Here is a 57671-nt window from a genome sequence, read left to right on the forward strand (position 1 = left end):
AGTAATTGAAAGTAAAAATATTATTTTTTTCATTTGTTGATTTGTTAATTGTCCCCGAACGGGGGACAAGCTGCAAAAGTGTGAACTATATGGGCAATATGAGAATTAGGAGGTTCATTTGCTCATTTGCTAATTTTCAAATTTGCTAATTTTTACGGTTCATCAATACCTGAGGGATTTAAACCTTTGCCACCGCCAGCGGTATAACCTCTACTTTCTCCTGTTTCCCAAGGAGATACCCAAAAAGCGTAGAGATCACCATTGGTAAGGTAGAATTTAAAACGTACGGGCTTGCCTTTGAGTGCTGTGAGGGTAGCGTTGTTTTTCCATTGTACGCGTGCTTTGGTACCATCACTTTTTTGCAATACTATACAATCCTTTTTAGTGAAACCTGCAATAGGAGTACCATTTTCATCTAACACTTCTACTAATAGTTTACCTTTCTTAACCGCTGCATTTACAAAGAGGTATTCACCATCAAAACTTACTTTTTCAGTAGTGGCAAAAGCCTCTTTCTTATCAGCTTTGAGCGACACAAAACCATCACGGCGCAAAGTAGCCAAGCCTGTAGAGGTATGGCTATCCCAGAACACCTCACTGAGTCTGCGACCGCTGGCATAGAAGTAAAGCGAATCACCTACAATGATAGGCACCCCATTTACTGACTGCATATTACCCCAGTTCCACGCTCCTTTAGTTTCATTCACATTCATAGAGGGTTGGTGGGTAGGGCGTGCAAAGTGAAAACCATCACGACTATAACCGAGAGAAATCACATTGCGCTTCTGTATCTTATCTTGCTCACACACTTTGTTTTCAGGTCCAGCCCACGCACTATAGAATCCAAGGATGATGCTCTCATAAGCTATCGCATCAAAATTATAGATACCAGGTTCTACTTCGGGATATTTTTCATGGCGCAACTCTTTATCGTCGGGAGTGAACCAAAAATGTACGTGCTTGTCGCGATCGTCTTTGCGTATACGGTGAGTTACCGATACCAGTTCTTCAGGGTCAGAGTGCTCTACATAAGCACGCGAGCGGCTTGAGACTGGGGTACCGTAGCGCATACTAATCACCCATTTTTTAGTAAAAGGATTATAAAAAGCTGATGAACGGTCGTATATATCACCTGACTGTGCTACCCCTTTGCTCCAATGCACACCATCGGGAGAATATTTGAGTACAAACTGCCAACGGCGGTCAGAAGGGCGGCGTTCTACATTAAAGAGTTTCCAACGTTTGGCAGGGTCTTTTTCATTGCGGTCGAGCCATACGGTAGCCGCATCACGGTTAGATGTTTCTACAATATTAGTATTGCTATAAACTCCCATTGCGGGCTTTATCCAATGCTTACCATCGGTTGATTCGGCATAACCGGTGTAGAAAGTTTGAGGGTCTTGCTTGTGGAGCGATCCAGCCCCAGTAAGGTACCACATTTTATATTTGCCATCACGCTCGTCATACCACACCCCATCGCTGAAAGGAGAGGCATAGACGGCTCCTTGGGTAGTTTTCTCCCATTCTCTATCAGGTTCCAATACAGGGTTGCCCGCATAGTAAGTAGGGGTATGATAAACCTTTTGCAAATGGTTCTCACTGAGCAAAAAGTCATCTACAAATAGTTGTCTGCCCGTATTGATAGGAATGACAGCAGGTTTGTGCTGCAAATAAGGTACGGGCATTTCTTTTCTCTCAGTAGGCTCTTCATAACGGGGAGGCCACTCAGCAGGTAGCTGAATGCCGTTATGAAGTACCTGACCGAAAGACTTTATACATAAAGTAATTGAAAGTAAAAATATTATTTTTTTCATTATATTAATTTGCTAATTACCAGCCGGGGTTATTACGTTGGATATAAGGGTTGCCTTCTACTTCGTCTACTGGTAGCGGTAGCCACTCGTTTTTGTGTTCTTGGAAACCGAGGTAAGCTGAATTGTTATACTGTTTGAAATTAGGATCACTTGCTTCTAATTCGCGGAAGCGTTGTACTACTTTGCCCCAGCGCAAGAGGTCAAAAAAGCGATGTCCTTCTTGAGTAAGTTCTAAGATGCGTTCGCGTTCAATCACGTTCATATCTACAGATGCTACGGCAGGCATCCCTACACGGGCACGTACTTGGTTTACAGCGTCTAACGCACTCAAAGAGCCTTGTGTTCCTCCATTTACAACCGCTTCAGCATACATTAGTAATACATCGGCATAGCGAATTTCTATTTGGTTTAAGCCATTAGCTCTACCGTTCCACATATAGAAGTTATTACCAGGGTTACGAGTACTAAGTGTCCAATCAATACCTTTACGGCAAGCCGCTTTATATTTATTAGCTTGAGCTTTAGCTACTCCAAAACCTTTTGCACCGTAGTATTCTCTAAAAGTTTTATTGTCGAAAATACGTACTTCATCACCTGTACGGGCATTAATTTCGGGTTTAGTATCATCAAAAATCAATGTGCCAAACATACGTGGGTCGGTATGCCCTGAAGCATCTTTAGAATTGACAAAGGTATTGTATACCCAATCGTGAATCACACTACTGCTGGCATTTTTATTGGTAGGAGGTAAATAGCCACGAGGGTCACGCCACACCCCACTGTTAGACAAACCAGGGTTGAAGCCCGTATTGGTTACATCACCCAAGAATTGGAGCTCGAAAATAGACTCATCGTTGTTTTCGGTAGCTACCTTAAAGTTGTCGTTATAATCGGCTACCAAGCGATATTTACCACTGAGGATAAGCTCGTTGAACTCGGCAGCTGCCTCGTTGTAATAGGTAGTAGTGCTGTTGCCATAATAACGTTCAATGCCTGAGCGGTATAAATAGGCTTTACCGAGCAGTGCGATAGCTGAACCTTTGGTAACGCGCCCTATTGATTCACCTGTCCAAAAACCTTTTTCAGGTAAGAGTTCTTTAGCACGTTTGAGGTCGGAGATAATAAAATCCCAAGCCTCTTCAGGAGTTGCCTGAGGTTTGTAGTCTTTGGCAGACTTTGGCAATTCTTTCATCAACGGGATATTGCGAAAGTTGAGAAATAAAAACCAGTGTGTATAAGCCCTTAAAAAATAAGCTTCACCCAAATAGGCATTTTTCAACTGTTGGTTCGTAAAGTTTACATTAGGAATTGCTTCTATCATTTGGCAGGCTTGAGAAGCTGCAGTATAGAAGAGCGCATAAGGTTGCACAATGGTATACCAAGAGCTGGATAGGTTAGCAGAATACTGACCAGGTTCTCCATAGTCGGAGCAGTCGCTACTCTCATCACCACGATTGATTTGCAAGCGTCCTGCAGTACCCATCGCACGAGGGGTAGTGATATAGGCATAGATTCCTATCACCCCTTTGTTGATATTTTGCGGGGTATTGTAAAATCCATTTACGTCTTGTTGGTTAGGGTTGCTCGCCAATTCGTCAAAGGTTTTTTCGCAAGCCGTTGTAGTAGCTAACAGCAAGCTCACAGCTATAATTTTGTATATATTCTTTTTCATTTTGCATTCAGTTTAAAAAGTGAGTTTTAATCCCATATTATACACGCGAGCATTGATAGCAGGAGCATTGGCTTCCAAGCCGTCAATACCTTTGTTGAACAAAGCATTGCTACTTACCTCAGGGTCGTAAAGAGAATAGTTAGTAAGCGTAAATAGGTTTTGAGCACTGCCGTAAATACGTAACGAGCGTAAGCCTCCTATCTTTTTGAGTAATGTTTCGGGGAAAGTATAGCCTATTTGCACGTTTTTAAGACGCAAATACGAGCCATCTTCTATATAGAATGTACTGGGTAAAGCATTACCCCCATTATAGTTATCAGTTTTGGCAATAGGTAACTTAGTATTGCGATTGGTAGGAGTCCAAGAATTTAAGGCATCTACAGGTGCATTACTATTATAGTTGAAGTACAAATCATACTTTTCGGCATTGAAAATTTCATTGCCTGCTACCCCTTGGAAGAAAGCGGTGAAATCCCAATTCTTATAATTTAAATTGAGGTTATAGCCAAAAGTGAAATCAGGAGTAGGGTTCCCGATTACTTGTTTATCGTCTTCTTTTAGCTGCTTAGCCAGCTTAGCAGTGCCGTCTTTGGCTTGATAAAGAAAATCGCCTTGGTCATTAATTCCTACTACTTTATAGCCCCAGAAAGTACCGATAGGTAAGCCTTCTTTAGTAATGGTAGGACGGTCGTTAAACTTAGCACTCATCAACTCTCCACGAATAGGTTGTACCCCTTCACCCAATGCCAACACTTTATTTTGCATATAAGTGAGATTGGTTTGGAAGTTAAGAGTGAAATCATCCGATTTCTTTCTGAATTCCAAAGAAAACTCCAATCCCTTGTTTTCCACAGAAGCTGTATTGTAGTTAGGTACAGCTCCTTTATTAATCGTAATTGTTTGTCCTGAAGAAGGTAATGACTCGAGTGGTGCTAACAAATTGTTGTTGCGCTTGATAAAGTATTCGGCTGTGAAGGAGAGCATATTGTTGAGTACGCCTACCTCGATAGCTGCATTGGAGGTAATAGAAGTTTCCCACGTAAGGTCTTGTTGTGCAAAGCGAGTAACATAACCATACTGACGGCTACTACCGAAAATAGCTGGTACAGGACCATAAGCCAAATTCAAGAAAGTATAAGGGTCAATAAAGTTAGCACCTAATTCACCATAACTGGCACGCAGTTTTAGTTTGCTAAGCAGTTCGGTATCAAACCAAGGTTCTGAATGAATATTCCAACCTACTGAAGCTGAAGGGAAATAGCCTATACGATGCCCTTTGGCAAATTTAGAGGACTCATCACGGCGCAAGCTAAAAGATAGCAAATACTTGTTGTTGTAGTCGTAATTCAACCTACCGAAGAAAGAAAGTAACGCACTGTTAAGTTGGTTAGACCCTACTACCCCTTCACCATTATACGTTTTTACGGTAGGGGCTCCTAAATCGTTCACCCCTGAACTGATAGAGTTTTTACGGTAAAACTCACGCATCCAGCTGGTACCTAATAGCACATCGAAATGGTGTTTCTTTTGAAAAGTACGGTTAAAAGTGAGCAGATTATCAATAGTATAATTAAAGTTTTCAGCTCTACCTTCCGATAATGAAGTACGTCCTGTTTGATTGAGTTTGGCATCAGGAGTACCATCAGGATTAAAGAAGGTATTATAAGCAGGAGTGTGTTTATAGGTATTGGTATTTACATAAGTACCTGCTACATTTAGCTTATATTGCAAACCTTTCATCAGTTTAAAAGCTCCTGATAAACTTCCTGTAGCACTAGTGTTTCGGGTGAAAGCATCTTGTTTATAAATAGCTGCTAAAGGATTGGAAATATTAGTATTGGTAATAGAATAACCTTTTGAAGCAGCTGTAGAAATATAACGTCCATTTTCATCAGTTACAGGAATAGTAGGCATTTCGAGCGTACGAACACTCGGAGGAGCTACTTTCTTAGTATTGGCAATGGATAGTTTCTCTGTCAAGGAAAATCTACCCTTTTTAAAAGTAGAGTTGATACGTGCATTGTACTTGTCATATTCCGATTTGATGATAATTCCCTCTTGTCTTACATAGCCCAAACTGGTGTTGAAAGTAGAGCTTTCACCTCCACCCGATACACTCGCATTGAAACTACTCATTGGCGCATTGCGGTAGTATAAATCCTGCCAATCGGTACTGCGATTAGGGTCGGTAGGGTTTACGTTTTGAGGAGCACGGTCGTAAGACGGACTATTGTCAGCCACTTGATTAGCAAAAGTACGCCATTGCTCAGCATTCATCATATCAAGCATTTTAGAAGGCGTTTGGTATGAATAAGAAGCATCTACCTCTACTATGGTTTTACCACTTTTACCATTTTTAGTAGTAACCAACACAACCCCATTGGCAGCACGTGAACCATAGATAGCCGCTGCTGAACCATCTTTAAGTATTTCTATGGATTCGATATCCGAAGGGTTGAGTGCATCAAGTCCATCGGCAATAGCCCCGTCGATTACATAAAGCGGTGCAGTAGCACCAAAAGAGCCTGCTCCACGTACAACAATATTCACCTCGGCACCTGCAATACCACCGCGTTGCAAGATTTCTACCCCAGGGGTACGCCCTTGAAGAGCTGAAGCCACATTGGCAGTTACCTGCTTTTGCACCTCTTTAGCAGAGACTGAAGACACCGCAGCCGTCATACTCGATTTCTTTTGAGTACCATAGCCTACAATTACCACCTCTTCAAGCTGTTGGTTTTCATCTTTCATCTGTACATTGATAAGCGAACGCCCATTAACAGCAATATTCTGGGTAACCATTCCTATATAGGAAATTTCTAAAGTAGCACCCCGAGGCACATTGTTGAGGGAATAGTTCCCGTCCATATCAGTACTCACCCCGTGGGTAGTACCTTTCACTACTACACTTGCCCCCATTAAGGGTTCTTTGTTAGCATCGGTTACTTTTCCTTTAACATCGAGCGTCTGCGCCCACAAAGGAGAAGTAGTTAGACAGAGCAACAAAAGTGTTACCCAATGTCTGATCAAAGTTACTTTACTTTGCATAGTTTTTAAATTTGAAAATTTGAAAATTTGGAAATCAGTAAATAAATCATTGACTAATTTACTAATTGATTAATTGGCTAATTTGCTAATTATTTTTATTGACGGTGCAAAGTAAAAACAAAAAAAAACAAAATTGCAAGTTTTTTATTAAATATTTTTATTAAAATTTATATTTTAGGAGAGTATTATCATATATAACACTTATAATCAAATAGATAAATTAAAAGTGTTTATTTTATTTAGTTATGTTATTTTTACGATTTTTGTTTTTTAACAGTTAAAAATGGCGTTTTTTAGTCTTCAAGAGGTAGTAAAACGAAAAGAAAAAGCGATATATAAGGAGTGGATTTATTTTTTATAGGAAATGTATTATAAAATATTTTTAATAAATGAGAAGGGTAGCCCCCGACTCACTTACTCGGCAATTGCCGTGCACATACCCAGCTGTGAGCACTCGCTGGCTTTCCCGAAGGGGGACAATCCGGAAAAGTGAGTATTTATGAGAAAGATTGTTCTAATGAGAAATATAGACTTAACCTCATTTGCTAATTTTCAAATTTGCTAATTTACTAATTTACTAATTTGCTCATTGGCAAATTAAACTCTCCCATATCGAGCATCGCATTGATGAAACCTATTTGTTCAAAGTTTTGAATATCAGTATAGTGTATAGAGGCTTCGGTAATTTTACCTTCGTTGAGGAGTCGCTGGCGGCAGGTACCATTGAGAAGAAAAGTGGAGGGTGTAAGCCATTGTTTGCCGTCGAAAAAGATAATGTTAGCATAGCTGCTATCGGTAACTTTGCCGTTTTTGAGAAAAATCACCTCATCGGCACCAGAAGTTTGTTTTAAAGTGTTGAGAAATTCTCGGTTTAAAAATTTGTAAGAATAATCGTATTCATCGGCGTTTACACATTTGATAGTGTTGATAGGTTTGATGTGATAAGGGTGTATTTCTACAATAGGGTTGTCCATGCTATACACAATACGAATTTTGTACTTTCCGTTTGCTGGTAAGGCAATTTTGGCAATACTATCCTGCAGCGAAAGTACCTTTTCATTTGGGAAGAAATGTGAAAAGGTACGGCAAACGCGCTCTTGGTGATATGCTAAATGATAGATATCACCATCGAGGAGTTTTATTGATTCTATAAACTGTTGGTTTTCCATTAAATAGGGATATATATTTTTTCAATAATTTCGTTGTATTCGTTTTGCGGTTGGCTTTGTGCGGTAATGCCTGCACCACTTTTGTAGTAATACTTATCGCCGATATGTTCGATAAAGCGTATAAGCACACAACTATCTACCGTATTACCATCGAAAACGCCTGCAATGCCTGTGTAATAACCGCGCTCATAATTTTCGGCTTCGGCGATGACCTCAATCGATTTTTCTTTAGGTGCACCTGCAATAGAACCCGCAGGGAGCAATGTCGCCAACAAATCACCTAAGTGTGCTTGCCAACCGTTGGTCAGTTCACCGACGATTTCAGAACTTGTTTGCAAAAGATCGCCCGTAGATTTTTTAATCACATCTACATATCTGAAGCGGGTGGTGTGTACATTGGTAGCTACTTTTTGCAAATCGTCGGACAATAGACGTACTACCTTGTGATGTTCATCGATTTCCTTTTCGTTGTTGAGCAGTGTCGCCTCGGCATCGGGGATTGTTGCGCTGATAGTCCCCTTCATAGGGTAGGTTTTTATCAGGTTATTTTCTATTTTTACGAATATTTCGGGCGAAAAGCACACCCACTCATCTTTGTACAGCAATTTGTACTTAGCAGAGGCGTTGTGATATACCTCTTTGAGAGAAACGGCTGAGATTTCGGTAGCAAAAGTGAGATTTACAAGCTCGGTATCGCCGTTTTTAAGGTGAGAATGTACCTTATCAAAGGCTTTTTGAAAATCGGGATAAGGGATGGGATATTTTTCTATAGGAATAGGCGTTGCATTAGTTTTTTTCTCTTCAGCAAAAGAGAAAGCAATATCATTAGGAAGCTGGGAGAGAGGGAATACCCTTCCGTTTTCGCCTTTATAGTCAATGATAAATAGACAGGGAGTGCGGTGCAATCCGCAGCTGTTGAGATGATTTTTCCAGTGGGTAGTGTTCATTAGTTTTTTACTTTTTGATTTCAATTATCAAGGCGCAAAAGTAGTAAAAAATATAGTACAAAAAAACTTTGCCAAAAACCATAGCGCGAGGCATTGAGGTATTTGACAAAGTTTTAAGAACCAAACCTATTTTTGTTTAAAAGAACTGAACTCTATAGATATCGATATATCTATCGTTATGTTTTTTGAAATTGGTAAATTTAATTTTCTTTACCTTGATAGGTTTTTTGAACTTCAAGTATATTTTTTGCTTGTAGCTACTACGTGTGTAAGAGCCTTGAGGGTAATAGGTAGTACCATCGGGAGAGGCTGAAATATCTACCCCTTCAAGAGTTTTTGTGTCACTCCAAGGCTGAGAAATCACTATGCCGTTCACTTCAGTTTCATCAGTAAAATTGGTAATGAGATAAATGCTATTATCTTCACCATCTACCCACCAATTGCTATAGCTATTTTTGAGTTTGCTCAAATGGTTTTCAGCGTAATTAGACTCAAATTCATATTCTTCATCATCAATAATTGAGGACGAAGCACTGTCAGCTTCTTCTAAATTATTACCATCTTTAGGGAAGCTATCTTCTACAAAAGAGATTTTGATGCGATAAGCGCCATCGTCGGTAGCGGTTTCAACAGCAAGGTCTTGAGGTGTTTTACTCGCTATTTTCATACGAAAGCGGAGGGTGTACTCTTTGGTGATATCGATTTCTTTAAGTGCCTCGGGTTTGAGGGTTACCTTAAATTGTTCACTGGCGTTAGCTGATGAGATTTCAGCTTTTTCAACAGTGTAAGCTCCATCGGGCAGACTTCTTTCATACCCCACTTGTTCTTTTTCAATTTTTAGGGTTACCGATTCGCCTGTAGCTAATACACGTTGTAAGTACTTAGGCGCAAAGCTGAAAGAGGTGTCCTCAATGAGTTTGGTATTGGGGTCTCTAAATACTTTTTCACTTATTTCACTGGGTGAGAAAGATACGATAGTTTTAGAGAGGTCTACCGGAGGGTTAGAAACTACGGGAGGTGTAGGCGTAGGTTCTTTAAGGATGTCTAACTCCTTAGAGTCGCGAGTACAAGCTACAGATAAAGCAGCAGCAGTAAGTACTCCTAATAGATATATTTTTTTCATTGTTTTTACTTTTTTAGAATTCAACTTCGGTGTTATAATCTACAGTAGGGAGTTTTACTTCTCCATTGATAGTGTGTATATACCATTTTTCAGGTAATTTTTTATTAGGATTGGTAGAAGCATTTTTCACTACTTTTTGTCCGTTTTCCTCAACATAAGGGTCTTCGTTATACGGTATGTACAATTCCAAGCCATCGGAATCGGGTTTTACAAAATTTTGGGTAGCAGCTACTTGTCCTTGAGTAAGCGCTTTGCTCCAAAGGCGCATTTCGCGTACATAAGCATCGAGGTTACCATTACCAAAGCATAGTATTGGGAAATCGTTGATTTTAGCAGGGGCAGCTGAATCGAACATCAATTCGCCATTCACGTACATTTTCAAATAGGCGCGACCTTCTAATTCTTCATAAGTTACTGCCACGTGGTACCATTTATCGGCAGAAGGATGCCCTGTTACTTCTTGGAATTTGAAGTTTTTACCTTTATCGGTATTGAAGCCTAATTTGAGACCGCCATTCATAAACAAGAATGAACCTCCATAGAGCACGTTGTAAAGGGCAGAATCGGAAGAGGCACGACCGTTAGGGTACATCAAACCAGCATTGCGAGACGCGTTGATAGGTGCTATAGAGTACTGCATTGTCCAAGCAGTGAGTTTCACATCGTTAGCATAAGTTTTACCACTCTCTTGTTTTCCTGTATTTTGTCCATAGATAGCGTGGAAAGCTTTATTTCTGAGGTGAGCTACTTTAGTTTTAAAGGAACGGGAGAGCAAGAACAAGGCATTTTTGCGGTTGTTTTGCACGATTACAGTACCATTCATCGGGGTGAGTTTCAAGGCAACGGCATAGTTATTCGCTCCAGAGAGTTTTTGACCATTGGCATCGACTAAAGCACCGATATTGAACTGGAGTTTTCCAGCAGATACTTGTTGTCCTTTAGGCACACGTACTACGAGTGTGGTGGCGGTTTTGGTAACCCCTTGGTCGGTATAGCTCATTGCTAAGGTGTTAGCAGGCACCAAGTCGTAATCCACTTTATTTGCTTGATTATAAGCGGTTATAGCACTCTTATCCAAGCTCACTTGATAGTAAGTATCTTCAGCGATGGGGTTAGCCAAGCGCACTTTCACTTCGGTAGGGGCACTGGAGCCACTATCGTCTTTCACTTTGATAGTAGTCACCGCAGCGTTATCAAAAAGTACTACCTTTTGAGGGGTGATACCATCGGTATTAGGCAGTTTTTCACAAGCACTCCAAACAAGGGCAGCGAGTGAGAGTATACAAATCTTTTTCATAGGTCAATTATTTAGGTTTACGAATTGTCAATTCTTCTTTAAAATTCTTGTATTCATCGGTACTACGAGGGTCGATAATACGAGTTGCTTCACGCATCCAAGCGTAGTGTTTGTACTTTCTACCTTCTATTTTTTTCTCTTGCAAATAGCTTTTAAAAGCGACATCTTCAGCTGAAGTAGAGAAGTCTATTTCACCGTGATAAGAGCCTACTCCGCCTACTTCTTTTCGTTTAGCGGCTTCAGCTTTTACTATAATAGATTTGAACTGACCTTTTTCAAACTCGGAAGTAGAAACATTTTTATATTTATTAGAGATAAAAAGGAGAGGTCCTACACGATTAGGTCCATAGTCTTGCATAATGTATTTGCTGATATAACTATCGTTTAAACCAAAATCGAGTTGGCTTTCACCATCATACAAGAGGTAATATTTTTTCTCTACATAATTGCCTTTCTCAAAGAAAGGTTTATAGGCACGGATGTACTCTTTTTCTTTTTCGTGGTAGCCTGAATGGTTTTCATCAAAAAGGTCGCGGAGGTACTGTTTGCGTTGGTCGCCTGAATATTTATCACCAAAGTATTTACCAATTTCGGCGATAAAGGTATTCATATTTTTGTTATAACCATTTACAGAAGTACCAGAAGCAAACTCGTTGTAGCCGTGACCGTGGTTACCGATGTTAGGTTCCCAGTCGATATCAAAACCATCAAAACCGCAAGCGATGATGTAGCGCGCTAAGTCGCGAGCGTAGATTTGGCAGCGGAATGTTTCATTCTCAGATGTTTTTTGTTCGCCATATTTTTGGCGGAAGAGTGCAAAGCCATTTTCTTTGCCTTCACTTGGCAGCCCAAGACCTACATTCGATACTTGCCAGCAGAGGAACACTTTACTTCCTTTTTTGTGGAAAATTTCTAAGTCGTATTTTTCGTTTTCGGTCATATCGGCAGGTTGTTTACCATAGCCCCCCCAAAGAGAGATAGCGGTGGTAGTATCGGGGATGGATTGCAACCAAGAGCGGTCGAGCCCATCGACGGCGCGCCAGCCTGTCCACCACATATAGATAAACGGTTTTTCACCTTGGTTAGCCCACGCTTTTTGTTTGTACTCGGTGAGCATTTGGTAATAAGCATCCCATTTTTTTTGGGCTTCAGCTTCGGCTTTAGCTTTAGCTTCAGCCTCGCGTTGTTGTTCTTGTTTAGCACGCTCGGTGAGCTGCTGTTTATAGTCTTTTTCTACGTCTAAAGGTTCTGTTTTCACGCAGTTTGCCATTAACAGACTTAGAGCGCATAGACTAAGATATTTAACTGTTCTGTTTTTCATAGTTTTTAATTTTTATCGTGTATTAGGGTTTACATCCCACCAGAGGTGAGTATTACAATCGTCTACAGCGCCAGGACCTAAAAGTTGTACACCACGGAGTACATTTTCACGGTTTTCACCTGTGTATTCCGATTGAGGATAGATAGCACGGCGGACACCTTTGGTACGACCATCGGTAGATTTGATAGTGTTACCGTGGATAGCATCGGCATTATAGGCTACAGGGTTGATTTGGCGAGGGTAACCTGTACGACGCCATTCAGTCCAAGCCTCGTGACCATCGGGGAAAATAGCTAAATACTTTTGAGTAATGATTTTCTCTAATTTATCCTCGTTCGTAGCTGCAGCGGCATAAGATACGGTTATTTCAGAAGGTGCACCTTGATTGTTGGCTGCATTGAGAGGATCAACATAAGGAGCAGGTTTATTGGTGTTGTTGCTTGCATAAGAATTAGCACTCACCCCATTTTCTCTAAAACTCATTGCAATACCTTCCTCATAAAGAGTTTGGTCGGTTTTAGCATCGGTAGTAAGACCAAAGAGTTTGGCTTCAGCTCTTAAGAAATAGACTTCAGAAGTTTTCATCACATAAGTAGGAGAATCCTCTTTGATATTAGGGTAGCCAAAGCCTAAATAGTTTTTATCACCTGCAAAACCTGAGCGTATACCTTGTAATTCTGTTTGATTGGTATAACCATCGGGGCGTTCGGTAGGGTTGAGCTTGAAGTAAGCGTTCATACGAGGGTCTTGATAGCCTTTGAGGTATGACCAGATAGTTGCTCCCATACGGGTATCTTGGTAGTTATTAGCAATCATTTCTAAGCTGTTGAGGATGATGAGGCGCTCGTTAGTTTGGAGTTTAGCCATATCGCTCATATCTTCCATCACACCGCCATTGAGAGCTTTTTGAGCTTCTTCTTTAGCTTTGGCAAATGCTACATAGCGGATGCGCACTGCCATACGCAAGCGAATAGAGTTTGCAAATTTAATCCATTTGTTCAAATCACCCGCATAGAAAAAGTCGTTTTTACGGATGCTTTCAGGAAGGCTGTAATTGCTTTTGTACTCGTTGAGATAAGTTACCGCTTCATCCAATTCTTTGAAGAGCTGGGTATAAATATCTTCTACAGAATCGTAAGGTACTTTGGTAAGCCCTTTACCTTGGTTAGAATATGGTAGAGGTCCAAACATATCGGTAGCGCGCAATACCCCTAAAGCTTTGCAAATCATTACCATTTGGTAGATTGCTTTGTAAGTAATATCGTTAGGGTCGGCGAGAATGGTATTAGTTCTCACGTCACGCCAAGAGGAAATAATAGTGCTGAACATACCTGAATAGTTATTGTTCATCCACCATTCAGCCATATAGCCTGTAATCATTTTTTTTTGGTTATTCCACTTATTAATAGGAGGGTTCATATAGCCTACATAACTATCGCCCATCATATTGATAGAGGTTTGGTAGAGGTTGGTACCATTCACCGCACGGGTAGGGATGATTTGGTTTTGAATCGTTCCCAAATACCCTGCTATGTTAATCCCATCGCGTTCTGCTATTTTTTTAGTAGGATTGGTAGGATTGGTATTGATGTCCTGAAAATCCTTAGTACAAGCGAAGGTAAGGAAGGACAACATACTGATATATAGTAATTTTTTCATTGGTTTACATTTTTAAAATAAACGTTTTTATTATAAAGAGGCTTTGATAGCGATACCTAAACTGCGGAGAGAAGGCATTCTAAAAAAGTCGGCACCAGTGCCATAGCTTTTAGTATTGGCAGTTGATTCGGGGTCGAAAGGCGCTTTGAGGTACAACATAGCTAAGTTATAACCAGTAACCGACATACTGAGTGATTTGAGCCATTTCATACGATTCATTTCGGCTAAAGGCAAACGATAGGTAAGTGATAACTCTTGTATGCGCACATTAGTAGCATCATAGCTATAGTAAGCAGGCAAACTTACCCCACCATTGGCAATGGTTTCGTAGTATTTGCGAGCGTCGTACAACACACCGTCAATCATTACACCTCCACGGTCACGCGCATCGGCAGTAGCTTTAGAAACACCGTACTGGTCAAGCCACGCTTGGGTGCGTGATTGCACGATACCACCAAAACGACCATATATCATTACATCGAGTGATAGATTTTTATAGAAAGTGAAACTGTTGCGCCATCCCATAGTGAAATCGGGGGCGGTATTACCGATAAGGTATTCGCGAGTGTTATCGATTTCGTAAGTGCCTTTGCCAGAATCTACTAATTTGCCATCGGCACCGCGTTTAAGGAGTTTATCGGTAATCACATCGGTCATAGAACCACCTTCGCGAATGCTGCCCACTTTGGTAATATCAAAATAAGTACCATTGATAGGGTTGCGGTAATGATGAGCTAATTCCTTTACGAGGTTGATGTTGCGTGTATAGGTTACATTGCTGCTCCAAGCAAAGTTGCCAAAAGTTTTGTTGAAACCTAATCCTGCTTCAATCCCTTTGTTTTCTATATTACCTGCTTGTAACCACAAACGTTTGTAACCACTGGATTCAGGTAAATCATAAGAAAGCAATTGGTTGTAAGTATTCGATTTATAAACTGTAACATCAAGGTTTAAAGCGTTTTTAAACAATTTGGCATTCAAGCCCGCTTCGTAAGATTTAGTGCGTTCAGCGGTAAAATCGGGGAAAGGATAATCGGGGTCAGAACTGATACCAGTACCACTAAAACCGAAGGTACGTGTACCAGGGGTAAAGCCTTCACGAGAGATAGGTGAGCCCACCTCGGTATATGAAGCACGCACTTTGAGGTAAGGTAACCATTCAGGCATTTTCACAAATTCGGAAACAACCCCTGAAAGCCCTACCGATGGATAGAAAATCGCTTCATCGTTCGTATTTACAAGTTGAGACGCCCAGTCGGTACGCCCAGTAAGGGTAAGGAACAATCGGCTTTTCCAGCCTAATTCGGCACTACCAAATACAGCTATATTGCGGGTATGGCTATGTGTTTGCACTTTACCTCCACGAGGGTCGAGGTTGCTCACAGCAAAGAAATTGGAGATATTGTGCAAATTACCTCTAAAACCAGCTTCTTTATGCAAGTTATCGTCGTAAGAAGCTCCGAGGTTGGCAGAGATATTAAACATTTTGCGTTCATTACCATCGGCATCTTGATATTTACCAAAATCTTTGTTGATATTAGCCATTATATCGGCATAGGTTTGATTGATTGTTTTGAGCGTATAACGCCATTCGCCATAGTAACCTACCCCTGTACTTTGGTCGGATGTAGCATAAGCACGCATTTCGCCCTCTCCTTGAGTGTTATCAATACGCACACGACCACTGATATTGAGCCAGCTAAGAGCATCATAGGTAAGAGAAGCAGAGTACATATTGCGTTTTCTCTTTTCTAAGAATTGCTGGCGATAGATATTCCAATAAGGATTTTCTTTTATGACCCCATTGGCAACATTACCTACATAAGGATAGTATTGTTCGTTGATTTTGCGTGAAGGATTCCAGCGTTCCCAAGCTTTGAGTTCTTCAAAATTATCACCGCGAGGGAAGAGGTACAAAGAAGTGAGCGGGTTGAATACCCCTCCTTGAGAGTACATATTTTGGTTACCTTGCAAGATATAACTCGCTGAAATATCTAAATGTAGTTTGTTGTTTAGGAAATGAGTAGTATTACGCCCCATAAAGTTGTGGCGGTAGTAACCATTGGTAGGGATAATCCCTTTAGAATCGGTAGAAGCAAAAGATACATAGGTTTGGTTTTGGGCAGAACCTATAGAAAAATCTACCGCGTTGTTGTGTACTACCCCTGTATGGAAGAATTTGAGAGGGTCGTAAGTAGAAGGAGTTGCGAGTTTAGCGCCCCAGCTGGTTTCACCACTACTGCCATAAGTATTTTGAAATTCGGGAGTAATAAAAGGAGTAAGCACTTCCACTTTAGAGTTGAAGTTTACGGAAACTTTACCTTCTTTACCTTTTTTAGTGTTGATAATCACCACTCCATTGGCAGCTGCTGCACCATATAAGGCAGCCGCTGAAGGGCCTGTTAAGATATTGATACTCTCGATATCTTCGGGGTTGAAGTCTGAGATACTTTCACCACCTCCAGGAGTACCGAAATCGCCGCCATCGGAAGCAGAAGAAGCATTGTTGAGCGGAATACCATCTACCACATAAAGGGCATTGTTGCTACCTGTGATAGATTTAGCACCACGCATAATCACCTTGGTAGCCCCTCCGACCCCAGAAGCACTGCGCTGAATGTTCACCCCTGCAACTTTACCATTGAGGTTGTTCACGAAGTTTGCGTCCTTCACTTTGGTAAGCTCTTCAGCTTTCACTTGTTGCACGTTGTAGCTCAAGGCTTTTTGTTCGCGCTTGATACCCAAAGCCGTTACTACAACTTCGGTGAGCTGTTGCGTTTCATCTTTTAACAGTACATTGATAACAAGGTTGTTACCATTGCCTACTACTTTTTTAGTTTGGGTAACATAACCTATAGAACTAAATTCAATTGTTTCATTAGCTTTAGCGCGAAGCGTATACTTCCCGTCAAAATCTGTTGAAACACCACGCGTAGTACCTTTAATAACTACGTTCACCCCTGGTAAAGGAGTTTTACTTTCATCAGTAACGACACCCGTTACAGTTTTCTCCTGTGCCCATAGCAAGCTGCCACAACACACAAAGATAAATAACATTAATATTTTTACCTTCATATATAATATAATTAAAATTATTATTACGAGGCAAAGTTAAGAATATTTTAACAATTGACAAGGGTTTTAACTTATTTTTTTATTACGAATTAGATATTTTATCTTTTGTTTGACAATATGTAGTTGAAAATCAGCATAAAAACATAATTATTTAGAAAGATAATTTTTTTTGTAATCTTTGGCGATATAAAATAAAATATTTATGCAATCATTGGCTATGTTAATAAAATATTTTTATGAATGAGGTTTTGTAGTTAAATTTGAGAAGGTGTATAAAAAGTTTTTTGAGAAGGGGAGGGGAGAGGTGAGATTTTTTGAAGAGAAAGTTTGTGTAGCAGTTTCATAAAATAGGAAATAAATACATATATTTAAACTTTAATAAAGAAAAGAGAAGCAATAAAAAAGAGACTATTCAAAATGTTGAATAGTCTCTTTTTATATATAAATCCTTATCCCCAAAGTGCCTACGACTGGATTCGAACCAGCACGCCCTAACGAGCACCACCCCCTCAAGATGGCGAGTCTACCAATTTCTCCACGTAGGCTAACGTGTTTGTGACCTGGCTGGGGCTCGAACCCAGGACCCCAACATTAAAAGTGTTGTGCTCTACCAACTGAGCTACCAAGTCCCTTAAAAAAATAAAAAAACAAATTGTATAACCCTTGTGACCTGGCTGGGGCTCGAACCCAGGACCCCAACATTAAAAGTGTTGTGCTCTACCAACTGAGCTACCAAGTCCTATAAAAAATAACAATAATTGTATAACCCTGTGACCCGGCAGGGGATCGAACCCTGGACCCCAACATTAAGAGTGTCGTGCTCTACCAGCTGAGCTACCGAGTCATTATGACAATCAGTATTTTCTTGTTTGCGGGTGCAAAGATATAACATTTTTATTACGTAGCAAGAAAAAAAGTATTATTTTTGCATTTTATTTTAAAAGTATTTTTCAACCCCTTACTATCCAATAGATTACAAATGAAAATAATTTTACTCGGTTATATGGGAAGTGGTAAATCTACCCTTGGGAAAGCCTTAGCTGCTGCTAAAAATGTACCTTTTGTAGACCTTGATGTTTATGTAGCTACCGCCGAAAAAATGAGTGTACAAGATATTTTTGCTACCAAAGGAGAGATATATTTCCGCAAAAAAGAAACCTTCTATTTGCAAGAAATCCTGCAAAGAGAAGGTGATTGTATACTTTCATTAGGGGGAGGTACCCCCTGTTTTGGCAATAATATGGAATTGATAAAAGCTGAAGGAAATATTTCTATTTACCTGAAATATCTTCCTAAAAGCTTGGCTAAACGCTTAGCTGAATCCACTTCCCGTCCTTTACTAAAGGAACTAAAAAAGGAGGATTTAGAAGATTTTATCCGCAAACATCTCTTTGAGCGCAATACTTTCTATACACAAGCTACACATAGCCTCGCGATGGACGGACTAACTAAAGAGGAAAGTTTGCAGCAAATACTTACAATACTTTCAAACTACTCACTTTAGTCCAGCCAGTTTTTCCATTGGCTAAACGTATTTTTACCCAATCGTTTGTTTTTTCAGTAATTTCAACTTTGGTGCCTTCGTGTAGTTGTAACACTTCACTGCTATAGGCATTAGCTTCTGAAAATACCCTTACGGTTTTATTAAACAATATAGCATACTTTTCACCATCTACTTGTTTTTTGTGAAAGTTAGCAATAAAATAAGTGCCCACAGCTATCGCTACTGATATGAACATCAGGGTGAAAAAGAGTCGTTTGAGAGAAGTCTGTTCTAAAAAATAGTAACAGAAAAAACTCAACACAAATGCGATGACACCTATAATAGAGAGTACAGCCCACGTTTGCAAGCTAAACAAACCTGTAACGGCATCAGAGAATTGGCGTAACCAAGTTTTGGGCAGAGGTACAATCGCATCTACTTTCATTTGGTTTGCCAATAGAAGTCCGTCCTTAGCCTGCTGATTATCGGGGTTGAGCTGGAGGGCTTTCTCGTAATAATAAATGCTCTCTGGTACGTGATTTAGTTTGTAGTGAGCACTTGCCAAATTGTAGTACAAGGCAGACGATTCTTTCCCGTGAGCCAATATAGTTTTATATTGCTCAATAGCTTCAGTGTATTGACCTTGTTGATAGAGCTGAGCAGCTTTTTCAAACAGATTGATATTGTTATCTTGAGAAAAAAGTTGCGCAGAAACTAACAGAAGGATATAGATAAAAATATTGTTTTTCATTTTGTTTAGCGATTACTTATTTTTCACTTGTTTGTCGAGTGCTGAAATTACTTCTACAGCATCTCCAAAATCTTTTTCCATAGAGGCATCGGTGTGGTGTTGTGAATATCGTGCCATTTCACAATTAGCGAGTAATGCCATAAATTGTGTTACAGTAGCCTCATTAGCCTTTTGGTTGAGCAATAATTCAGTAATTTTATCCTTGCTCATCTCGGCAGTTTCAATCTTCAATTTAGCTTTTAAATAGTTGTGTAAAGCGCGCTCTAAGGCTTCGTAGAACGTACCTTTATCACCTAATTTGCGTTTGGCTTCTCCTAAATATTTCTTTGCTAATCTGTTAGCTGCCCTCACTTTATTTCCTTCTATATCACTTGCTCTTTGCATTTTGATATGCCACCAAATAAGAGCTATCGGGATGAGCAATAATGGCAAGAGTAACCACAAAAAGTAGCTGGTAGAACCGAAGAATACAGATGTATGTATATCTTGGAGGTCGGCATTCATTTGCAAGCCGCCTAAAGTTTTAGGAGCGGTAGTTAGTTCGTTGGCTGTAGTGTCACTATCTGGGGTAGGACCTTCAGTTACGTCTATCCATAAATCGTTTGTTTTTACAGTTTCATACTTTTGTGTTTTAGGGTTAAAGTACGAAAAAGAGAGTCCAGAGATAGGATATTTACCTTTGTACTCAGGTACAATAGTGTAGGTTTGTTCTAATCGACCTTTCATTCCACTATTAAGTGAAGGGAGTACATCGTCTTTTTGTTCAGGTGCGTACACTTCTAATGATGATGGGAAATTAGGCTTAGGTAAATCAAATAATTTGAAGTTTCCGTTACCTGATATTTCTATTTTCAACTGGGTACTTTCATTAGCCTTGAGGGTAGGTTGGGTAAGGTTTACTGCAAATGAAAAATCACCTACAGCCCCAGAGAAGTTATCTGGTTTACCTTGCTCAGGCAATGGTTTTACATTGATTACTGCACTACCTGAAGAAACTTTTCGCTCCATACTTTCGTATACAAGACCGCCAAAGAAATCGCGTTGCCCTGTAGGTGCAGTGAGTAATACGTTCAAATTCAAGGGTTCTAAGGTGATGCTACCTGTTTTTTGAGGGTAGAGTATCATTCTGCGTCTCATCACAACAGTACGATACACCTGACCTTTATAGGTGCGTTCTTCTACTTGGTAGTCGTTCGCTCTAATCTCTTGACTCCAGAATTCAGGGTATTTAGGAGTGTTCAATTCTTGGAAGTTATTCACCGCAATACCTCTACCTACGTACAAGCGATAAGTAACAATTACTGCCTCATTTAGGTAAGGATTAGGGTTGGATATTTCGGTTAAGAGGAATAAGCCTTCACGAGCATAATCATTGCTATTCTTCTCCATTGTAGGAGTTTTTACAGCATCGGTAACAGTAATAGTAATAGGATTAGTGCGGTAAGTCCTACCGTCAATCTCTATACTTGCTTGCCCGATAGTAAAGTTACCTTTGGTTTTAGGTTCTAAGATATAGACATAGGTTTTGGAAAAACTGCTTACTCCATTAATCCACGATTTAGAAATTGATTGAGAGGGTCCCATTACCACTGTAAATCCGTGAAAATTAGGTGGGGTGAAGTTATCTCCGTCTTTATTCATAGAGAACTCTATACGCAAGCGTTCGTTAGCCCCTAATTGATTTTTACTCACTTCGGCTTTAAACTCTACTTGTTGTGCATAGAGACTTTGGATTAAGAAAGTTATAAAAAATATAATCTTGTATTTCATTTTTTATTATTATTTGTTAAAAAGGTGAATTGCTATTCACTTCTATTACCAATCTTTTTCAGATTTAGCGCGTTGTCCTTTTACTTTTTGAGCATTGATTTTCTCTTGAGTTTTGCGTTCTTCGTTGTTCATAGCTTCTAAAATACGCTCCATTTGTTGTGGAGAAAGAGATGAAGGACGCTGTTGTCTACCTTGCCCTTGTCCATTTTGGTCTTTATCTTGTTGATTGTTTTGATTAGGGTCTTTTTGATCGTTACCCTTATCCTTATTTTTATCTTGCTTGTTATCGCCTTGATCTTTGTTGTCCTTGTTATCTTGGTTGTTCTGGTTATTTTTATTATTTTGGTTTTGGTTGTTATTCTGGTTTTGTTGATTTTGCTGGTTGTTTTGGTTTTGTGATTTCGCTGATTGTTCTGATTGTTCTGATTTTGTTGGTTATTTTTATCTTTATTGTTCTTGTTGTCTTGTGGAGGTGGAGGATTTTGTTTGAGCATTTCTTTGGCTACAGCTAAATTGTAACGAGTTTCCTCGTCTTTAGGGTTATGGCGAAGAGCTTCTTTGTAGGTGAGTACAGCCTTGTCGTATTCTTTTTTCTTCATAAAGGCATTGCCCAAGTTGTGGAACGCCCTGTGTTTTTCATCTTCACTAATCTTATCGGAAGCAGAAGCGTTTTTGAGTCGGGAGAAAGCCTCGTCATAACTTTTTTGTTGGTAATACATAGTGCCGAGGTTATATTGCGCAGTAGCATTGTTTTTATCTTCGGCTATTGCCTTGCGATATTCCACTTCGGCTTGTATAGGTTTATCACTTTTGAGAGCAGTATTGCCTTCATAAGTGTATTTTTTAGAGTTAGCCATTGCTTTTAGAGCTTCTTTTTCTGCTTTGTTTTGAGCAAAAGCAGAGAGAGAGAGTAAGGATAATGATATGTATAGAATGTTTTTCATTTTACTTTTTTCTTTCATTAAATAGATTCAATTTCTTCACCCATTGTGTTTTGCGTTCAAAAATAGTAAGATCTAATAGAAGTAATAGTAAAGCACCTCCTAAAAACCACTGAAATTGGTCTTTGAAATCTACAAACTTTTGGGTATCGAACTGACTTTTTTCAGTACCGTCTAATATCTTGTTAATTTGGTTTACTGCTTTTTGAGTGTTATCACCGTTGAGGTATTCACCTCCTGCATTGCTCGCTATCTGTTGCAAGAGTTCGGGGTTGAGCTTGGTAATTACTACTTCGCCATTGCTGTCGCGTTTATAAGTTTGTCCGCCTCCTTCTTTTATAGGGATAGGAGCTCCTTTTTCAGTACCAATACCTATGGTATAAATGTGTACCCCTTTTTCTTGTGCTTCCGAAGCAATTTCAGTAGCACCCATTTCGTGGTCTTCGCCATCGCTGAGGATAAAGAGCAAGCGGGCTGTAGGGCTCTTGTCGTCAAAATAATTGCTTGCCATACGTATTGCCTCTTGAATAGCAGTACCTTGTGAGGAAAGCATATCGGTATTCATACCTTGGAGGAACATTTTTGCCGCCGAATGGTCGGTTGTGAGCGCTAATTGAGGGTAAGCACTCGCTGCATAAGCCACGATGCCCACGCGGTCGCCTTTTAGCTGACTAATAGTCTCAAAAGCAATGCGTTTTGCTTTTTCTAAACGGTTAGGAGCTACATCTTCAGCAAGCATACTTTTAGAGACATCGATAGCAAAAACGATATCCACCCCTTCGCGTTTTACAGTCTCAATTTTAGTACCTATTTTAGGATTAGCCAAAGCAATGCTCAGCAGTAAGAACACTACAGCCAAAACACTCCACTTCACCCACAGTTTGAAGCGGGATCGGTCGGGGGCTAAACGTCTAAGAGTTGATGAGGAAGCAAATTGCTTTTGCAATCGGCGTTTGCGAAGCATTGAAAAGGCAAAAATGATAAATAGCGGAATGAGTATCACTATGAGCCAAAGATATATTTTTTCGTCGATATGAACCATAAGTTAATTAATAAAATGAGTAAATTTAGCAATTAGTTGATTTGTAATAAGCAGATTGTAATAATCAAATATTGCGCCAAACGTTGCAAAGATAATAATTATTTCTTAATTTAGACATTAGTTATTAGTTGCTAACGACTAACTACTAAAAACTAACTACTATTTTTCTGTTATTTTTAAAATAATTAGTGTCTTTGTCTCATAATATCAATTGTTATGAGCGCTTAAAAAATAAATCCAATAGTTTTAGAAAAAGCCAAGCGTTACTCAGAAAATAATATTTTAAATGAACGTGAGTTAGGAGAGTTTTATAAAAAAGAGTGGAATGAGAAGACAAAACACATTGATATGAATGCTATTTTCAAACAACTTGATGAAATTGTTTCCAAGTAAATGAATATAGATATTGATGCTGTAAGGTTTGATTCTCTTTCGCAAAATAAAGCGAATAAAAGTTTGTAGGAATTAAATTTTGTTGTATCTTTGCGCCATAAATAATACGCGAAAATAGCTCAGTTGGTAGAGCGCAACCTTCCCAAGGTTGAGGTCGCGGGTTCGAGACCCGTTTTTCGCTCTTTTTAATGATTAATTGTTAAATGAATATCACGCCACAAGCCCTTCCTTGTACCCCTTTAAGCAGTACTCTCAAGAGATACGGTGGTATATTCTTTTCTAATAGTACAATAGCTATATTTTTCTTTTGAAAAATGTAGCTATTTTTTTATCACTATGAAGCAAACACTCTTATTACTTATGTTTTTATCTCTTACCATTGTACGCGGGCAACATACATCGGGCGGATATAAGCCTTTCCTCTACCAATATGGTCTCAAGGGAAAGGTTAAAACGCTTATAGAATATAACGAATATGGCTCTTCAACAAGGTATTATTTCAATAAAAAAGGGCAGCTTGTGAGTTATCAAACGTATAGCAGTGACGGGAATAAGGTAAAGGAAATTATGTTTGAGTATACCGATGATGGCAAACTAAAAACGATGAAAAGCGATGAGTCTCTGTCGGTATTTACTCAGTTGCCTAACAATGTGCTGCAAGAGACAGTAACTGTAAATATAAGTGGTATCAAGGCGGGTGAGACTTACCTTTATACGTATGATAGCAAAGGAAATCTGCTTTCTAAGGAGAGAAAAGCAAAGGGAGGTTATGATGGCATCAACTATAAAGAACTCTACGAATATGATAGTGCGGGCAGGCTTTTGGTAAAGAAATATGACCTTGCTTATATGAAAAATAGAAAAGAATCTTTTGGTGGGAATTACAATGAGAAAGACAATATGGAGGTGTATCAATACGACACTAATAGGCAACTGAAAAAACATACTCAATATGATACTGATGGGAAAATAGAACTGATAGAAGACTATAAGGGTGGCGTACTTGTATCTAAACAAGAGTATATATTAGGAAATTTTAGGGAGAGAACGAAATACATTTATAACAATACTACACATCAAATAAGAGAAGAGTATTACGAGGATAAAACTGGTGTAAAACCTTCTTCTACAAAAGTTTATCAGCTTACTTATGATAAGATGGGAAATCTAATCCTAAAAGTCTTGACAGCAGAAGAATCATCTGGGAAAGTCAAGAAATTTAAAGGGAATGATATCCAAATAGAAGAAAAACGAGAATTAGAGTATTATCCGTAAGACCAAAATAATGCCAACCATACAACAAAATTCAGCACTTGTAAATACTAAAAACACAGCAATATCTATATAAAATGCCTAAAAGAAACGACCTACATTGTGTTCTGCTCATAGGATCAGGACCTATTATCATCGGACAAGCCTGCGAGTTTGACTACTCAGGCTCGCAATCGTTGCGCTCTTTGCGCGAAGATGGTATCAAAACCATACTTATTAACTCTAACCCTGCTACCATTATGACAGACCCCTCTATGGCGGATGTGGTCTATCTGAAACCTCTCACCACTAAATCATTAGTGGAAATTCTAAAAGCTCACCCCGAAATAGATGCTGTTCTCCCTACTATGGGCGGACAAACAGCGCTTAACCTCTGTATTGAGGCTGAAGAAAAAGGTATCTGGAAGGACTTTGGGGTCGAAATCATCGGGGTAGATATCGATGCAATACAAATCACTGAAGACCGCGAAAAGTTCCGCGTGTTGCTCGATGAAATCGGTATTCCTATGGCACCGTCTGAAACAGCTACTTCTTTCCTCAAAGGGAAAGAAATCGCGCAACGTTTTGGTTTTCCACTCGTAATACGTCCGTCCTTTACTTTGGGCGGTACAGGGGCATCTATCGTCTATAAAAAAGAGGATTTTGATATGCTCCTTAATCGCGGTTTGGAAGCCTCGCCTATACACGAGGTGCTTATCGATAAGGCGCTTTTAGGATGGAAGGAGTATGAGCTTGAGCTTTTGCGCGACAAGAACGACAATGTGGCGATTATCTGTACCATTGAAAATATGGACCCTATGGGTATCCACACTGGGGATTCTATTACCGTAGCCCCTGCGATGACTCTATCAGACCGCACTTTCCAACGTATGCGCGATATGGCTATTAAGATGATGCGTAGTATAGGCGATTTTGCCGGGGGTTGCAATGTGCAGTTTGCCGTGTCGCCTGATGAAAAAGAAGATATTATCGCTATTGAAATCAACCCACGTGTATCGCGTTCTTCGGCTTTGGCTTCTAAGGCTACGGGCTATCCTATTGCTAAGATAGCCACCAAACTCGCTATTGGCTACCATTTAGACGAATTGCAAAACCAAATCACCAAATCTACCTCTGCATTCTTTGAGCCTACGTTAGATTATGTAATTGTGAAAATACCGCGTTGGAACTTCGATAAGTTTGAAGGATCTGACCGCACTATTGGCTTGCAAATGAAGTCGGTAGGTGAGGTAATGGGTATAGGGCGTTCTTTCCAAGAGGCATTGCAGAAAGCAACCCAATCGCTCGAAATCAAACGCAATGGTTTAGGAGCTGATGGCAAAGGCTATAAAAATTACGAACAGATTATCGAGAAACTCACCTACCCCAGCTGGGATAGGGTGTTTGTGATATACGATGCGGTACAGATGGGTATTCCACTGAGCCGTATCCACGAAATCACCAAGATAGATATCTGGTTTCTCAAACAATACGAAGAACTATGTGCGATCGAAAAAGAAATATCGCGCTATAAAATAGATACTCTACCTAAAGAACTCCTATTTGAAGCCAAACAAAAAGGCTTTGCCGACCGACAAATTGCTTATATGGTGGGCTGTTGGGAGAGTGAGGTACACAAAAAACGGGAAGAACTCAACATACGTCGTGTGTTTAAATTAGTAGACACTTGTGCTGCTGAGTTTAAGGCACAAACTCCTTACTATTATTCTACTTTTGAGGCACCTATCCGCACCGCTGACGGCAAGGAATACGTAGCCAACGACAGCGTAGTAACTGACCGCAAAAAGGTGGTAGTACTCGGCTCAGGTCCTAATCGCATAGGACAAGGTATTGAGTTCGACTACTGCTGTGTGCACGGGGTATTGGCTGCCGAAGAGTGCGGTTATGAAACCATAATGATCAACTGTAACCCTGAGACCGTTTCTACCGACTTTGACACGGCTAATAAACTCTATTTTGAGCCTGTATTCTGGGAGTACATCTACGATATTATTCAGCACGAAAAGCCAGAGGGGGTAATTGTACAGCTCGGCGGACAAACAGCCTTGAAATTGGCTGAAAAATTAGATAAATATGGTATTAAAATCATAGGTACCAGCTTCCAATCGCTCGATTTGGCAGAAGATAGAGGTAGTTTCTCAACTCTGCTGAAAGAGAATAACATTCCTTATCCGCGTTTTGGAGTAGCTGAAACTGCCGATGAGGCGCTCAAACTCTCTGATGAATTGGATTTCCCACTATTGGTACGTCCTTCGTATGTATTAGGCGGACAAGGAATGAAGATTGTTATCAACAAAGAAGAATTGGAAGCCCACGTGGTAGACCTCTTGCGCAAGATACCTAACAACAAACTCTTACTTGACCATTATCTTGATGGCGCCATAGAAGCAGAAGCCGATGCGATATGCGATGGTGAAAATGTGTATATCATTGGTATTATGGAGCATATAGAGCCTTGTGGTATTCACTCAGGCGATAGTAATGCTACCTTGCCACCGTTCAATTTGGGTGAGTTTGTACTCCAACAAATAAAAGACCATACTCGTAAAATAGCCTTGGCACTCAATACGGTAGGGCTTATCAATGTGCAGTTTGCCGTAAAAGACGATGTCGTGTATATCATTGAGGCAAATCCACGTGCCTCACGTACAGTGCCGTTTATCTCTAAGGCCTATCAAGAGCCGTATGTGAACTATGCTACCAAAATAATGTTGGGCGAGAAGAAACTCACTGATTTCCATTTCAATCCGCACTTAGAAGGCTTTGCTATCAAGCAACCTGTGTTCTCGTTCAATAAATTCCCGAATGTAGATAAGAAGCTAGGGCCTGAAATGAAATCTACTGGCGAAAGCATCTTGTTTATAGATAGCCTTAAAGATGATGCTTTCTACGATATTTATACGAGAAGGAAAATGTATCTTTCAAAATAAAACTAAAAGGGCAAGCTAAGGCTTGTTCTTTTAATTTTTTATTGTACTTTTGTCAAACAAGAAAATATTTAAACAACTCTCAACGATGAAAAGAATAACATTATTACTACTTTTATTAATTGCAAATATTGCAATTGCCCAAGAAACTGAATCTTATGAGGTTGAACTGAAACAAGGTGAAAGATTTGAAAGAATCTTACCTCCTCAACAAGTCTATATCAATAGTGCTACAAAAATTGGTGGAAAAACAAGAGTATATTTTACAGTTAATTTACCTAAAAATACTGTAAGATGGTTCTATGTAGTTACTACCACAAAAGGAGAGGGAGAGGGAGAAATGTTAAATATTTTAACACAATTGACAGCTGCAACACTTTCAGGAGGAATGTCTACATTAGCGACAGCAGGAAGTAAAATGATAACAATGCCTTCAGGAAGTGGAGGTGTTGTAGATAGCTATCTATTAGATAGGAATAATTTAGACGTATTTATCAGCAAAGGAGATAATTGGGGACAATCTCTATATTACAATATTGAGGGTACTAGGAAAAACTATAAAAGTGGTTTGATTATGATTGATACTCCTAATATCTTTAATACTTTTATAGGAGTAAAAAATCCAAGTTCATCAGTTGGAGTAAATGTAAAAATAGAGGCTATTGCAATTGTAAAGGAAATAGATTGGAATACCTTATACAATGATGGAAAGAAGTTAAAAGAATCTTTGAAAGATCTAATTCAAGTAGTACTAAAGAAATATCCTAAAGATTTTGCAGATAAAGTAGCTGATTGCACTTTGGAAAAAGTTATGAATGAAAAAAGTGCTTCTGAGGTAATAGATTCATATGCTACTTATGCTTTTAGTGATTACCTTATTTCAAAAATAGAAAATTGTAGAACTAATTTAAATCCTAATAAATCAACAGTGGAAACTGAAAAATCAAATACCTACAATAATTTAGGGGAAAGCTATTTTGCTAAAAAACAAAATGAAAAAGCTCTTGAAAATTACAATAAAGCTCTTGAGCTAAACCCCAAGAATGGGGAGGCAAAAGCTAATATAGCTTTCTTATATCTCATTGATAATAAAGTGGATTTAGCTACAGAATTATATATAGAAGCCATATCTATCTTTAAAGCAGATCCTATTAATGGTAAAAATAGTTTAATTAAAGCATATAACAAAACTGTTCATTATTTGAATGATAATTTCAACAAAGTAAAATTAGTTCTGAACAAACAGACTGAAGATTTTATTTCTATCCAAGAAATGTTAAAGAAAGAATTAGATAATATGAAATAATCACTTTATGCCCCGTTTATTCTTATTCCTCCTCCCTTGTCTCGCATTAGCACAATGTCCTAAAGCAATGGATTTTAGCAAACTCTATCAGGGTAAAATAGATAGTGTCGCAGTTATACATCGTACGGGCTGGACAAAAGAAACTTCGTGGCCTGGTGCTCCTGAAGAAGAACGTATTACTGAGAAAAGAAAGAGGCTTTCTCTATCCAAAGGAAAGCGATTGCTTAAAATATTGCAAGATAAAACAGTTTATAAAGAAGAATATCCTTGGGTGATTGAGGTTGTAAGTAGTTTCCTTTTCTATGCAAATGGCAATGAAGTGCTTACCTTGCATTTTTCAACAGCAACCAAGCAACTAACAATCTATAAGGGTGATGAACTTATTTTTGCAGGAATGAGCAAAGGGAAACTTACTAAAAAACTCATTAGTTATCTGTATCCTAACCTTTCTGCTAAAGAACTGTATATGAATTTCTTTATCCTATGGGAGGAGATTTAGAAACAACAAACCGCCACTTATTTATATAAACCGTCTTCCCCTCACAAAATAAGGTATTGCGGAACAACTAAAGGGGAATGACTCCATTTAATTCATTATTATTGGGAAGAAAGACAAGACAGAGCTACGGCTCACTCTAAACAAAGTTTGCAAAACCGAGGATACCGCCTTTCGCTATTTTTGAAAGACTTAATCGAGTTTTCCCTCTGTTTAGAGGTCTTTTCTTTCTTATTTTATTAACTTGTTAATTGTATCTATATGTTTTACAAAGAATTAGAGGTAGCTCCTAACTCTGTGGGACTCCTATTCAAAAAGAATGTTTTTCAGCAAGAACTATCTGCGGGTATTTATAAATTTAGTCCGTGGGAGAAAGTGCATATCATATCACTATCGCAAAAATTAAGAAGTGTAAGGGTGGTAAATCAGGAGGTACTGACCGCTGATAATATCGCATTGCGTTTTTCTTTTTATTTAGCTTACAAACTCGATAATACTAAGCTATTTGTAGATAATTTTGGGATAGAGACCGATAATTTTGCCGTAGCCGAACAGCAAATAGTAGCGGCTGCACAGGTGTTACTACGTCAGAAAATTGCAGCTTTTGATAGTGAAAAACTAAATGAATGCCGCAATGACATCACTGACTTTAAAGGAGAAGATTTCTGTAACGAAGTAGCTACTTTTGGGCTTAAAATAATAAAAGCACAGCTGATAGATATCACTTTCCCTAAAAGTGTACAAGACCTCTTCTCGCGAGTATTAGAAAGCAAAATACGTGCTACTTCCGAACTCGAAAATGCGCGTACTGCTGTAGCTACTGCTCGAGCCCTTAAGAACGCTTCTGAACTAATGAAAGGCGATGAGAATATTAAGTTTTTCCAATATTTAGAGACTATCACTAAGATAGCCGACAAAGGGAAGCATACTTTTGTAATAGGCGAAGTGCCTACTACAAAAATATAAATTAGTGTTAAAGATTTCATACTTTACAAAAAAAGTAGTATCTTCGCCCATTCTTACAGCACTAAATATAATGAAAAAAATCTTATTATATAGCACCTTTGTAGGGGTTTTTATAGGGCTTGTAATAGCTTGTACCCCTAATGCTAACACCTACTACAACCGCCAAATGCAGCCTATAGTTACTAAGTACAATGTGCTTTTCAATGGTGAGGAGGCGTATGCTAAAGGGCTTAACGAACTACGCGAAAAATACCAAGATAACTTTAGTGAAGTCTTGCCAGTAGAACCCATTGGGCTCAGTGGTAAGGTACAGTTAGATGGTATGGGAAATCCTAATTTCGAGCGTGCTGAAGATAAAGCAATCAAAACTATCCAGCGTCACTCTATGGTCTTCAAAGGGGTGCAACGCAATTATAAGATAGACGATGCTTATATGCTTTTGGGAAAAGCGCGTTATTACGACGAGCGTTTCTTCCCTGCTTTAGAAGCTTTCAATCACCTGCTTACCAATTATGGTATGAGTGAACGTATCCCCGAAGCTGCTGTATGGGCACAAAAAACCAATCTTCGTCTCGGTAAAGACAAAATAGCGATTGAAAAACTTACTAACTTTTTTAAAGAAAATCCTAAATTGCGTCGCAACGATAGGGCAGAGGCTTATGCTACTTTAGGGCAGGCTTATATCAATCAAGAGCAATATCCTCAAGCTGCCGATGCTCTCTATAATGCAGGTAAATACACACGAAATAAAGCATTGCGCGGTCGCTACTATTTCATCGCTGCACAACTCTATGAAAAACAGCATCAAAAAGATTCTGCTGAGGTAGCTTTTGAGAAAGTCGTAAAACAGAATTGGAAAATTCCGCGTAAATTATGGGTAGAAGCTCAAGCGGGTAAAGCGCGTAACAAAACTTTCACTCCCGAAGAAAAAACAGAGTTTTTAGCCTATTTGCGTAAACTCGAAAATCGTTATGAACACAAAAACTACCTCGATGTACTTTACTATACCCACGCCGAATTGTTAAAAAACGACCAGAAAAAAGTCGCTACCGATTACTACCGTCAGTCTTTGCATAATAATAAAGACAATAATCCGCTAAAAGCAAAAGCGCATACACGTCTTTCCGAACTGTTTTTTGACCAAAAAGACTATATAGGTGCTTATCAACATTTGGATAGCACCCTTACTTATACCCCCGAAAACACTTTTGAACACTTATATGTACGCCGAAAAAGAGATAATTTAGCTAAAATAGCCGAATTAGAGTACGTTGTAAGAAAGAACGACAGTGTGCTAAAAGTAGTCCGTATGCCCGAAACCGAACGTCGTGCCTATTACCAAAAGCATATCGACTCTATGCAGCAAATAGCAGCGTTGCGCACTCAAAAAGAGCAAAAAAGCAAAGTGAAAAATATGGGTATGGGATTTTCTACTCCTGATGTTGCTCCAGAAAAAGGAGGTAAATTCTATTTCTACAACCCTATGAGTGTGGCGTATGGCAAACAGCAATTTGAACAGTATTGGGGCGATAGAAAGTTAGAAGATAATTGGCGCTGGTCATCAGTGGGGAGTGGGATAGTAGCCAATGTTACAGCCACAACAACTGCAACAAAAACTGTAGAAAAGCAAGTCAAAACCCCTGATAGCTATCTGGCTAAACTCCCTAAAACAGAAACTGAAATCAACCAATTGACGACCAATCGCAATGAGGCACTCTACCAATTAGGTGTCCTCTATCGTGCTAAATTCAACGAAAATGAATTGGCTATTCAGCGTTTGGAGCGTGTGCTTGCTAGTAATCCTACCCCCGAAATTGAAGCTGCTGCCCTCTACGAATTGCAAAAGAACTATACTGATACTCATAACTCTAAAGCTGAAGCTACAAAAAATCGTTTGTTAGCGAATTATCCTAATACCGATTATGCAAAACTTTTGCAAGGAGGAGAAACTACCCAGCATGAGCGCAACAAAATTGCTCAAGTATTTGTTGATAGTCTCACAGCTCAGTATAATAGAGGTGAATTTGTAGAAACCGCTCGCCGATTGCAAGAAGAAGGATTGCAGTATCGTGAAACGGCAGCAGCTCCTGCAATAGCTCTTTTGCAGGCTAAAACTACAGCTCGCTTAGAAGGATTAGCGCCTTATCAGGCTCAGTTACAACAAATAGCAACTAACTATCCAGCTACTGCCGAAAGTGAAGAAGCAAAAAACTTGTTAGAAGAACTAAAGGATGTCACTAATGAGGAATATGTCCCCGATGATAAAGCTACGTTATGGAAGGTAGTGATTATAGGTACAACCCCCGAAATGCGCGAAAAATTAAGAGAAACTCTTATCGAAAAACTCAAATCTATATCCGAAGTGCTCACTCTCTCCACCGATGTCTACAAAGCTGATGAAACTTGGTGGGTGATACATAAAATACGCGATGCTTATTCAGCACAGAGTATAGTAAATGAGCTCAAAAGTTTCTTAGAAAAGCACAAGTTATCAGCCTATCCAGTAGCTACTGAAAACTATCGCTTAATACAAATCCGTAAGGAAAAAGAAAAATTTTTAAATAAATAAGAAAATACTCGTTAGAAAAAATTAATTGATATTTTAGTTAAATTTATTTTGTGATTCAAAATATTATTTGTACATTTGCTCACGAAAACGAACATCTTCACTGAAATTAAGTAAATAGAGAAAGGAGGAGGATTCTGCGAGATTGAGGATGGAAAAAAGCAATATAACTATCTCATTTATAAGGTTAAATAAAATATTTAACTTTAAATCTGAAAATTTAACACTTATTTAACATTTAGTTTCAAGAATAATTAGTTATTTTGCTATATGATAAAAAGAGTATCACTCTGTTTTTAGATTATATCTTTTTTAATCAACAAAAAATGAAGCTATGTCAATCAATGCCTTTATCATTTATCTTTCAATAGAAATGAAATATTCTATTCATACGGTGGAAGCTTATAAGCACGATTTAAGGGCTTTTGAGAAATTCATCAAAAGTGAATATGAAGATAAGGAAGAGGAATGCCCTTTAGAAAGAGCAGATCAAGAGGATATCAAAAAATGGATTATCCAATTATCCCAACAGGAAATGTCCTTTAGAAGTATCAACCGGAAATTGTCCGCCTTGAAAACCTATTACACCTTTCTAAAAAAAACAAAACAAATAGAAGTGAGCCCGTTTGAAAAGGGAATTTTCTTGTTAAAAACAGAAAAGAGACAAAAATTACCCTTTTCTGAAGCCGAAATAGAAAAAGTACTATCTTATTTCTCAAGCAAAAGCTCTTTCGATGAAGTCAGAGATAGAGCCGTAATCGAAATGTTGTACGCTACAGGTGTACGACGCTCCGAGTTGGCAAATCTCCGCTTATCCGATGTCGATTTAGCTCAAAAACAACTCAAAGTATCAGGTAAGGGCGATAAAGAACGATATATCCCCATTATACCAGAATTAGAAGAAACGCTTAAAGAATACTTAAAATTAAGAGAGGAAATAGCAAATGAAAAAAGTCAAAACTATTTATTCTTAGTTAAAAATGGTAAAAAACTGTATTCTACCCTTGTGTATCGAATTATAAATTCATACTTTAGCGCTGTTACACCCAAGAAAGACGTAAGTCCTCACGTATTGCGCCACTCTTTCGCAAGTCATTTGTTGGATAATGGTGCCGATTTGAACACTGTTAAGGAATTACTGGGGCATTCCAGTTTGGCTTCTACACAAGTATACACCAATACAAGTTTAGCAGAACTTAAAAAACAGTACAAAAAAGCCCATCCAAGAGCCGATCGCAGAGAAGAGGATGATAATAAATAGAATTGTTAAACCTTAAAATTTCTAAACATTATGAAAGTACACGTACACCCAGTAGACTTTACTGTCGACCACAAATTAGTAGAGTTCATCCAAAAAAAATTGGATAAGTTAGACAATTTCTACGACCGTATCATTGAAGCGGACGTACATTTGAAGTTAGATAATACCACCACTAAAGAAAATAAAATAGTGGAAGTAAAAGTGCATATACCTGGTGAAAGCCTTGTCGTAAAAAAACAATTTAAAACTTTCGAAGAAGGAATCGATAGCGCTATTACTCCATTGGAAAGAATGCTTTTAAAACACAAAGATAAACATTAATTAAAATGTTAATGTTTTGTTAATATTCTTCTTTTTTAAAGAGTAAGTAAAATTTAAATCATACCTTTGCCCCAGTTTTTATTGTATAATTTTATTTACTTATTAAAAGAATGAAAAAAAATATTCTCGCTTTAGCTTCATTAGCCTTTTTAGGTGTTCAAGCTCAACAAGTAGACTATAACCGATGGTCTGTAGATGTAAACGGAGGTGTGAACAAAGCTACTACACCTTTTACTGCTGGTTATGGCACAAGTACTCCAAACTTTTGGAGCGCTAATGTAGGGGTTCGCTATATGGCAAACAACAAATTTGGTATTCGCTTGGCTGGTGGTTACGACGTATTCAAAAACGATGATGATAGCCCTGCTTTCGAATCTAATATTTGGAATGTAAACTTACAAGGAGTAGCTAACTTAGCTCGCGTGTTGAGTTTTGAAGAATGGACAAGCGATTTAGGATTGCTATTGCACGCTGGTTTAGGATATTCTCAACTAAAAAGTGATGCAATCTCTAAACCTGATAAAATCGCCTTCCTTACAGTAGGGCTTACTCCTCAATTGAGAATCTCTAACCGCATCGCTTTCTTGTTAGATGGTTCTATGTACATCAATAGCAAACAGCAACTTACTTATGATACCAAATCAGCTAATGGTCAAAAAGGATTCCAAGGAAATCACTTTACCCTCACTGCTGGTTTGAATATCGCTATAGGTAAACAAGGTAAACACGCCGATTGGGCAGGGGCTGATGTACGTGAACAAGAAGAGGATGTTACCCAACGTATCGCTGCTTTAGAAAGCAACGTCGCCGATTTGAAAGGCGAAGTAGCTAACAAGCAAAACAAAATGAATGATGCTAATGGCAACCGCATTCCCGATGAGATTGAAAGTTACCTAAACGACAACTATCAAGCTAAAGCTGCTAATGCAGCAACTGGCGATAACGATGTTGCCTCTGGCGATGTAGCCGCCGATCTTATCAGAAAAGGATATATCAGCGCTTACTTCGATTTCAATTCATCAGAACCTCAAGTATCTTCTTCTTGGTCTATTGATTTCGTAGGTAAGTATATGAAAGAAAATCCTAATGCTCACATCACCGTAAATGGTTACGCCGATGAATTAGGTGGTACTAACTACAACGCTACCCTTTCTCAAAAACGCGCCGATGCTGTGAAAAACTTGCTTGTAAAAGCAGGTATCGATGCTAATCGCATCACAGCCCAAGGTAAAGGAGTGGATAACAGCGTTGATAAAAACTCTCCTAGAGCTCGTCAATTAGCACGAAAAGCTACTTTTCAATTGAAGTAAAAAACTTCTTCTAAGATCTTATGATAAAAACTGTTCTAAAAGGTTAAAGATGACCTTTTAGAACAGTTTTTTATAAGGAATAACATTAAAATTTGTTTATTCCAAAATAAAAACGTACTTTTGTGCGTTAGTTTATATCTGTTCACAACACTAAATACTCAAGATGAAAACAAATAAAATAACTATCAAAGTTATAGCGAGTTATGTACTACTTTTCTTGGTATCGGTAGTAGCGGGCTATGTAATCTTCAAAGAAATACAAAAGCTATCCCATCAAGAAAAGATAAATCAAGAAGATAGAAATAAAATTATACAAATCAGCAAAATCCTCTCTTTAGTAAACGATACCGAAAGTGCAGGACGTATCGCTATGCGTACTGACGATAGAGAAGCCTTGCAACTCTTTTTAGAAAAAAACGTCTATTTGCAAACCGAAATACTTAAGTTTCGCCGTGATATTAGCTCCGAAAAACAAGTCTTCACACTTGATACAATTCGCTCTTTGCTCAACTTAAAAAGTGAAAATATACAAGAGTTAAAAGCCTTTCAAGAAACCGATAGTACTTCTATTATCATACGTAGCGCTATACGAAAACTCTCAAGCTTAGAACCTTACTTAGGCTATGAACTTTATAGTAAAGAAACTTATAGAAGAAGAACAACTCCTGAAAAAGCTCCTCCCGATATCGCTTCTATCCTAAAAAAGTATAAAAATATAAAAATTCCTACTACCTTTAAAAATACTAAGTTTGATAAGGTCGTATTAGAAACACTTTCTCTCCTAAACAAGATAAATGAGGATACTGAAGAATCTAAAAGTCAGATAAATGAAAAAATGCAAAAACTCTGGCAAAATGATGTCCAGATTTCGCGAAAATTAGATGACTTACTACATAATTTTGAAGAAGAAGTATTAGCTAATTCTCAAAGATTAAGTTTGGAACGCAAACAAATTTTTGAAAATAGCAAAAATCTACTGATGATTGCCTTCTTAGTAGCTTTAGGTATTATTGTGATTTCATCTATTGTGATTATCAACGATTTTGTCACCTCACAGCGCTATCGTCGTCGTTTGGAAGCTGCCAATAGGAAATCTAACAATCTACTCAAGAACCGTGAACAGCTTATCTCTATGGTGAGCCACGACTTGCGTACGCCATTGAGCTCCATTGTAGGCTATTCCGAACTGCTTAGCAAACAAGATATATCAGAAAAAGGTAAAAATTACCTTTCTCATATCAAGTATTCTTCTGAGTATATCTCTAAATTAGTAGACGAACTTTTAGATTACACCCGTATTGAGGCTGGTAAAATTACAATCGAAAAAGTACCTTTTAATACTACCGAAATTATCGATGAGGTTGCCAATAATGTCAAATCGGCTTACAAAACAAAAGAAATCAACCTCTCTCTCAGTTTCTCCGAAACGGTGAACAATCTCAATTTTTCAAGTGATGCTTATCGTATCAAACAGATATTGTACAACCTTATTTCTAACGCCTTTAAATTTACAGAACGCGGAACGGTACACATACAGGCCGATGCACGTCAGCTCAATGGTGATGAATATGAAATAGGTATTGCCGTTACCGATACAGGTATCGGTATAAAAAAAGAACAACAACAACACATTTTTGATGAGTTTACCCAAGCAAACGACGAAATTTCTAAACGTTATGGCGGTTCAGGTCTCGGTTTGCACATCTCTCAAAAATTAGCACATCTATTGCGCGGTAAAATTTATTTGGAAAGCTATGAGAATAAAGGTAGTACCTTCACTTTGCGCTTCTTGGCTGAGAAAGTAGTAGAACGTACCAAAGCACCTCAAATCATTACCAATGATAAAACCCCTGATTTAATTACCATTATAGTAATAGATGACGACCTCTCTATCCTTTCACTCATAGAAGAATTGCTAAAACAAAAACACATCAATACCATTACTTTCAACAATGGTAAAGAAGCGTTTGAACAAATGGAAGATTTTAATTTCGATTTGGTAATAACTGATATTCAGCTTCCTGAAATGAATGGTTTCCATTTTGTAACCCTCTTCAACGAACAATACAAAAACAATCCGTTGCCTGTATTAGCAATTACAGGACGACGTGATGTGCCTGAAAGTTTCTATATGAAGAGTGGCTTCTCTGGCATTTTGCCCAAACCATTCACCCCCGAACAGTTCTACCAAAAACTGAAAATCTTCTTCCCTAAACTCGATACCGAAGTAGAACATAAACCTATTATGGTGAGTAACAACATAGTAGGAGGCTATACCCCTGAAATATTAGAAAGCTTTATGGGGGACGACCGCGAAGGCATCATAGGTATTTACGAACATTTCTTAAAAGAAAGCAGCGAAAATATACAAACACTTAAACTCCTTGCCGATCGCGAAGACTATAAAGGTATTAAGGCAAGCGCTCATAAAATGACTACAATGTTTGCACAAATCAACGCCAAACGCGAGTCCGAAATACTTATCATTCTCAACAAAGTGCTGGAAGAAGTGCCTACTGAATTGCACGGACAAATCCATACTTTAGAACAACTATTTGAAAACGAATGTCGCCCAGCGATAGAACAATATCTTAAAAAATTAATAGAACTATAAATTATGATTCAAGAATCTGAACTTATTTTAAACCCCGATGGTAGTATTTACCATATCAATTTGCGACCTGAACAAGTCGCCGATACTGTTATTTTGGTAGGCGACCCTAATCGTGTACCTCGTGTGAGCGCTTATTTTGACAATATAGAATTTAGCACCCAAAAACGCGAATTCTGTACCCATACAGGTACTTATAAAGGTAAACGCCTTACTGTAATTTCCACTGGTATAGGTCCTGATAATATCGACATTGTGATCAACGAGCTCGATGCCCTTGCCAACATCGATTTGCATACGCGCCAGCCCAAAGAACAGCTCACCTCGCTCAATATAGTGCGTTTCGGTACCTCGGGCTCTCTACAAGCCGATATACCCGTAGATAGTTTTGTACTCTCTTCTCACGGATTGGGTATGGACAATATGTTCCATTCATATAAAGATAGTCCTAAGGTACGTGAACTCGCTATGGAAGAGGCTTTTATCGCTCATACAAGTTGGAATCCTCTCAAAGGTCGCCCTTATATCATCGCTTGCGGACAAGAACTCAAAAAACGCCTCCTCACCGATAGAGTATTTGAAGGTATTACAGGTACTGCTCCAGGCTTCTACGGTCCTCAAGGACGCGTATTGCGCTTGCCAGTGCAAGACCCTGACCTCAACGACAAGCTCCATAGCTTCAATCACAATGGTCATCGTATGACGAACCTCGAAATGGAAACCTCTGCCATCTATGGGCTTTCTAAACTCTTAGGACACCAAGCTGTTTCTCTCAATGCTATCATTGCCAACCGCCCTACAGGTACTTTCACTAAGGATACTAAAAAAGTAGTAGAAGACTTGATAGTGTATGGCTTAGAACAATTGGCAAAATAGTTATTACTACATTTTAACAAAATTGATTAAATTGATAATCAATAATTTATTAGTTGTAAACTTATGAAAGCACTTTATTTTTTAGCTATGTTATGGCTATTCAATTGTCATAATACTACTTCCATTGATAGAGATGATACTTCAGTAGAGAAAGATACAGTAGTTGTATGTACTGAGGAAGATTTATCAGTGAGAAATGATGCTTCTGAAGATAGTGAATTTGTAAGTCGTTATGATTGGCATCTCCCTGATGAAAATAAGAATTTAACCTTTTTGCCAGATAAAAAAGAAGCTTTTTTGTTAGGAGATTCAATTCCTATTTATAACCATAAAGGTTTTCTAAAAGAAAAACGTACTGATCTTGATACAAAGTGGGTAGCAATAGTGGGAGTTTCAGATACCTTATACAATTTCACAAAAGATTATTGTACAGCCTTTCATTATATAAAAATAGTGTTGAATAATACTGATTCTCTCATTGTAGATGGAAGAAATGTATTTAGAACAACTGATAAACTGATTGATAAAACCTTTGACAACGGTGAACGCATACAATTTTTCAGAACTGCCTATTATGGTACACCTGTATCAGATGATGATGGATTAACTTTTTGTGGTGAACCTTATGAACCTGCCATATTAATTACAAATACAGGTTTTAAGGGATTAGTACCAATAGTGGAAAATAAGTTTTCTGTAAAACTTAATTCACTTGGTATTAATAGAAAAATATTTCAATTTTTTCAACTATGTGGCAATGATGGTTTTTTAGATGAGGTGATGAATGCAGTGAGGACTTCAAAAGGCATAGTTCTTAAAATTTATAGACAATTTCAAGAAGGGTATACTAACTATGAGGTACTATTAGAGAAAACAACAGAAGGGTATAAGGCTACCTATTTAAATTATCCTGAAACAAAATATGATCAACCTTATATAAAGAAAAAGTGAATATGACGCCCCTTACAGGTCAAGAACTCCACAATTTAGCGATGAATATTGTAGGGGAAGCCTTACAAAAGGAACTACAATGGGAATTCCTATTGGTAAATAGTGAACTCAAACGCGACCCTCAATTTGTGTGTGTAGATAAAAACAACCAAAAGTACTTCATCATTGTGCGGGCTGTCCCTTATGGCGACGACCCCACTCAGTACGATATAGTATTTATGGAAGTGGTGCGCAAACACGCCGAAAAACACAACGCTCGCACTTTCTACGCTGGTGTAGGGCTTAGCAATGTAACAGATGAAACCCTCCCTCTATATAAAGATGAACCTTATAAACTCAACTTTCAAGGGCTCATTGAAATTTGATTGAAGATAATTGAAAAATAAAAGCAATGAAAAAAATGACTTTATTTTTAGTGATAGTACTATTATCAGTATTATCATCTTGTATAAACCAAGAAGAAAAAAATATAGAACCAGAACAATTAGATAAAGTAATCACTCTTAATTCTATTTCAAAGAAATGGGGGTATGCAGGTGAGTACATAACTATTTCAGGAGAAAATTTTCCAGAAAAAAAATATATTGAAATATATCTTGGAACAATTCTTATTGAAGATGTTTCAGTTTCAACTAATGGGAAAGAAATAACAATACACTTGCCTCATAATGTAAATAAATATGAAACTTTAAATATAAAATTTCATAGTTCTATGTATGTGAACATACATTATAACCTTCCTAAACCTATTCAATTAGGCGTTATAGATAAAAAAGTGGGTGAATGGCAAGTGTTTAATTATGCACCTTCCGATTTTACATATAACACCCCCGCAAAAGTTTTCAGTAATAGAATTTTTGTACCTGGTACTAATACGGGAATTCATTTTACAGAAGATGAAGGCCTTTCTTGGAAATATTGGTCTTCCTATGGAGCGATTTCTGAGGGGGATTTTATTGTAAATGATAGCTTAGAAGGATATGCTTCTCGTATAGGAGAAGCTCTTTGGTATATATCAAAAAAAGGAGATTTTATAAATAAACAAGATGTTTTTGCTCCAAAAATAGGTATTCCAATGATAGCTATGTCTTTTTCTAAAGATTTAAAGAAGGGAGTTCTTGTTCGTTCAACAGGAGCAGTTTTCAAAACAAATGATGCCGAAAATTTTCAACAAATACGTAATGACGAAGAAAATACTATACTTAACGATCATCAATATAGTAATCTTTATGAAACTTCTTTTGTTTGGGATAGTAATAATATCTGGTGCGGAGGATTTGACTTCATCAAGTCAAGCCATCCTAGAAAAGCTAAAATATTGTATTGTAATGTAACTAATGATATTTGGAAAACATATACTTTTGCAGAAGATTATAGTATAGTTGAAAATATTGTTTTTAAATCTTCTTTGGAGGGGTTTTGTACTATTTATTTACCGAAAACTAATCAATTAAAAATTTTTAAGACAAATAATGGAGGGGATTCTTGGGAGAGTTTGTATGTTTTAAATAAAAGCTATCGCCGTCATAGCAATATGATTTTAGCTGATGCTACATTATATATCTCAATTAATAATCAACTATATAAAAGCACAGATAATGGTGTAAGTTGGTTATTAGAATATACTACAGATGAATATATACAAAGTATGGCTTATTTTAATTCTTGTATTTATCTTTTTACTTATACTAAAACTATTAAAAAGTATTTTAAGTAATTTTATTAGTATCATAAAAAGTTAGATAGAAAAATAATTGTTAATTATTAATTGTTAATTGGTAATTGTTTTGTACTTTTGCCACTCAAAAATAAAGAAAGTAACCAATGAAAATAAATGAATCATTGAACGTACATAGCAGCTTACTACAACTCATTGGCAATACCCCTCTATTGGAATTGCACAAAATTACCAAAGGTCTCAAAGGGCGTTATTTTGCTAAACTTGAGGCTTTTAATGCAGGTCATTCCGCTAAAGACAGAGTAGCCAAGTATATCGTTGAAGACGCCGAACGCAAAGGGCTTCTCAAACCGGGATATACTATTGTAGAAACCAGTTCGGGTAATACAGGCTACAGTTTGGCAATGATAAGTGCTCTAAGAGGCTACCGCTGTATCATTGCAATTAGCGATAAATCTTCTCACGACAAAGTGGAAATGCTACAAGCTTTAGGGGCTGAAGTACATTTGTGTCCTGCAAATGTTGCTCCCGATGACCCTCGCTCTTACTACGAAGTAGCAAAACGTATCCATAACGAAACTCCTAATTCTATCTATGTCAATCAGTATTTCAATCCGCTCAACCCTGAAGCTCATTACCAGACAGGTCGTGAGATATGGGAACAAACACAAGGCGAGATTACTCACGTGGTGGTATGTAGTGGAACAGGCGGTACCATTTCAGGTATTGCCCACTACCTAAAAGAGCAAAACCCAAGAGTGCAAGTATTAGGGGTAGATGCCTATGGTTCGGCTATCAAAAAATATCACGAAACCCGAGAGTTTGACCCTGCTGAAGTGTATCCATACAAAATAGAAGGAATGGGTAAAAACTTGATTCCTACTGCTACTGATTTTGATGTTATTGATGAGTTCATCAAAGTAACCGATAAAGATGCGGCACTCACCGCTCGTGAATTGGCACGTACTGAAGGACTTTTTATGGGCTACACCAGTGGAGCAGCAATGCAAGCCGTAAAACAATATGCCGAGGCAGGTAAATTCGACGAAAATAGTATTGTAGTTGCCCTCCTCGCCGATCACGGTTCGCGCTATATGAACAAAATCTACAGCGACGACTGGATGAAAAAACAAGGATTTATTGACTAAAAATTATCAATTAACAAAATAAGATAAAGAACGAATGAAAGATTTATTTGAGCATATTTATGCAAATAAAGGAAGTATAGGGCGCTGGTCTGACCACGCCGAGGGGTATTATGTATTCCCTAAATTGGAAGGTGAATTAGGTCCTCATATGAAATTCCAAGGAAAAGAAATCCTCAACTGGAGTATCAACGATTATTTAGGACTTGCAAACCACCCCGAAGTGCGCAAAGTAGATGCCGAAGCAGCTGCCGAGTATGGTGCGGCTTACCCTATGGGAGCTCGTATGATGAGTGGGCATACTACAATGCATGAAGAACTCGAAAAACGTTTGGCTAAGTTTGTTCACAAAGAAGCCTCTTATTTGCTCAACTTTGGTTACCAAGGGATGGTTTCTATCATCGATGCTTTGGTTACCAAAAACGATGTGATTGTATACGATGTTGATGCACACGCTTGTATCATCGATGGGGTACGCTTGCACTTTGGTAAACGCTATACCTATCAACACAACGATATGGAGAGCTTTGAGAAAAACTTAGAGCGTGCTGCCAAATTAGCTGAAACTACAGGAGGTGGTATCTTGGTGATTTCAGAAGGTGTTTTCGGAATGCGTGGCGAACAAGGCAAACTTAAAGAAATTGTAGCCCTTAAAAAGAAATATCCTTTCCGCCTTTTGGTAGACGATGCGCACGGTTTTGGTACCTTAGGTCCTCGTGGAGAAGGAACAGGAGTTCACCAAGGTGTACAAGATGAAATTGATGTTTATTTCTCTACTTTTGCTAAATCAATGGCAGGTATTGGAGCTTTCGTCGCTGGAAATGCTAAAGTAGTGGACTACCTCAAATACAATCTCCGCTCTCAAATGTTTGCTAAATCACTTCCAATGATTTATGTAAAAGGAGCTTTGAAACGTTTGGAAATGATGGAAACAATGCCTGAACTACAACAAAAGTTATGGGATAACGTAAATCGTTTGCAAAACGGACTTAAAGAGCGTGGGTTCAATATTGGTAATACCAATACTTGCGTAACGCCTGTATTCTTGCACGGTAGTATTCCAGAAGCAATGGCTATGGTAAACGACCTACGTGAGCACTATGGTATCTTCTTGTCGATAGTAGTTTATCCTGTGATTCCAAAAGGAATGATACTTTTGCGTATTATTCCTACAGCATCACATAGTAAAGAAGATATCGACCGCACTTTGGAAGCATTCTCAGCGATTCGTGAGAAACTCGAAACAGGTGTATACCGCGCTATGAATGCTGAACTTACTAAAGAAATGGGAGATATGTAATTAATTATTAATTGAAAAAAAATACTTTGCCAAAGTGAGATAGCTTACTGTGCTACGACCAACTTTGGCAAAGTTTTTGTGTATGCCCACCTTGTTAAATTATTAATAGTCCATTGTTAATTGTCATTCCTACATATAACGAAATTGAAAATATAGAAGCTATCATAAAGGCAGTATTTGCCCAAAGTGATAAGTTTCATATTCTTATTGTAGACGACAATTCTCCTGATGGTACTGCCGATAAGGTACGTGAATTACAAAATATTTATCCTAACCGACTTTTTTTAGAGGTACGCACAGAGAAAAAAGGCTTAGGAACAGCTTATATTCACGGCTTTCAGTGGGCATTAGCACGTGATTATGAATATATTTTTGAGATGGATGCCGATTTTTCTCATAACCCCACTGACCTCTTAGGACTTTATGAGGCTTGTCAGCAAGGTGCTGATGTTGCAATTGGGTCGCGTTATGTAAAAGGGGTGAATGTAGTGAACTGGCCTTTGCAACGCATCTTGTTATCCTATGGGGCTTCTATCTATGTGAGGGTGATTACGGGAATGAAAATTAAAGACCCTACTGCTGGCTTTGTGTGTTACCACCGAAGGGTATTAGAGAGCATCGACCTGAATACTATCCGATTTGTAGGCTATGCCTTTCAAATAGAGATGAAGTATCGTGCTTACCTCAAGAAGTTTAAAATCACTGAAGTACCTATCATCTTTACCGATAGAACTAAAGGAAAATCAAAAATGAATAAAAGCATTATCCGTGAAGCTATCTTTGGCGTTATCGGAATGCGATTTAAAAAATAAATCAGCATAAAGAATTATGGAATTTATAAGAAAAAGACTCAAAAGCTTACAATATGTATTTCAAGGTTTGTTTTATTTAATAAAGAATGAACCCCCAGTAATGGTACACATTGTCATCTCTTTAGTATGGGTGATTTTAGGCTTTTGTTTCGGCATTACTACCAATGAGTGGATTGTACAACTGTTGTGTATCGCTATAGTATTATCAGTTGAAGGTCTCAATACAGCCGTTGAGAAACTCTGCGACTTCATCCACCCCGATCATCATAAAACTATTGGGATTATCAAAGATGTTGCTGCCGGAAGTGTAGGCTTTGCTGTGATACCTGTAAGCATTGTGCTCTGTATCATCTATTATCCCTATGTAATGGGACTCTTTTAATTTTTACTATGAAAGATATAGTAAAAGGGTATTTAGCAGCTTTTATTTCAGCGGTTACTTATGGTATGATTCCGCTGTTTATGATTCCTATCAAGCAGCAAGGTTTTTCGGTAGATGCGGCACTTTTCTATCGTTTCATTACAACAAGTCTCTTTATTATGGGGTATCTTTTCTACCGAAAGGAAACACTGCATATTATCCCGCGTGAAGTGTTTATCTTCCTTATTTTAGGATTGTTGTACGCCCTTTCAGCTGAATTTCTCTTTCTTGCCTACGATTTGCTCTCCCCAGGTATAGCTTCTACTATATTTTTTATGTATCCGCTAATAGTAGCACTTGCTTTGGGTGTTTTTTTCAAAGAACATATTACCTTTCGCACAATGATAGCCCTCATTGTTGTATTAATAGGTGTTTTCTTACTCAGTGTAAAAGATGTAACAAACTTTTCAATCAACTATATAGGGGCAGGCGTATCACTACTTGGAGCAATTTCGTATGCACTCTATATGCTCATTGTCAATAAATCAAAAATATCGGCTTCAGGAATAAAAGTGTCGTTTTATTCTACCTTATTTTCTTCAGTTTATTTTCTTGTAAAACTATGGGTTATAGGTACCCCTCTCCCCATTCCAGAAGTAAAAATGAGTTTACTACTTACAAGTTTCGGTATAGTAACTACCTTGTTTTCTATCATCACCCTTATTTATGCTATCAGAATGATAGGTTCTACTCCTACAGCTATCATCGGGGTAATGGAACCTATTGTAGCAGTAGCTATCAGTATTTGGATATTCCAGCAAGAAAGTCTTACAACGAATCTTATTATAGGAGTGCTACTCATTATCATTGCAGTAATGATAGATATTTTGAAGCCTAAGAAAATATAGTTAAATTATTTTGTTTAATTCTAAATAAAGTGGTATTTTTGTCCGCTGAAAAACTTAAATATCATTTTATGAAAAAACTCATTTTGCCTATTATGGTGTTATGTGCTACGATGAGTATGGCACAAAATGACCCTCTTGATTCTAAAAAAGATACTGTATCACTTGAGGAAGTAGTGATTACGGCTAATCGTATCAAAGAGAAGAAAACGGATGCTGTTGCGAATGTAACCATTATTGACCAAAAGAAACTACAGCAGTTTATAAAAATAGCGCCTGATATGTCGCATCTTATTGGGATGATAGAACCAGCTATGTCACTTTCTACCAATACAACTAACAACCGTTATCAAAATTTGCGAGGGCGTTCTATACTCGTATTGATTGACGGTATCCCTCAATCTACGCCATTACGTGCTACAGACCGCGATATTCGCTCTATTGACCCAGCAGCTGTAGAACGTATTGAGATAGTAAAAGGGGCTACCTCTATTTATGGAAATGGAGCCATAGGAGGAATAATGAATATTGTAACTAAAAAATCGCCTAAAAATGTTATTTTCGGTGGGCAAACTACTATAGGAGCTTCAGCAAGAGATTCTTTTAAAGAAAATAGAGGCTTTGGCTATCGTTTTAATCAACAATTTTATGGAAATTACAAAGGCTTTTCTTATTTAGTTGATGCGGCAATGAACCAAACAGGTTCAGCTATTGATGGGACAGGTGAATATATATCTCCTCGCTATGGATTAGGAGATGTGCGTACTTATAACGGACTTGTAAAACTTGGTTATCAGTTTGACGATGATAACAAGGTAGAAGCTATGTATAACTTCTATCAAAGTTTGCAAAACACCCCTTTGGTAGCTTCTGGAGGAAAATATCTAGAACGCCCTCGTATAGGAGTTTATGGTACTAAAGACCCTGCAGCTCAAGATGAAGGAATGCGCTATAATCACAACGCCTATATAAAATTCAACTCCAATAACATTTTTAAACGTACTGATTTAGAGTTAAGTGCTTTTACCCAACACCAATATGCTATTTTCGATTATCGCAAGCACAACGCTCGAAGTCCACGCTGGGAAAGCAGTAGCGGGCAAGCAACTGTAAAAGGTGAAAAATATGGTATTCGTACCCAACTAACTTCTAAGTTTTTATTTTCTGAAAATGTTTTTACTCAGTTACTCTATGGTGCTGATGTATTGATAGATAAAACCAGTCAGCCTCTAGTAGATGGTCGTTATTGGATGCCTGAGCTCACTTCTTATAATTCTGCTCCTTTCTTACAAATAAAAACTACTTTCTTCCAATACTATGTACTCAAAGCAGGCTTGCGTTATGATTACATTGATGTATCTGTTCCTAATTATGAGGTTCTCAGGCTCCGCAATACCGATCCTCGTGTATATGTAAAAGGAGGAGATCTTACTTACAACAATCTTTCTCCTAACATAGGGATTGCATACAACCAATTCAAGTATTTCCAGCCTTTCATCTCTTATTCACAAGGTTTTTCAATTTTTGATTTAGGAAGAACCCTTCGTGCTGCTAAAGCTGATGTCCTTTCTAAAATCAATACAGAGCCTGTTAAAACCGAAAATTATGAAGCCGGAGCTTATGCTGAGCTAAGCAAATATGTTCATTTGAGTGGCTCTTATTTCTATACTTATTCAAAACTCGGTAGTGATCTTAAATCAGTAAGTGGTTTTTGGGTAGTAGATAGAACCCCTCAAAAAGTATATGGTTTTGAAGTAAATGCTGATATTTTTCCTACTAAATGGCTTACCCTTGGCGGAAGTTTTATCTCTTTTGAAGGAAAGAAAAAATCTACTGAAGATGGAGATTGGGATGGCTATATGAGTGGTACTTCTATTCCTGCTCCTAAGGCAACTGCTTATATAAGAGTTACACCTACTGAATATAGTTACCTTCAAGTAAATTACTTACATACAGGTAGTAGAGATCGCTTCTCTCCTGATAATCGAGGTGTATATACTGAAGGAGAGGGAATTGTTTATCCTATCGACTTGTTTTCTCTCAGCGCAGGTTATACTTTCAACAAGTCTTTTTCTTTGGCTTTAGGAATTGAAAACCTCACCGATAAGGTGTATTATACACCTGCTTCTATGTTGGTAGCACGAGATGCTGAGTATGCACGTGGTAACGGAAGATATTTTAATCTGAGTCTTACTTATCGTTATTAAGATATAAATAAAAAAACGAGGTGTAAAAACCTCGTTTTTTTATTATCAGTTTATAGACCGAACAGCTTCTTTTAGTTGTATCAAGGCTTGTTTTACCACACTTCGCGGACAAGCTAAATTTATGCGCATATAACCTTTGCCTTCTTCCCCATAAATAGCTCCATCATTTAGGGCTAAGTGTGCTTTATCAGTGCATAGGGCTACAATTTCTTTCTGACTGAGTTGTAATGCACTGAAATCTATAAATACTAAGTAAGAAGCTTGGGGTACAATCACTTTTAATTGTGGTATGTATTTTTCGATGTAATGTATTACTTCATCAACATTCCCTTGTACATAGTTGAGCATTTGTTGTAGCCATTCTTCACCTTTGTTATAGGCTGCTACCACAGTGTTGAACGCAAAAACGTTTCCTGCGGCTAACTCATTCCCCTCTACATAACTTTCAAAACGTCGGCGTAGGGTAGGGTTGGCAATCACGGCATACGAAGTTGCTAAACCTGCCATATTAAATGCTTTGCTCGGAGAGGCAAATACCACTGAGTTTTGTGCAGCTTCTTCACTTACAGTAGCAAATGGGATGTGCTGATATGGTGGTAAGGTAAGGTCGGCGTGGATTTCATCGGCAACTACTATTACATTGTTTTGAGCACAAATAGTAGCTACTTTCTGCAATTCTTCACATGTCCATACACGTCCACCTGGGTTGTGAGGATGACAGAAAAGGAAGAGCTTGCAACCTTTTATCTTTTTTTCAAATACTTCAAAATTGATGTGATATTGTCCGTCTTTCAATTCAAGTGGACAGTTCACTAATTCGCGATGGTTGTTGCGAATCACCTGAGCAAAAGGATTGTATACCGGTTGTTGAATCATTACTTTTTCACCGCGCTCAGTAAAGGCTTGCACAGCCATAGCCAAGGCAGGAACTACCCCAGGAACGAATGAAATCATTTCTTTAGCAATCGTCCATTGGTGGCGACGAGCTTGCCAACTGATGATTGCCTCATACCAACTCTCAGGCTTAGCAGTATAGCCAAAGATTTCGCATTCCATACGTTTTTTCATCACCTCCACAATAAAAGGAGGTGTTTTAAAATCCATATCGGCTACCCACATTGGTAGCAAATCGGTGCGCCCCCAGCGAGGAGCTAATGCCTCTAATTTTAAGGCATCTGTATGTTTTCTACAAACTACTTCGTCAAAATTGTAATCCACTTTGTCTAATGATTAATGGTTAATGATTAACTTTTTATTATATATGTACTAACTAATTGTTAGGTTGTGCCTATCAATTATTACTACTAATTCACTCTCACAATATTAGCACCTAATGCTTTGAGTCGCCCATCAATATTTTCATAACCTCTATCTATCTGTTCTATATTATAGATGGTAGAAGTACCTTTGGCTGATAAGGCTGCGATGAGTAGGGCGATACCAGCACGTATATCGGGGGAAGTCATTAGGGTAGCGCGCAAAGGCGATTTGAAGTCGTTGCCAATAACTGTTGCGCGGTGTGGGTCGCACAATATAATTTTAGCACCCATATCTATCAGTTTATCGATAAAGAAGAGTCGGCTTTCAAACATCTTTTGGTGAATGAGCACTTCCCCACGTGCTTGAGTAGCGACTACCAGCACAATACTCAATAAGTCGGGAGTAAAACCAGGCCAAGGGGCATCGGCTACAGTAAGGATAGAGCCATCGATATAGTTCTGAATCTCATAGCCATTAGTGTGAGCGGGGATATGAATATCGTCATTTTTCTTTTCGAAGGAAATACCTAATTTTTGGAAGATAGTAGGCATAATACCCAAATGTTCCCACCCCACATTTTTGATAGTAATCTCGCTGCGGGTCATAGCGGCCAAACCTATCCAGCTACCAATTTCAATCATATCGGGCAGAATGGTATGAGTACAACCCTCCAAGCGTTCTACCCCGTTGATAGTAATGAGATTAGAGCCTATGCCTTGTATATCAGCCCCCATAGCATTGAGCATACGGCAAAGCTGTTGTACATAGGGCTCACAAGCAGCGTTGTAGATGGTGGTAGTACCTTCAGCTAATACTGCTGCCATAATAATGTTAGAGGTTCCCGTTACTGATGCTTCTTCCAAAAGCATATAAGTACCGTGTAGTTTTTCGGCTACTACACTATAAGTATAGTTGTTCTCGTCATATTCAAAATGGGAGCCTAATTTGATAAAGCCATCGAAGTGGGTATCGAGGCGGCGGCGACCTATTTTGTCTCCTCCAGGTTTAGGAATATAGCCTACGCCAAAACGCGTGAGTAGCGGCCCTACCACCATAATAGAGCCGCGCAAGGCTTGCCCTTCGGTATGAAAAGACTCCGATTTTAAGTAATCGATATTCACCTCATCTGCCTGAAAGCTATAAGAGCCTTTTCCTACTTTTTGAATTTTTACACCTAAATTTTCGAGTAAAGAAATGAGTTTATTTACATCCTGAATGTCGGGGATGTTGTGAATAGTAACTTTTTGGTCGGTGAGTAGAACAGCACAAAGCACTTGTAATGCCTCGTTTTTAGCACCTTGAGGAGTAATTTCTCCTTTAAGAATATGTCCTCCTTCTATCTTAAATACGCCCATTGTTATTCTTTTTATTAAATTTATTAGTAAAAACTTTTTTGTTTTGTTGATGTTGCTGATGGGGTTGATTTTGGTTCTGCTGCGGTATAGAGCGGCGAGTGAGGTTCATTTTGGTACGTATCAATGCTTGACTGTCCCAAAGGTCTTCTTTCCTTTTGCGCAAATCTATCCGTCCTTTGCTCAATTCGTAAAGGTGTTCAAACACTACACTATCGTCTACCGCTTCTTTGTTCCAAGTGAGGAAACATTTTTTCATATGGTTAGCAATGGAATACTCCAAAGCCTCTCGTAAATCGCCTTTTTCCCATTTCACACAAGTATTGATGAGCCTAAGGATGATATTGCCATAAAATCGATATTTGAGTCGGTGTTGTGGATATTCTAAGCGGTCGGGGTGCTTGTGTAGGGTAGAGGGAGTAGGTTTCTCGTAAGGAGAATCTACATCTAACTGAAATCCCGACATTATAAACAATTGATCCCACAATTTGTGTTGAAAGTCGGGTACATCGCGCAAGTGGGGGAATAGGTTACCCATTACGGCAACGATGCTGCGAGCTGTGCGGTTGCGTTCATCGCGGTCTTCTAAAAGTACCGCTTTTTCAATCATTTTTTGAATGTGTCGCCCGTATTCAGGGATGTGCAAGTGCGGGCGTTCGGTATTGTATTCTAAGGTTGTCATAGTGATAAAATTCCTTCTACTTTGCCAGCTTCTTTGTAAAAAGCAATTACCTCATCGGGATTTTTTACGGTGAGGCTTACCGAAACTCCTGTGTATTTATTTCCTGCTGAGGGGCGTGTGGTAATTTCGGCATCAGTATCTTTAAAAACATCCTCTAATTGCGCTAATTTAGCCTCGTCTTTAGGGATGATAAATTTATAGAGGTAGCGAGTAGGCCACAAACTTGTTTCTAAAAGTTCGTTTTTCAATCGCTCGTAAAATTCTGCTAATTCTTGTTCTGTTTTCATTGAGATGTAGTTTTCTAATTATTATAGAGTGCAAATATACAAATAATTTGTCAATTAACAAGTTTTTAAAGCTTAGTTATCAGCTCTTTCTCGTTTAATACTTATCAATACACTTTAATGTTCTTTGTAAATCAATATGTTGTAACTAATTGATTTTTAAAAATCTATCTTCTTCTGTCTCTTAACCCTCAACTTCCAACTTCTAAAAACTATTCCTTAAAATTTGCCATTTTAAAAAATAATCGTACCTTTGCGCCCTGAAAAAATTACGTAATAAAAATTTAACATTGCAATGAAAAAAGAAATTCACCCAGAATCTTATCGTTTGGTGGCTTTCAAAGATATGTCTAACGACGATATCTTCATCACAAAGTCTACCGTAGAAACTAAAGAGACTATTGAAGGAGATGGGGTTGAGTATCCATTAGTAAAATTGGAAATTTCTCGCACTTCTCACCCTTACTACACAGGTAAATCTAAACTTATTGACACAGCCGGACGTATTGATAAGTTTAAAAACAAATACGCTAAGTTCCAAAAATAACATAGCAACTTCTAAAAACCTCCCCTTAAGGAGGTTTTTTTCTTATGAAAATACTCTCCGTCTCTCTCCATAATATCGCCTCTATCGAAGGTCCTTTTACCCTCAATTTGGAAGCTGAACCCCTCAAATCGGTGGGGTTATTCGCTATTACGGGGGCTACAGGTGCAGGTAAATCTACTATTTTAGATGCTATTTGCCTCGCCCTTTACAACGATACTCCTCGATTAGCAGCTACTCAAAGCTCGGTTGCTATAACCGATAGTGGGGTAGAGGTAAAAGCTAACAACGTGAAACATCTCTTGCGCAAAGGGGCTGTTTCGGGCTATGCCAAAGTGGTATTTCAGGCGGTTGATGGTAAGATTTACGAAGCCGAATGGCAGGTGAGCCGCGCTTACAACAAACCCTCGGGGGCTATTCAAAACGAGAAAATGCAACTCACTTGCTTAACTGATAATCACTTAATTGCCGAAAATCGCAAAACACTCGTACTCGAAAAGATTCGCGAATGCGTAGGGTTAACTTTTGATGAGTTTACTAAATCGGTGATTTTAGCACAAGGTGATTTTACTTCTTTCTTAAAAGCAAACGACGATAAACGTTCGGATATTTTAGAGAAACTCACAGGTACTGAGGTGTATACACGCGTCTCTAAACAGATACACGAATGTCATAAACAACACAAAAACGAACTTCAACTCTTAGAAAAACAGCTTGAAAATATCGTTTTCCTAACGGAAGATGAACGTACAACGCTATCTACTCAACTTGCTGCTGATGAAGCTCAATTAAACAATTTGCAGTCGTCGCTTACTGCCTTAAGAGCTCAACAACAGTGGTTTGATAATCAGAAATTGTACACACAACAATGGCAAGAGGCTCTTGAAAATAAACAAATAGCCGAGCAGGAGAAAATCTCTCAGTCAGAACGTTTTGCTCAACTTGCAATGGTGGAGCAGTTGCAAGCTGTAAAAGGGGATATCCTCACCCAGCAAAAGGAAAGCGAAAAATTAGCACTCACCACACAACAATTAGAGCAAGCTACTTTAGAAAAAGAACAACTTACTACCGATAAGGCTCTTATTTCCAGTGATAAAGAGGCTATCGAAAAGGATTTGGCAACAGCCAAAAGAACTTATGAAATAGCCAAACCTGCTATCGCTAAAGCAAAGGAACTGGATATTCGTCTCACAGAACAACAAAATGTGCTATTGCAATATCAGCAACAGTACAACACTAAAAAATCTGTTTTACAAACTAAAGAAACGGAACTTGAAAAAGTAGTGGAACATATCCAAAAAGGGGAGAGTTACATTCAAACTGAAGAACAATGGCTCAATACTCACCCCGATGAAGCTCAATTGTACCGCAATGCGCTGTGGTTAGAGCAACTCGCAACCGACCAGCAACTGCTCAACGAAAAACTAACTGCCTACAAGCAAACGGAAGAACGCCTTACACAACAACTCTCTAATCTGAAAGCTCAACACGCTATTGAAGATCTTCCCTCAACTGATATAGAGACACTTGCCAAACAACAAAAGGATTATCTCACCGCTTTGCAAATGTATCAATCGGATAGAGAAGTGGCAAAACGAATGATGCAATATGAAGCACAGAAAATACAAGGAGAATCGCTCTTACAAGAGTTGCAACATACACAAAATCAAACGGAAGAGGCTATAACACAATTGCAAACAGCTCAGGCAGAAGCCAAAATTACTTGTGACACTGCTGAGCGTATCTACCAAAAAACACAAATAGAAAATACCAAAGATGTAGCGTTTTTGCGTGAACATTTGGTGGAGGGAGAGGCTTGTCCTGTATGTGGGGCGCTACACCACCCCAATGCTCACAAGGCTGTCGCCGAACATCTTATCAATACGGTACATCAAGAATTTCTCAATGCCAAAAAGCATTTAGAATCGCTTACGAAAGACTTAATTACCAAAGAAACAGAGCTTAAAGAACTGCAAAAACGCATAGCACAGCAAACCACACAAAATGCTGAATACGCGACATTATACAACCAAGAGTACGAGCACTTAACACAATCGGTGTATTATTATATGGCTTATCCCACTACTGAAATAGAGCCTTATATCACAAGTAAAATTTCTGAAATAGAACACCTTTTAGCAGAAACAGAAACGCTTTTTGAAGTGCTTAACCAACTCAAATCACTCACCGATGAGCTGAATACTCTTGCAAAAGACACCCAAAATTGCGAACAACAAAGCCAAAAGCACTTTCAGCAGTTGCAAAATTTGCAACTTTCGGTTGCTTGGCTCAATCTTTGGCAAACAGATATTGCACAATTTCAAAAACAGGTTGTTACAGCTAAAATCGATTGGGAAACACATTCGGCTTGTCTCGAAAAATACAAAAAACGCCTTGCAGAACTCACACAAGAGCGCACAGAGCTTTCTTCTTCTGCTCAAGCGCTCCAGCAAGAACTTACTGAATTGACGGAACGTATTACTAAAGAGCAAATTCAGTTGCAAAAAATGAAAGAAGAACGTAACAATTTGTTAGAAGGAAAATCGGCTCAAGAGGTAGAGGCTACTTTTGAGAAACAAATAAATGAATTAACATCTCGATTAGAGCAAAACCAACAGCAATACAATGCTATTTTGCTAAAACTGACAGCTAATGAAAAGACTTTAGAAACCTTAGCAGCACAACAACAGCAATCGCAAACTCATATAACTGAGGCGACTCTTACAATAGAAGAATGGCTTACTGCTTACCCTTCTGAGCTAATAGAGTTTATAAGAAGAAAGATGCTAGAGTGGGCAAATCGCTCTCACGAATGGCTACAATCAGAACGGCAAGTCCTTCAATCGTTAAACGAGCGCATAGCCCAATATAATACTATTGCTACAGAAAAACAACAAGCTCTTAAACAATTAAAAGAAAAACGACCACTCGACCTTACAGAAGAAGCTACCATACAGCAACTGGCAGCTCAAACAGCTGAAGAAGATACACTACGCGAGGCTGTGGTTACTCAAAAAAGTAGGTTTTTAACTGATAGTCAGCAGCGTGCTACCGCTGCAACATTGCATATAGCCAAAGAAGAAAAGGAGAAACTCACCCATCGCTGGAGTTTGCTCAACGACCTTATAGGAAGTAGTACAGGTAACACATTCCGCAAGTATGCTCAGGAATATACTCTTGATATGCTCTTGCAATACGCCAATGTGCAAATGCGCTACCTCAATAGGCGCTATACTTTGCAACGCATTCCTAATTCTTTAAGTTTGCAGGTGATAGATAACGATATGGGAGCTGAGGTGCGTTCGGTTTATTCACTTTCAGGAGGAGAGTCGTTTTTAGTTTCTTTGGCTTTGGCTTTGGCACTTTCCTCACTCTCATCTACTAAAATGAATGTAGAAACCCTCTTTATAGACGAAGGTTTTGGCTCCTTAGACTCCGAAACGCTTTCTGTAGCCATAGATGCATTGGAGAGCCTACAAAATCAAGGGAAGAAAGTAGGGGTTATCTCTCACGTACAAGAAATGGTAGAGCGCATTGCTGTGAAAGTAGTGGTACAAAAGAAAGGTAACGGAAAGAGCAGTATAGTTGTTACTGTTTAGTTGTTAGAGGGTAAGAAAACTACTTCAAAAATTTTACTCCAATTCTTACCTGTAATGAAAAAAGTTTGACGCTTAGGGTGATAGGCAATGCCATTGAGTACATCCACATCAGGAGTTTGCTCTACTTTGCTTTTGAGTCCGCGTACATCTATCACACCTTCAATAGCACCATTTTCGGGATTGATAATCATTATGCCGTCCTTTAGGAAAGTATTGGCATAAATCTTTCCGTTAGCAAATTCTAATTCATTAGCGTAAGTGTAGAGCGATTTATTAGTGCAGAGTTGTAAACTATCAATCTCAGCATAAGTTTCAGGATGGAGTAACCAAATTTTTTCACTACCATCACTTTTGTAGAGTTTGTCTTCTCCGTTATGGCAGAGCCCCCAACCTTCTTTACTTTTGCCATAAGTGAAAGTCTTCTGAAAATTCAAATCCTTGTCATATACCATTCCTACTTGTTCTCTCCAAGTGAGTTGTAGTATTTTACCTTTAAAAACAGTAGCGCCCTCGCCAAAGTATGAAGGTTGTAAAGGTACATTTTTATAGACTTCCCCTGTAAATGGATTCCATTTGCGTATAGATGATTCGCCGTATTGCCCTGTACTTTCTACAAGCGTATCACCTATGAATTCTAATCCTTGTGTATAAGCCTTCTTGTCGTGTGCATACTCATTGATGATTTTGTATGTATAGATTTTAGGAGCATCTTTGGCTAATAGCAATAGTTGTTTTTGTACGGTGTACTGTTGTCCGTTAGTAGTATGAGCAGTAACTTTTAGTTGCTGTTTGCCTAACGGCAGAAGAGCGTGCAGTACGATAGTATCGCCTTGAGCTTCTAAATGCTGTTGATGAAATTGAAAAGAAGTTTTGGTAATTGCCTCACTGAATTTTGGGTGTGTGATTTTCACCACAAGGGTATCACCTAAGTGGTATTCTTTCTTTTTAGGAAAGATTTCTATGTTAAAATCCTTGCCGTCATTAGGCGTATTTTTGCAAGCTACCACTGCTATTGCAAGCAGGATGAGGTATAAAAATCGTGGAAATGTAGTCATAAAATGTTATCTTTTGCTCTGGAAAATATAAGTAATAGTGCCTGTTTGTTCTTTTTTGCCACTCACCGCATTGAATTTAGCTTTTTGAGCGTAGAGTAATGAGTTTTCTAATAGACAAT

At 38.4% G+C, this 57671-nt stretch carries 42 protein-coding genes, 5 tRNA genes and 1 pseudogene (1 of these 48 running past the window's edge); 24 read left to right on the forward strand and 24 right to left on the reverse strand.

Translation table 11 applies throughout. The features are described from left to right. Nucleotides 1-152 precede the first annotated feature (152 nt). The 14 genes from HMPREF9073_RS01970 to HMPREF9073_RS02035 form a co-directional block, all read right to left on the reverse strand. Nucleotides 153-1814 (reverse strand): hypothetical protein, encoded by a 1662-nt coding sequence (locus HMPREF9073_RS01970; protein WP_009412300.1) that lies wholly within the window; start codon nucleotides 1812-1814, stop codon nucleotides 153-155. A gap of 16 nt (nucleotides 1815-1830) precedes the next feature. Further along, on the reverse strand, nucleotides 1831-3486 hold the full coding sequence (locus tag HMPREF9073_RS01975; protein WP_009412301.1) for a RagB/SusD family nutrient uptake outer membrane protein: 1656 nt from the start codon (nucleotides 3484-3486) through the stop codon (nucleotides 1831-1833). A gap of 12 nt (nucleotides 3487-3498) precedes the next feature. Then, nucleotides 3499-6534 carry a TonB-dependent receptor gene (locus tag HMPREF9073_RS01980; RefSeq protein WP_009412302.1) on the reverse strand — a complete coding sequence of 1012 codons (3036 nt, stop codon included), beginning with the start codon at nucleotides 6532-6534 and terminating at the stop codon, nucleotides 3499-3501. 569 nt (nucleotides 6535-7103) lie between these two features. Then, nucleotides 7104-7703, reverse strand: coding sequence for an aminotransferase class IV (locus HMPREF9073_RS01985; protein ID WP_009412303.1), 600 nt, complete (start codon nucleotides 7701-7703; stop codon nucleotides 7104-7106). Then, a complete protein-coding gene (locus tag HMPREF9073_RS01990) occupies nucleotides 7703-8650 on the reverse strand; it encodes an aminodeoxychorismate synthase component I (RefSeq protein ID WP_009412304.1) in 948 nt (315 codons plus the stop codon). Before HMPREF9073_RS01990 ends, HMPREF9073_RS01985 begins: the two co-directional genes overlap by 1 nt. Before the next feature lie 136 nt (nucleotides 8651-8786). Next, on the reverse strand, nucleotides 8787-9773 hold the full coding sequence (locus HMPREF9073_RS01995; protein ID WP_034555151.1) for a hypothetical protein: 987 nt from the start codon (nucleotides 9771-9773) through the stop codon (nucleotides 8787-8789). A 13-nt stretch (nucleotides 9774-9786) separates the two neighbouring features. Continuing rightward, on the reverse strand, nucleotides 9787-11070 hold the full coding sequence (locus HMPREF9073_RS02000) for a DUF1735 and LamG domain-containing protein (RefSeq protein WP_009412306.1): 1284 nt from the start codon (nucleotides 11068-11070) through the stop codon (nucleotides 9787-9789). A gap of 7 nt (nucleotides 11071-11077) precedes the next feature. Beyond that, on the reverse strand, nucleotides 11078-12391 hold the full coding sequence (locus HMPREF9073_RS02005; RefSeq protein WP_009412307.1) for a hypothetical protein: 1314 nt from the start codon (nucleotides 12389-12391) through the stop codon (nucleotides 11078-11080). 12 nt (nucleotides 12392-12403) lie between these two features. After that, a complete protein-coding gene (locus HMPREF9073_RS02010) occupies nucleotides 12404-14050 on the reverse strand; it encodes a SusD/RagB family nutrient-binding outer membrane lipoprotein (RefSeq protein WP_009412308.1) in 1647 nt (548 codons plus the stop codon). A 30-nt stretch (nucleotides 14051-14080) separates the two neighbouring features. Further along, nucleotides 14081-17125, reverse strand: a complete 3045-nt coding sequence (locus tag HMPREF9073_RS02015; protein ID WP_009412309.1) for a SusC/RagA family TonB-linked outer membrane protein — start codon at nucleotides 17123-17125, stop codon at nucleotides 14081-14083. 461 nt (nucleotides 17126-17586) lie between these two features. Beyond that, nucleotides 17587-17670 (reverse strand) — tRNA-Leu (locus HMPREF9073_RS02020). An 11-nt stretch (nucleotides 17671-17681) separates the two neighbouring features. Next, nucleotides 17682-17754 (reverse strand) — tRNA-Lys (locus HMPREF9073_RS02025). 37 nt (nucleotides 17755-17791) lie between these two features. Beyond that, nucleotides 17792-17864 (reverse strand) — tRNA-Lys (locus HMPREF9073_RS02030). 32 nt (nucleotides 17865-17896) lie between these two features. Further along, nucleotides 17897-17969, reverse strand: a tRNA-Lys gene (locus HMPREF9073_RS02035). A gap of 135 nt (nucleotides 17970-18104) precedes the next feature. On the opposite strand from HMPREF9073_RS02035, the gene HMPREF9073_RS02040 reads away from it, so the two are divergent. Continuing rightward, nucleotides 18105-18629, forward strand: a complete 525-nt coding sequence (locus HMPREF9073_RS02040; protein WP_009412310.1) for a shikimate kinase — start codon at nucleotides 18105-18107, stop codon at nucleotides 18627-18629. Here the strand turns inward: HMPREF9073_RS02040 and HMPREF9073_RS02045 are convergent. The 4 genes and pseudogenes from HMPREF9073_RS02045 to HMPREF9073_RS02060 form a co-directional block, all read right to left on the reverse strand. After that, entirely contained in the window at nucleotides 18601-19359 is a 759-nt protein-coding gene (locus HMPREF9073_RS02045) for an SH3 domain-containing protein (protein WP_009412311.1), read from the reverse strand. The genes HMPREF9073_RS02040 and HMPREF9073_RS02045 overlap by 29 nt on opposite strands. 12 nt (nucleotides 19360-19371) lie before the next feature. Further along, complete coding sequence (locus HMPREF9073_RS02050; RefSeq protein WP_009412312.1) at nucleotides 19372-21129, reverse strand: BatD family protein; 1758 nt, start codon at nucleotides 21127-21129, stop codon at nucleotides 19372-19374. Between the two features lie 45 nt (nucleotides 21130-21174). Continuing rightward, nucleotides 21175-22073, reverse strand: a pseudogene (locus HMPREF9073_RS02055) (tetratricopeptide repeat protein). Nucleotide 22074: 1 nt separating this feature from the next. Then, nucleotides 22075-23112 carry a VWA domain-containing protein gene (locus HMPREF9073_RS02060; RefSeq protein ID WP_009412314.1) on the reverse strand — a complete coding sequence of 346 codons (1038 nt, stop codon included), beginning with the start codon at nucleotides 23110-23112 and terminating at the stop codon, nucleotides 22075-22077. A gap of 501 nt (nucleotides 23113-23613) precedes the next feature. Here HMPREF9073_RS02060 and HMPREF9073_RS02065 point away from each other — a divergent pair. From HMPREF9073_RS02065 to HMPREF9073_RS02165, 21 genes are all read left to right on the forward strand, one after another. Continuing rightward, a tRNA-Gly gene (locus HMPREF9073_RS02065) sits at nucleotides 23614-23686 on the forward strand. A gap of 179 nt (nucleotides 23687-23865) precedes the next feature. Further along, complete coding sequence (locus HMPREF9073_RS02070; RefSeq protein ID WP_198005881.1) at nucleotides 23866-24780, forward strand: hypothetical protein; 915 nt, start codon at nucleotides 23866-23868, stop codon at nucleotides 24778-24780. 74 nt (nucleotides 24781-24854) lie between these two features. Then, nucleotides 24855-27707 carry a carbamoyl-phosphate synthase large subunit gene (carB, locus tag HMPREF9073_RS02075; protein WP_009412316.1) on the forward strand — a complete coding sequence of 951 codons (2853 nt, stop codon included), beginning with the start codon at nucleotides 24855-24857 and terminating at the stop codon, nucleotides 27705-27707. 85 nt (nucleotides 27708-27792) lie between these two features. Next, nucleotides 27793-29010: a tetratricopeptide repeat protein gene (locus HMPREF9073_RS02080; protein ID WP_009412317.1), complete on the forward strand. Its 1218-nt coding sequence runs from the start codon at nucleotides 27793-27795 to the stop codon at nucleotides 29008-29010. A gap of 7 nt (nucleotides 29011-29017) precedes the next feature. Beyond that, entirely contained in the window at nucleotides 29018-29509 is a 492-nt protein-coding gene (locus HMPREF9073_RS02085; RefSeq protein WP_009412318.1) for a hypothetical protein, read from the forward strand. 258 nt (nucleotides 29510-29767) lie between these two features. After that, complete coding sequence (locus HMPREF9073_RS02090) at nucleotides 29768-30472, forward strand: slipin family protein (protein ID WP_009412319.1); 705 nt, start codon at nucleotides 29768-29770, stop codon at nucleotides 30470-30472. 70 nt (nucleotides 30473-30542) lie between these two features. Then, nucleotides 30543-33041 carry a tetratricopeptide repeat protein gene (locus tag HMPREF9073_RS02095; protein WP_009412320.1) on the forward strand — a complete coding sequence of 833 codons (2499 nt, stop codon included), beginning with the start codon at nucleotides 30543-30545 and terminating at the stop codon, nucleotides 33039-33041. Between the two features lie 331 nt (nucleotides 33042-33372). After that, the gene (locus tag HMPREF9073_RS02100) at nucleotides 33373-34299 is read left to right on the forward strand and encodes a tyrosine-type recombinase/integrase (protein ID WP_009412321.1); all 927 of its coding nucleotides are present in this window, start codon (nucleotides 33373-33375) and stop codon (nucleotides 34297-34299) included. Between the two features lie 30 nt (nucleotides 34300-34329). Further along, complete coding sequence (gene hpf / locus HMPREF9073_RS02105) at nucleotides 34330-34620, forward strand: ribosome hibernation-promoting factor, HPF/YfiA family (protein ID WP_002682031.1); 291 nt, start codon at nucleotides 34330-34332, stop codon at nucleotides 34618-34620. Between the two features lie 110 nt (nucleotides 34621-34730). Next, nucleotides 34731-35930, forward strand: coding sequence for an OmpA family protein (locus tag HMPREF9073_RS02110; RefSeq protein WP_009412322.1), 1200 nt, complete (start codon nucleotides 34731-34733; stop codon nucleotides 35928-35930). A 163-nt stretch (nucleotides 35931-36093) separates the two neighbouring features. Further along, nucleotides 36094-38544, forward strand: a complete 2451-nt coding sequence (locus HMPREF9073_RS02115) for an ATP-binding protein (RefSeq protein WP_009412323.1) — start codon at nucleotides 36094-36096, stop codon at nucleotides 38542-38544. A gap of 3 nt (nucleotides 38545-38547) precedes the next feature. Continuing rightward, nucleotides 38548-39417 (forward strand): nucleoside phosphorylase, encoded by an 870-nt coding sequence (locus HMPREF9073_RS02120; RefSeq protein WP_009412324.1) that lies wholly within the window; start codon nucleotides 38548-38550, stop codon nucleotides 39415-39417. Nucleotides 39418-39480: 63 nt separating this feature from the next. After that, complete coding sequence (locus tag HMPREF9073_RS02125; protein ID WP_009412325.1) at nucleotides 39481-40368, forward strand: hypothetical protein; 888 nt, start codon at nucleotides 39481-39483, stop codon at nucleotides 40366-40368. Nucleotides 40369-40370: 2 nt separating this feature from the next. Further along, nucleotides 40371-40733: a hypothetical protein gene (locus HMPREF9073_RS02130; protein ID WP_009412326.1), complete on the forward strand. Its 363-nt coding sequence runs from the start codon at nucleotides 40371-40373 to the stop codon at nucleotides 40731-40733. A gap of 26 nt (nucleotides 40734-40759) precedes the next feature. After that, nucleotides 40760-42085 carry a hypothetical protein gene (locus tag HMPREF9073_RS02135; protein WP_009412327.1) on the forward strand — a complete coding sequence of 442 codons (1326 nt, stop codon included), beginning with the start codon at nucleotides 40760-40762 and terminating at the stop codon, nucleotides 42083-42085. Between the two features lie 107 nt (nucleotides 42086-42192). Continuing rightward, nucleotides 42193-43194 (forward strand): PLP-dependent cysteine synthase family protein, encoded by a 1002-nt coding sequence (locus HMPREF9073_RS02140; protein WP_009412328.1) that lies wholly within the window; start codon nucleotides 42193-42195, stop codon nucleotides 43192-43194. 34 nt (nucleotides 43195-43228) lie between these two features. Continuing rightward, complete coding sequence (locus HMPREF9073_RS02145; RefSeq protein ID WP_009411789.1) at nucleotides 43229-44491, forward strand: aminotransferase class I/II-fold pyridoxal phosphate-dependent enzyme; 1263 nt, start codon at nucleotides 43229-43231, stop codon at nucleotides 44489-44491. A 113-nt stretch (nucleotides 44492-44604) separates the two neighbouring features. Next, the gene (locus HMPREF9073_RS02150) at nucleotides 44605-45303 is read left to right on the forward strand and encodes a polyprenol monophosphomannose synthase (RefSeq protein WP_009412329.1); all 699 of its coding nucleotides are present in this window, start codon (nucleotides 44605-44607) and stop codon (nucleotides 45301-45303) included. A 16-nt stretch (nucleotides 45304-45319) separates the two neighbouring features. After that, the gene (locus HMPREF9073_RS02155; protein ID WP_009412330.1) at nucleotides 45320-45685 is read left to right on the forward strand and encodes a diacylglycerol kinase family protein; all 366 of its coding nucleotides are present in this window, start codon (nucleotides 45320-45322) and stop codon (nucleotides 45683-45685) included. Between the two features lie 8 nt (nucleotides 45686-45693). Next, nucleotides 45694-46572 (forward strand): DMT family transporter, encoded by an 879-nt coding sequence (locus tag HMPREF9073_RS02160; protein WP_009412331.1) that lies wholly within the window; start codon nucleotides 45694-45696, stop codon nucleotides 46570-46572. A gap of 68 nt (nucleotides 46573-46640) precedes the next feature. Then, entirely contained in the window at nucleotides 46641-48776 is a 2136-nt protein-coding gene (locus tag HMPREF9073_RS02165; protein ID WP_034555149.1) for a TonB-dependent receptor, read from the forward strand. A gap of 45 nt (nucleotides 48777-48821) precedes the next feature. Here HMPREF9073_RS02165 and HMPREF9073_RS02170 read toward each other — a convergent pair whose 3' ends face one another. From HMPREF9073_RS02170 to HMPREF9073_RS02185, 4 genes are all read right to left on the reverse strand, one after another. Then, nucleotides 48822-49994: a MalY/PatB family protein gene (locus tag HMPREF9073_RS02170; RefSeq protein ID WP_009412333.1), complete on the reverse strand. Its 1173-nt coding sequence runs from the start codon at nucleotides 49992-49994 to the stop codon at nucleotides 48822-48824. 86 nt (nucleotides 49995-50080) lie between these two features. Further along, complete coding sequence (gene murA, locus HMPREF9073_RS02175) at nucleotides 50081-51391, reverse strand: UDP-N-acetylglucosamine 1-carboxyvinyltransferase (protein ID WP_009412334.1); 1311 nt, start codon at nucleotides 51389-51391, stop codon at nucleotides 50081-50083. Beyond that, nucleotides 51378-52070 (reverse strand): DUF4290 domain-containing protein, encoded by a 693-nt coding sequence (locus HMPREF9073_RS02180; RefSeq protein ID WP_009412335.1) that lies wholly within the window; start codon nucleotides 52068-52070, stop codon nucleotides 51378-51380. The genes murA and HMPREF9073_RS02180 overlap by 14 nt, the downstream gene beginning before the upstream one ends. Then, on the reverse strand, nucleotides 52067-52357 hold the full coding sequence (locus tag HMPREF9073_RS02185) for a DUF493 family protein (protein WP_009412336.1): 291 nt from the start codon (nucleotides 52355-52357) through the stop codon (nucleotides 52067-52069). The genes HMPREF9073_RS02180 and HMPREF9073_RS02185 overlap by 4 nt, the downstream gene beginning before the upstream one ends. Nucleotides 52358-52649: 292 nt before the next feature. Here HMPREF9073_RS02185 and HMPREF9073_RS02190 point away from each other — a divergent pair, with 292 nt between their 5' ends. Together HMPREF9073_RS02190 and HMPREF9073_RS02195 are read left to right on the forward strand one after the other, a co-directional pair. After that, nucleotides 52650-52901: a type B 50S ribosomal protein L31 gene (locus tag HMPREF9073_RS02190; RefSeq protein ID WP_009412337.1), complete on the forward strand. Its 252-nt coding sequence runs from the start codon at nucleotides 52650-52652 to the stop codon at nucleotides 52899-52901. Nucleotides 52902-52945: 44 nt separating this feature from the next. Further along, nucleotides 52946-56497, forward strand: a complete 3552-nt coding sequence (locus HMPREF9073_RS02195) for an AAA family ATPase (RefSeq protein ID WP_009412338.1) — start codon at nucleotides 52946-52948, stop codon at nucleotides 56495-56497. Here HMPREF9073_RS02195 and HMPREF9073_RS02200 read toward each other — a convergent pair. Together HMPREF9073_RS02200 and truB are read right to left on the reverse strand one after the other, a co-directional pair. Beyond that, the gene (locus HMPREF9073_RS02200; protein ID WP_009412339.1) at nucleotides 56494-57552 is read right to left on the reverse strand and encodes a glutaminyl-peptide cyclotransferase; all 1059 of its coding nucleotides are present in this window, start codon (nucleotides 57550-57552) and stop codon (nucleotides 56494-56496) included. The two genes, HMPREF9073_RS02195 and HMPREF9073_RS02200, sit on opposite strands and share 4 nt — an antisense overlap. A gap of 6 nt (nucleotides 57553-57558) precedes the next feature. Beyond that, nucleotides 57559-57671 carry the final stretch of a tRNA pseudouridine(55) synthase TruB gene (gene truB / locus HMPREF9073_RS02205; RefSeq protein WP_034555153.1) on the reverse strand. 1516 nt of this gene lie beyond the right edge of the window, so only the last 113 of its 1629 coding nucleotides appear in the window; the start codon falls outside the window, past its right edge; the stop codon is at nucleotides 57559-57561.

It is taken from the genome of Capnocytophaga sp. oral taxon 326 str. F0382, from assembly GCF_000318295.1.
In the GTDB taxonomy this organism is placed as follows: domain Bacteria; phylum Bacteroidota; class Bacteroidia; order Flavobacteriales; family Flavobacteriaceae; genus Capnocytophaga; species Capnocytophaga periodontitidis.

Coding starts and splice junctions, on each gene's coding strand:
- HMPREF9073_RS02200 (WP_009412339.1), bottom strand. CDS start 57,552: ATGACTACATTTCCACGATTTTTATACCTCATCCTGCTTGCAATAGCA.
- HMPREF9073_RS02110 (WP_009412322.1), top strand. CDS start 34,731: ATGAAAAAAAATATTCTCGCTTTAGCTTCATTAGCCTTTTTAGGTGTT.
- HMPREF9073_RS02195 (WP_009412338.1), top strand. CDS start 52,946: ATGAAAATACTCTCCGTCTCTCTCCATAATATCGCCTCTATCGAAGGT.
- HMPREF9073_RS02100 (WP_009412321.1), top strand. CDS start 33,373: ATGTCAATCAATGCCTTTATCATTTATCTTTCAATAGAAATGAAATAT.
- HMPREF9073_RS02145 (WP_009411789.1), top strand. CDS start 43,229: ATGAAAGATTTATTTGAGCATATTTATGCAAATAAAGGAAGTATAGGG.
- HMPREF9073_RS02080 (WP_009412317.1), top strand. CDS start 27,793: ATGAAAAGAATAACATTATTACTACTTTTATTAATTGCAAATATTGCA.
- murA (WP_009412334.1), bottom strand. CDS start 51,391: ATGGGCGTATTTAAGATAGAAGGAGGACATATTCTTAAAGGAGAAATT.
- HMPREF9073_RS01990 (WP_009412304.1), bottom strand. CDS start 8,650: ATGAACACTACCCACTGGAAAAATCATCTCAACAGCTGCGGATTGCAC.
- HMPREF9073_RS02015 (WP_009412309.1), bottom strand. CDS start 17,125: ATGAAGGTAAAAATATTAATGTTATTTATCTTTGTGTGTTGTGGCAGC.
- HMPREF9073_RS02125 (WP_009412325.1), top strand. CDS start 39,481: ATGAAAGCACTTTATTTTTTAGCTATGTTATGGCTATTCAATTGTCAT.
- HMPREF9073_RS02185 (WP_009412336.1), bottom strand. CDS start 52,357: ATGAAAACAGAACAAGAATTAGCAGAATTTTACGAGCGATTGAAAAAC.
- carB (WP_009412316.1), top strand. CDS start 24,855: ATGCCTAAAAGAAACGACCTACATTGTGTTCTGCTCATAGGATCAGGA.
- HMPREF9073_RS02090 (WP_009412319.1), top strand. CDS start 29,768: ATGTTTTACAAAGAATTAGAGGTAGCTCCTAACTCTGTGGGACTCCTA.
- HMPREF9073_RS02040 (WP_009412310.1), top strand. CDS start 18,105: ATGAAAATAATTTTACTCGGTTATATGGGAAGTGGTAAATCTACCCTT.
- HMPREF9073_RS01980 (WP_009412302.1), bottom strand. CDS start 6,534: ATGCAAAGTAAAGTAACTTTGATCAGACATTGGGTAACACTTTTGTTG.
- HMPREF9073_RS01975 (WP_009412301.1), bottom strand. CDS start 3,486: ATGAAAAAGAATATATACAAAATTATAGCTGTGAGCTTGCTGTTAGCT.
- HMPREF9073_RS02045 (WP_009412311.1), bottom strand. CDS start 19,359: ATGAAAAACAATATTTTTATCTATATCCTTCTGTTAGTTTCTGCGCAA.
- HMPREF9073_RS01995 (WP_034555151.1), bottom strand. CDS start 9,773: ATGAAAAAAATATATCTATTAGGAGTACTTACTGCTGCTGCTTTATCT.
- HMPREF9073_RS02005 (WP_009412307.1), bottom strand. CDS start 12,391: ATGAAAAACAGAACAGTTAAATATCTTAGTCTATGCGCTCTAAGTCTG.
- HMPREF9073_RS02140 (WP_009412328.1), top strand. CDS start 42,193: ATGAAAATAAATGAATCATTGAACGTACATAGCAGCTTACTACAACTC.
- HMPREF9073_RS02095 (WP_009412320.1), top strand. CDS start 30,543: ATGAAAAAAATCTTATTATATAGCACCTTTGTAGGGGTTTTTATAGGG.
- HMPREF9073_RS02180 (WP_009412335.1), bottom strand. CDS start 52,070: ATGACAACCTTAGAATACAATACCGAACGCCCGCACTTGCACATCCCT.
- HMPREF9073_RS02060 (WP_009412314.1), bottom strand. CDS start 23,112: ATGGTTCATATCGACGAAAAAATATATCTTTGGCTCATAGTGATACTC.
- HMPREF9073_RS02115 (WP_009412323.1), top strand. CDS start 36,094: ATGAAAACAAATAAAATAACTATCAAAGTTATAGCGAGTTATGTACTA.
- HMPREF9073_RS02155 (WP_009412330.1), top strand. CDS start 45,320: ATGGAATTTATAAGAAAAAGACTCAAAAGCTTACAATATGTATTTCAA.
- HMPREF9073_RS02190 (WP_009412337.1), top strand. CDS start 52,650: ATGAAAAAAGAAATTCACCCAGAATCTTATCGTTTGGTGGCTTTCAAA.
- HMPREF9073_RS02130 (WP_009412326.1), top strand. CDS start 40,371: ATGACGCCCCTTACAGGTCAAGAACTCCACAATTTAGCGATGAATATT.
- HMPREF9073_RS02160 (WP_009412331.1), top strand. CDS start 45,694: ATGAAAGATATAGTAAAAGGGTATTTAGCAGCTTTTATTTCAGCGGTT.
- HMPREF9073_RS02070 (WP_198005881.1), top strand. CDS start 23,866: ATGTTTTTATCTCTTACCATTGTACGCGGGCAACATACATCGGGCGGA.
- HMPREF9073_RS02135 (WP_009412327.1), top strand. CDS start 40,760: ATGAAAAAAATGACTTTATTTTTAGTGATAGTACTATTATCAGTATTA.
- HMPREF9073_RS02085 (WP_009412318.1), top strand. CDS start 29,018: ATGCCCCGTTTATTCTTATTCCTCCTCCCTTGTCTCGCATTAGCACAA.
- HMPREF9073_RS01970 (WP_009412300.1), bottom strand. CDS start 1,814: ATGAAAAAAATAATATTTTTACTTTCAATTACTTTATGTATAAAGTCT.
- HMPREF9073_RS02010 (WP_009412308.1), bottom strand. CDS start 14,050: ATGAAAAAATTACTATATATCAGTATGTTGTCCTTCCTTACCTTCGCT.
- HMPREF9073_RS02000 (WP_009412306.1), bottom strand. CDS start 11,070: ATGAAAAAGATTTGTATACTCTCACTCGCTGCCCTTGTTTGGAGTGCT.
- HMPREF9073_RS02050 (WP_009412312.1), bottom strand. CDS start 21,129: ATGAAATACAAGATTATATTTTTTATAACTTTCTTAATCCAAAGTCTC.
- HMPREF9073_RS01985 (WP_009412303.1), bottom strand. CDS start 7,703: ATGGAAAACCAACAGTTTATAGAATCAATAAAACTCCTCGATGGTGAT.
- HMPREF9073_RS02165 (WP_034555149.1), top strand. CDS start 46,641: ATGAAAAAACTCATTTTGCCTATTATGGTGTTATGTGCTACGATGAGT.
- HMPREF9073_RS02120 (WP_009412324.1), top strand. CDS start 38,548: ATGATTCAAGAATCTGAACTTATTTTAAACCCCGATGGTAGTATTTAC.
- hpf (WP_002682031.1), top strand. CDS start 34,330: ATGAAAGTACACGTACACCCAGTAGACTTTACTGTCGACCACAAATTA.